Here is a 57,671-nt window from a genome sequence, read left to right on the forward strand (position 1 = left end):
AGCTCGGGACGACCGTCGCCGTCGAGGTCCGCCACGGCGAGGTCGGCGCCCTGGATCTCGGCGGCCACGTCGTCGGGCAGCCGGTGCACCGGGCTCCATCCGCCGGTCACCTCGCCGGTGGCGCCGAGATTCCAGCCGATCTGGTAGTAGACGGCGTTGGCGCCGGCCGGGTTGTCCACCCACATCAGGACCAGGTCGGATTGGCCGTTGCCGTTGACGTCGGCGACCGCGATCCCCAGACCCTGGGTCTCCCAGCCGATCGGACCCGGCTTGTCGATCTGCTGGGACCAGCCGCCGCGTACCTCGGCCTCGAACCCGAGGTCGCGACCCACCCGGTGGTAGACGACGTTGTCGGTGGCGCCGTTGTCGACGTGCGCGGCGACCAGATTGGACATGAAGCCCAGCGGCAGCGCCCACCGGTCGGCCTGGGCCGCGAACGCGCCGATCGGGCCGGTGCCGCGGGAGTCCATCGGCAGGCCGTGATCGTTCCAGTCCCATCCGCTGCCGGTGCGGGTCACCGTGAAGAGGCGACCGTCACTGCCGGTCACGAAGACCGTCAACCGGCTCTGCATCGCCGCGCCGGGCACCTGCATCACCCTCGTACCGGGTGGGAAACCCAGGTTCTGCCACGACCAGGCCGACCCGTTCCAGAACCGCATGTACAGCCGCCCGTCAGCGGCCCCGCAGAAGATCATCACCTCGTTGCCGCTGACGATGATGTCGCCGGGGGCGTTGGTGAGCGTGGTTCCCGGCGGGGTGCCGTGGTCGCCCCAGGTGCCGTTGGCCAGGACCCGTTCGATCAGCCGCCCGTCGTAGGACACGGCGAACACGCTGACCGGAGCGGTCCGCGGCGCGACGTGCCGCAGCGGTGCGCCGGTCGGGTGCCCGTGCCAGCGCCACTCCCAGCGGCTGCCGGTCCAGTAACGCTCCCAGAGCCGGCCGGCGCTGCTGGTGACGAAGAAGCTCGTGTTGCCTCGGGCGCTGCCCGGGGTGCTGACGATCCGCTCGGTGCTGTAGTGGCTGGGGTTGCCGTGGTCGACCCAACTCCATTGGGCGCCGTCGCGACGCCGCTCCCAGAGCCGGTTGCCGTTGTCGTTGGTGGTGGTGGTCAGGAAGATGCTCTGGTTGTTGAGCACCAGGAACGGTGAGGTGCCGAGCCCGTAGCTGCCGGGCGGGATCGGGTGCTGGCGCCAGTACCAGCGGTCGTCCTCGCGGTAGTGCTCGAAGAGTCGGCCGTGCACGGTGGCGACGAAGATCCGCCGGCCGCCGTCCATGACCCCGCCGGGTTCGACCCCGGCGGCCTGGGTGCTGGGCGGTGCGCCGTGGTCGAGCCAGAGCCACCGGGTGCCGTCGTAGGAGCGTTCGAACAACCGGCCGTCGGTGGTGGTGACGAACGTCTGCCGGTCGTTCAGCGCCCAGCCGGGTGGGCTGAGCACCACGCCCGGCAGGCCGGTCGGTGCGGCAGGGATGCCGGCCTCCAGCGGGCCGGTGTCCGGGTACGTCACCGGCAACGGCTGCGGTGGGTCCGGGATCGGCTCCGGGTCCGGGTCCGGGTCGGGGTAGGGGTCCCGCGGCGGCCAGTTCGGGTCGTCCGGGGGAAGCCGCGGCTCGATCGGGCGCAGCGGTGCCGCTGTCCACGCCGCGCCGAACTGCTCGGCGGTGGCCTTGCCGACCGGGGTTTCGAGCAGCTTCCCGACCAGCGCCGGATCATTGTCGCCCTCGTTCGTCGCCGGAGCCGGCGTGACCTCCGGCAGCGGCCGGGCGGCATCCGGCACCGGAGCCGGCGCATCCGCCGCCGAAGTCACCGCCGGGGCGGCGGTGCGGCCTCGCCACCAGGGGTCGGCGCCGTCGATGCGGGTCCGGTTGATCAGGTGGAAGGCGATGCCGTCGCCCGCGACATCGTCGAAGAGCACCGTGCCCGCGGGCGGCTGCTCCGGTGGCGTCGCGGTCACCTCGTTGCTCGCCGCCGCCTCCACCACCGACTCCAGCGCGGTGGCGCCGGACCGCCGGGCCAGCGGACCGTCCGGCCGGGTCATCCGGCGGAACGCCGCCGACAGGGTCGCCGTCGCAGTCGGGTTGCGCTGCAGTTCGCCGCTGATCATCCGCTTGCTGCGCGGGGTGACCGTCACGGCGCCGAGCACCGACCCGGAGACCTGCAACAGCCGGCCGGCTGCCAGCGGGCCGCCGAGGGCGAGCCGGCCGGCGGCGGACGCCGGGTCGGTGCCGGACCGGGCGAGCACGGCCGCCGCCTCGCCGGCTATCCGGCGCTCGTACGTCGAGCGGCTGACCTCGGCGGCGAGCTGGGCCTGGCGGACCGCCTCGTTGGCGCGTTGCACCTCGGCCGCCTGCTCCCAGGCCGCCGCCATCAGCTCCTCCTGCTGTTCGCGTACCACCCGGGTGCCGAGCGCCGCGGCGATCCGATGCCGAGGGTCGAGGTTCAGCTCCCGCAGCCAGTGCGGATGGGCCGCGTCGCCGGGCACCCGGTCGACTCCGGCGTACCGGCCGCCGTACAGGGGCGGGCCGAGCCGGGTGCCGGTGTCGGCGATCAGCGCGCGCAGCAGCTCCTCGAACGCCTCGCGGGACTGCGTCGGCCAGCTCGTCGGCATGGTGATCGCCCCGCGCAACGCGCCCTCGGCACCGAGAGTCACCGTGGGCACCGACGGGTCGAGACCGGGGACCCCGGAGGGGCCGAGCAGTATCGGGCGCAGTCCCGCGTCGGCGGGCAGGCCTCGGGCCCGCAGCCGTCGGGCCAGGGATTCGAAGTCGCCGTCGGCGCCGGTGGAGAACTCCCAGCTGTGGTAGACCGGCAACAGCGGCGCGGCGCCCAGACCGGGCGTCCAGGCCGGGGCGAGGGCGGCGCCGTCGTCGACGGGCAGCCCCAGCCCGGCGCGCCGGCCGGCCTCGAACGCCGGCACCAGGCAGGCCCGGTAGGCGATGCCGGCAGCCAGCCGGCGTGGGCTGATCAGCCGGGACAGGGTACGTCGCGGGTCACCGGCCAGCACCTCGGCGACCGACTCGTCCGGCCCGGTGGTGGCGACCTGGGCGTGCGCCCAGGCCCACGACTCGGCCAGGTCGGGCAGGTCCGGCAACGCGCACTCCAGCACCGGCAGCGGGGCACCGGTGTCGGTACGCAGCTGGGAATTCGCCACCGGCACCACGACCAGGAACAGCCAGGGGCGCAGCCGCTGCCGGCTGCCGGGGGCGGCCGGGGTGAACAGCCACGGGAAGTCCGGCCGGTCGAACTCGATGGTGACCAGATTGTTCGGCTCGAAGTCGCTGGCCCGCTCCGGCGGATCGATGCGGATCACCTGGCGGGTGTCAATGCCTCGGATGTCGCCCGGCCCGTACAGGCGGATGTCGAACTGTTGCTCGGTGCGACCGGCCAGCCGGACGCCCACGGTGACCGGCTGCCGGGCGGGGATGTCCGTCTCCAGCGGGTCGGCCACCGCCCCGGCGGCGGCCAGCCCTTGCCGGACGTACGCCAGGAAATGCAGTTGCGCCGTCACCGGCGTGCCTCCTCAGGGGTGCGCGAACCGGCGACCGGCTCGGTGAACCGCACCAGGGGGGTCAGCCCGGTGCGGTAGGCGGCCGGGCCGGTGGCCCGGGTGGGGGCCAGCGCGGCTGCGCTGGAGCGGGTCAGTCGTTTCAGCGTCGCGCCGTCCATCGGCCGCATGGCCGGGGTCGGGTCGACCGCCGACCGCTTCGCCCGCCCGGCCCCGCCCGGGGTCCGGGCGGCGACGTCGGGTTCGTCGATGATCAGTACGTCGTAGCCGAGCGGCACCGGTGGCGGAGCGACCGCGTCGTACTCCATCTCCGGGGAGGCGAAGCTGCGGCCCGCCTCCATCCGTTCGAAGGAGGGGGTGGAGAGCTTCTGGTCGTCGGTCATGGCCTGGAACTGGGCCCGCGCGAAATGCTCGTAGGTGACCGTGCCGGCGTCGGTGGCCTCGACCCCGCCGAACCGCACCGACTCGATCGTGTACCGGGTCTTGTGGGTCACCGGGGCGCTGCCGTACCGCTCGATGGTCAGGCCCAGCGGGGCGACCTGCTGGGTGACCGCGATCGCGCCCAGCGGGTGGGCCAGCAACTGTCCGGGGGCCACCTCGATCTTGCGGAGGGTGACCAGGGCCTCGCCCTGCGGCGGCAGCTGCGCCGTCCAGTTGCGCGGGTCGGCGAACGCCGCGTCGAGCTGCCCGCCGACGTCGACCGGGGTGGGCAACGGGGGTGGCGTACGCGACCCGATCGTGACGTCGAAGGAGACCGAGGCGCTGACGAACAGCACCTTGAACTTGGCCTTGCCACGCGCCCGCCACGGCCGTGGCCCGCTGAGCGTCACGCTGAGCGCGACGGCCATCAGCTCCCGCTTGCCCCGGCGCAACGCCACCGCCGCCGCGATGTCGGCGACGAAGCTCAACGGCGCCAACTGCACCAGGGTGTCGAAGGAGAGCATCCCGGAGACGTTGAAGCCGGCCGCCTCGGCGTAGACCTCCAGTCGGGCACCGAACTGCACGGTGTTCGAGGTCAGCGCCAGGTACGACTCCAGTCGCAGCCGAGGGTTGTTCTTCTCGGACAGGGCGATCGCGAGCCGACGCAGTTGCGGGAAGTTCGACGGCGGCTGGAATCTCGGGTTGAACCCTCCGGCCGCGAGCGCGAAGGTCGGCTTCGCGCCCCAGGACATCCGCATCGCCATGTCCCCGCTGATCGGGAAGCCGGCCAGCTGCGAGTCGTAGAGCGACGCGTCGATGGACGCCTGTGCGGCGCCGAAGTCGACGACACCCACCACATCCATGTTGATCTTGACGATCGGGTGTTTCTCGTCGGGCAGGGCCATCCGCAGCCGCCCCAGCACCACCAGCCGCAGCGGCGCCGGCAACTCCAACACCAGACCGAGGTCGAAGGTGAGCAGGGTCGGCGTACCCCAACCGATCCGGGCCATCGGGCCGAAGACGTACCGACCCACCGCGACCGGGAAGACGGCACCGGCTGCCGCCACCGTTTCCGCGGCCCGGCCCACCGGGTCCGTCGGGAACATCAGCGAGTTCAGCGAGCCGTTGCGCACCCCGGACCGCAACGCCTCGACGTTGACCGTCCGGTGCACGCCGAGCAGGCCGCCGACCGCGTTGAGGGTGAAGCCGAAGCCGAGCTGGATCGGGGTGAACTCGCCCGCGATGATGACCAGCAGGGAGAACCCGTCGCTGCCGTCAGGCATCCGGATCGGCGTCCCGTCCGGGTTCTTCGTGGCGAGCAGGCCGACCGCGCTGACCGCGATCGACTCGAACTGCAGATGCAGCGCACCGGCGTACTGGCCGGCCTCGGCGTCGACGAAAAGGTATCCGCCGCCGACCAGGGGCCCCGCGGCGAGCGACAGCCCGACGCCCGACGGCGGCTTGAAGGCCAGCGCCGTCTCGGCCGGGCCGAGGTTGCCGCCACCCGGCGGGAAGGTGAGGCCCGCCTCGACACCGATCCGCTCGGCCACCGCGCGCAGCGGCCCCAACCGCAGGGTCGCCGAGGCGGCCAGCGCGGCGCGCAGCCCTTCGCCGCGTACGCCGAGCGCCGCGTGCAGCCCGAAGATCTCGACCGGGCCGGCCGAGATGTGCAGCGGCAGGTCCGCGTCGAGCCCGGCCGCGCCCCGGAACGTCAGGCCCTTGCGCAGCGACCAGGCCAGCGCGAGGTCGAACTCGACGCGCAGTCCTTCCGGTGGCAGCACCTGGGCGAGGAACCCGTCGCCGTCGCCGGCCGCGACGACCAGGGCCGCGCGGGCCGCCGACACGGACAGCTCGATGTCGTCCACCCCGCCGCCCAGCGCCGCGCCGACGGCCAGCCGCAGGCCCTGCACCTCCAGCCGGGTGCCGGTGGCGCTGCCGATGCGCAGGGCCACCCCGGTCGCGTCCGGGACCCGGTCGGCGGTCAGCGCGATCCGCACCATGGCGTCCAGGCCGGCCGGCAGGGTCAACCCGTCCGGTCCGATCGCGAAGCCGGCACCGGCCCCCTGGACCGCCAGCCGCAACGCCCAGCCGGCGACGATCCGGTCGAGTTCCAGAGCGCCCCGCAGCGCCAGGACCAGACCGAGTCCGCCCTGGTCGGCGGCGGACAGTGCCGCGCTCGCCCCGACGGTGGCCCGGACGTCGCCGATGCGGACCGGGGCGGCCACGGTGAGCATCCGGGCGGCCAGGGCGGTGCCGACGGGTCCCAGGTCCGGCCCGTCGGCCGGGTTCAGGCCGTACAGCGCCGGCACGCCGAGTTCCTTCAACACGGCGGCGATGCGGGGGAAGAGCTTCGCCGCCGCCGCGTCGGCCGCCGCCGTGCTGGCCAGCCCGTCCGGGAAATACTCCGCCCGCAGTGTGCCGACCGGGTCGCGGAGCAGGTCACCGAGCCGGTCCAGATGCAGCTCGGGCCGGGACCGGGGCAGCCGTACGGGGGTGCCGGTCGCCGGCATCGGCGCGCTCACCGGCGGCTCACCGGCGGGGGTGAGCAGCGTCAACAGGATCGCCACCTGGTACGCGACCGGGTGTTGGCGTTGCAGGTAGTTGACGGTGAGGAAGGTGATCAGGTCCTCGGCCAGCACCTCGGCGGGCGGCAGGTTCGCCGCACCAGCGCTCAGCGCCGGCGGTAGCCCGCTGACCGCCGCGACCGCCGCCGACACGGTGTCCAGCGCCGCGGTCAGGTCGTCGAGCGTCTGCGGCGGCCCGTGCTCGACGATCCGGCGGACGCCGTCGACCGCCTCGGCGCAGTCCGCCAACCACTGCTCGAACTCTTCGGCAGGCATCCCGGCCAGCGCGGCGAGGTCCCAGCCGAGCGAGTCGAGGATGCCGGAACGGCGCCACTGGCTGGTGGCGGCCATGGTGATCGGCGACAGCAGCGCCTCGATCTCGCCGAGCAGTTGCCTCTGGAAGTTGCCGTCGTCGGTCATGCCGTCTCCGGTCCGTAGTGAGCCGCGGTGAAGGCAGCCGGCCGGTTGTAGACCGTGTCGATCCCGTCGGCGACGTTCGCGGCACCCGCGGCGTTGGTGTAGTAGGTGATGGCCGGGATACCGGCGTGGGCCAGGACCTGGTTCGGGTAGAGCAGCCGGGGATTCGGGCCGGATGCCGGCTCGTTCGTCGTCTGGTACTGCCAGGTCGGCTGGACCTGCCAGGTGCCGTCGATCCACCGGAACTCCCGGCCGCCGTTGTAGCGGCGGATCGTCTCCCGCTGGAAGACAGCGCGGGTGCGCTGGTCGATCGGGTTGGGCAGGTGGTCGCGGACCACGCCGTAGGCGGCGGCGCCGTAGTTCTCGAAAATCAGGCGGACGGCGGTGCGGACGTTTTCCACCCAGCTCCACACCTCGTTGGGATTGCAGCCCGTCGGGGGGTTGCCCCAGTTGTCGAGCTGGGCGACTCCGTAGCCGTGGGGCGGCCCGAGCAGCGGCATGTCCTTCTCGTGGCCGTAGCGCCAGATGCCGGCCTGGTACTGGTACCGGGCGACGCGCGCGGCGTCGGCGTGGAACTGGTTGTAGCCGCCGCGTATCCCGCTCTCATGCGAGAAGATCAGCATCGCGGTCCGCCGCCAGCACGCCAAGCTCAGGATGCTGACTCGAGGTATGGCCTGATTGGCGGTGTAGTACTCCTCCACCAAATCGTCGATCACCGCCTCGACCTCGGCGTTGGGAACCGGATTCTGACCGAGAATCCGGAAGTCCGGCAGCGCCAGCAGCGGTACGGCGGTCGGCGGCGGCCCGAGCACTCCCTGCGCGTCGGCGATCAGTCCGGGGTCCAGCGGTCGCTCGTCGAAGGAAAGGGCCGACACCCCCATCCTCCCGTCGCCGCCCCGGATCACCTCCCGCTCGTCTTCGATCACCGCGGGTTGGAACTCCAGCACCAGCGCCGGCCGGGCCTCGGCGCCGGCGAGGCGCCCCCACGGCCGCTGCTGGCCGGTGACCAGTACGGCGGGCAGCCGCCGGTTCGCGACCGGGAACGGGACCGGGGTCGGTGCGGGCGCAAACGCCGCCGGCACCCGACCCTGGGCGTCCACGACGAGATCCCGGCCCTGGGCGTCGGTGAACTGCCCGGTAGCGCCGTAGTGCAGCACCACCGTCGGGCTGCCGGTGAGGTCCAACCGGTAGTTGTGGCCGAGCTGCGGGTTCTGCACCGGGCCGGTCACGGCGTCGGCGTTGTCGTCCGGGCCGTCCCAGCTCAGCCGCATGTTCCAGGTCCAGTCGATGCGCAGCCTCTGGGGCGGGGCCGGGTTGGCCGCCGGGTCCGGCGGGTCGAGCACCGCCGACCGGGTGTACCGCCGGCGCAGCAGGTCCCGCAGGTGGGCGTCGGTGACGCCGACGAACTGCACCTCTCCCATCCACATCGGCATCTGTGGTTGCAGCCGGTCCGGCCCGCCGGGCACCAGGGGCCGTCGCTCGTTGCGCAAGCGGTAGGGCACCATTCGGCGGACCCTCGTCTCGGCGTGGACGAGAGCGACGGTGTTCTGTGGTGACCGGAGGAAGTCCACGACCTGGAGTTCGTCCGCCTCGCCGCGCAGCGGGCCGCGATCCTGCGCGGTCGGGTCGTCGACCAGTGCGGTCTGCAGACCGCACAGGTGCAGGGTGAACGACTCGACGTGTGGCACCTGCGGGCCCTCGGCGACGACCAGGACCTCCACCGGGCCGAACGCCGCCGCCGCGTTGACCAGGAACACGGTCGCGGTGAACGTGCGCACCCCGCCGTCCGCCGGTGCCAGCGTCGCCGTCACCTCGTCGGCGGTGGGCGCGTCGACCGCGATCCCGGTCCGCAACCGCAGCGCGACGCCGGCTGAGGTCTGCAACCGCAGCCGTACCTGGGTCGCGGCGGCGTCGACCTGCCCCTCGATGCGCAGGCCCCGCTCCACGGGCCGGTGCGGTGCCACTGCGGCCGGGGCCGGGGTGCCGTCCACCGGATCCGTCGCGGTCCACACCTCGGGGCCGTCTAGGAGGCCATCCGTGGCGTAGGTGTCCGGCACATGCCACAGCAGCGGCCAGAGCGCCAGTTCTTCGGGACTGACCAGGTTCAGCAGACGGGTGGGCAGGGTGATCGCGACCGGCTCGCGTTCCCCGTCGACGGGCGGTGGCACCGGCGGCACGGTGCGCTGCTGGAACAGGCCCGCGGTGCCGAGCAGCGCGTCCGGCAGCGGCCGGGCGCCGGTGCTGTAGGCGACCTCGGCGATGCTGCCGGCGGCCGGTTTGAACGCCTCGGTGTAGTCCCACGGCTCGGAGGAGTTGGCGACGGCGCTGGCGTAGAGGTAGCCGTCGGTGCTGGCGCGCAACCGACGCACCGTGCTGCCGGTCCGCCAGTAGACCCAGGCGTCCTCCGCGGGCTGACCGGTCACGGCGACCCCGTCGACAGCGGGCCGTGCGGTCATCAGGACGAGGTGGTCGGGGTCGTGGGGTGCGCCGGCCGCCCGGGTGGAGAGGCTGACCACGCAGCGGGTCAACGGTGCCGCGGCGTCCTGGCCGGGCAGCCGCCACCACAGGGTCTGGATCGCCTTCTTGGCGTTGCCGGGCTGCCAGGAGAGACTGACCTCGCCGATGTTGGCGTAGCCGACCACCTCCTTGCCGTCGCCCCACTTGCCCAGGTAGTCGTCGTGGTTCTCGGTGGCGGCCAGATACTGCCCGAGGGCTGCCGAGCGATCGCCGGTCGGTGGGTACACCGGTCGCGGCGAGCCGGGTCGGGGCGGGATCGTCGGGTCGTCGGCGTCGTGCTTGACGAAGCTCAGGTCGTAGGACCAGTCCGGAGTACGGGTGACCGTGCGCAGCGGGCCGGTCTCGGCGACGGCGGGGCTGCCGTGCACCGTCCACGGCACACGGCGCAGGTGTCCGGTGATCGTGTCGACCAGTTCGGTGCCGACGGTGAGGCTCCCGCCGGCCGGGTTCGCCCAGCCGACCCGGCTGCTGCGGGGCAGCACGTCGGCGGTCACGTCGAAGCCGGTGCCGTGCAGGAACCGGGTCAGCCCGTCCTCGTTGCGTGCCGCGCTGGCGACGAACTGCGCGAGCACCCCCCGGGTCGGCACCGGCGCGGTGGCCCGGAACGGCGCCGCGCCCTCGTAGCGCAGTCGCGCGGCGAAGCCGTAGCCGACCTCGCCGGAGAGCAGGATGAGTCGCTGCCGACGGGTGCCGTCCGGTCGTGCGGCGCCCCGGTTGACCAGCCGGGACAGCAGCTTCTCGTAACCGGCGCGGTGCAGCCCCCAGGCCTCGCCGTCCACGGTGGCCCGACCCCGGTAGCGCTTGCCGAGCAGTTGCTGCACGAAGTCGGAGACGAACGGGTAGCCGACCACCGGCGCGGCGGAGACCACGAAGGTGGCCGCCTCCGGGCCGAGGTCCGGCGGGTCCAGCACCTGTTCCTTGAACGCGGCGTCGCCGTAGAGCAGGGCGGGCGGGTCGTCCGGTCCGCCGACGAAGACCCGGGTGGTCCGGGTATCGAGCACGATGAGCTGGTGCGACGCCCACTCGACGTGGTAATGCCAGCTCAGCGCCCCTGCGGGACGCAGTGGTACGCCGCTGTTGAAACCGGTGGGCAGGCCGACGCAGGTGCCGATGGCGGCCGAGGTGTCGTTCTCGGTGCCGTCCCAGGCCGAGACGGCGGCCAGCAACCGCCGGCCGGGCTCACCGGCCGGGCCGGCGGGCGCGAATCGTTCCGGCGTGTTCCCCCAGGCCTGGCAGAGCGCGTACGCGGTGAGCGCGTTCTGGATCACTCGCCGACCCAGCCCGCTGGCGTCGCCGCTGGTGGCCAGCGCCCGTTCCGCCCAGCGTTGGGTGGAGAACCAGTCCTCGCTGACCTCGTGCTCGCCGAGGACCAGGTAGGTCGGGGTGTTCGCCAGCACCCGGCGGACTGCGCCGACGCTGGACCGGAACGCCTGCACCGCCGCACGTTCGTCGTCGAAGGTGTCCCGTCGCTGTTTGGCCGGGCCGTACCGGGTCATGGCGCCCCAGGCGTCGGTGAGCCCTGAGTCGGTGAGGGAGCGTTCCAGCAGCGCGTGTTCGTCCGGGTGGACGTCGGCGAACTCCGGCAGCTTCTCCGGCCAGAGCACGTCGGACCAGACGAGCAGGTACATCGCCCAGAACTCGGCAAGCGTCAGCAGGTGACTCTTCGCCGCCGTCGCGGTCAGCCCGGCCACCCCGGTCGCCAACTCCTGTCGGTGTCCGGGACGCAGTCGGGGGTCGGCGTCGACGACGCCGGGCAGCACCTCGGGGCCGGCCTGCAGGGTCTGTCCGAGCCCGGTGATGACCGGCAGCAGCGGGTCGGCGACGTCGTCGGCGTAGATCTGACTGCCGCTGAGCACCAGTTGCTGCGGCCGGGCGAGCGGGTCGGCGGCGTCGGCCCGCAGGATCTCGTCGAGCACGGCGAGCGCGTCGTCGCCACCACCGTGCGGCTTGCGGCACGAGGTGTGCACGACGCGTAGGCGGTTGAGGTCCTGCGGCGGGGTGGCGAAGCTCGGCAGGCTCGGCGCGCCCGGCCCGGCGTAGCTGAGCGCCGCGCGGGCGGCGGACGCCGTGGTGGCGACCACGTTCGGGGAGTACAGCCGGGGTTCGGTGGCCGGCACCGGCACGGACTCGTCACCGGGGGCACCGAAGAAGACGTCGTACCGGTAGAGAGTGCCGGGCTCCAGCGGCGCCGCAGCGGTGGCGGTGACCGCCACCAGATGGCAGTGGGCGGCCACCTTGACCGTGTTGCGGCTGCCCACACAGACCTGGGTCACCCCGGCCCCGTCGGCGTCCGACGAGTAGACCCGGAGCGTGACCTTGCGGGGCTCGCGCAGCGCGAGCCACACGGTGACGGATGTGCTGTCCACCCGCCGCAGCAGGGGGCCGGCCAGCACCAGCGGAAGGCCGGCGAGTGGGCGGGGCTGCCAGGTCACGCCGGCCTCCACGATCCCGAGCCGGCACCACCGAGCCGAGCATCCGCGTCCAATGTGGACATATCTAGTGCAGCGGATCCGTTCACATGCCACCCAATCCAAGCTCGCCGCTGTCCGGAGCGTTCAGTAAACGCCGAGTGATCAACGAGGGCATCGATCGGTTGCTGATTAAGTCGTATCTCTTCGTTTGACAACCAGGGGCCTTTCGCAGGCGACTGAGCCACCGTTCAGCCGCCTGCGCCTCCACCCGTTCGGCTGTCCTGCTGCCAGAAACCCGACCGGCCCTTGTAGACAGAGATCTTGGAGATCCAGGCTGGCCGCGACCGCGGCTGCAGGCGTCGTCTCACACGCCGCGCCGGATGCCACCCCCTGGGAAGGACTACATGGACGAGGCACGCAGCACCGACGATCTTGATGTCACCCACCACGACGAGGACGACGACCCGGGCAGTCTGATCGGCGAGGAGGTCGAGTACGACCTCGGACCGGACGACCCAGGAGACGATCCAGGTGTCGACGTGCCGGACGACGGCCCGGAACCAATGCCGCCGGGCCTACGCCCGCCGGTCCGGCTCGCCCCGGTCCTGGTGTGCCTGCGTAACGAGATCAACGCCCGCTGGCCGAACCGGGACCGCAGATCGGACGGCTGGATCGGCGACGCCGCCCACCAGGCCACGAAATCGGATCACAACCCCGACCAGGACAACTCCGTCAACGCGCTGGACGTAGACCGCGACGGCATCGATCCGCAGCTGGTGGTGCGCCGGGCCATCGCCCACCCCTCCACCCAGTACGTGATCTTCGACCGGACCATCTGGAGCCGCACCCGCAGGTTCCAGCCGTCCCGGTACACCGGCTCGAATCCGCACACCTCGCACATACACATCAGCGTCAGCCACTCCCCCGAACTGGAGAACAGCCGCCGGGGCTGGGGCATCGGCACCGGGGAGACCAGCAAGCCCTTGAAGCTCGGCGACCGGGTGCTGCGTACCGGATGCATCGGTGGTGACGTCCGCGAACTTCAGGCCCTGGCGAACACGCTCGGCGCGAAGCCACCACTCGCGGTGGACGGCGACTTCGGCAGCCGCACCGAGGCGTGGGTTCGCGGCTTCCAGAAGGCGAAGAAGCTCACCGTCGACGGCCTGGTCGGGCCGCAGACGGTGTCGGCCCTCCGCGCGGCACCGACCCCGGCAAAGCCATCAACGCCGGCGAAACCGTCGAAGCCCGCTGAGCCGTCGACCCCCGCGAAGCCAGGGACGCCAGCGAAACCGTCGAAGCCGGCGAAACCGTCGGTGCCCGCCAAGCCGTCGAAGCCGTCGAAACCGCCGGCTGATCCGCGACGCGACCCCGGCTCCCGTACGCTGCGCCGTGGCGCGACCGGCGACGATGTCGGCTTCGTCCAACGATTCATCGGCGAACGGCAATGCGGTACGGCCGACGGCGAGTTCGGCACCCGGACCGAGGTCGGGGTCCGCTGGTACCAGAAGATGCAGGGCCTCACGGCCGACGGTGTGGTCGGCCCGCACACCTGGCGCAAGATGGGGGTGAAGGTCAGGTACTGACCTGTACCTCGGCGGAGCGGGTGGCCGCAGGCGCCCGCTGGAGGACTACGTTCCTGCCGGGAAGCATCGCGAGATCGCGCATCGGCTGCCGGTTCCTGCTGATGTGCGATCTCGCGAGCGCGCCTGCCCGCAGAGTCGCTCAGTTGGCGCCGAGCAGTTCGGTGATCTGCGTGTAGAACGGGGCGGGGTCTTCGGCCAGCGAGGCCTTCACCATGGCGGTCCAGTCGTCGACGATCACCTCGATCGATCCGGCGGCCAGACCGTCGAGCGACCGACGCGGAACATCGCGTGGATCGATCTTGGGTCCGTCGTAGCCGGCCGAGATGTCCGTGTCGGCGGCGCCGAGGAGGACGCCCTGCACCAGAGTGCCCTGAGCAGACAGCTCAAGGCGTACGCCGTTGGTCATGTTCCATTCGGCGGCCTTGGCGGCGGCGTACGAGCCGGTGCCCGGGCTGGCGAACCACGACAGGGCCGACAGCACGTTCACGATCGCGCCGCCGCCGTTGACGGCGAGCACGGGAGCGAACTCGCGGATCACCTCGAGCGTGCCCCAGAAGTGCGTGTCCATCTCGCGGCGCACCTCGGCGAGGTCACCCGTGACCAGCGGGGCACCGGTCGCGATGCCCGCGTTGTTGACCAGGAGCGTGACATCACGCGCGGTCGCTGCGGCTGCGGCGACGGACTCGTGGTCAAGCAGGTCGAGCCGCAGCGGCACCACCCGGCTGTCGTCGAAGCCGAGACTCTCGGGGCGACGGGCCGTCGCGTACACCTTGCGCACGCCGCGCTCTAGCAACTCAAGCACGAACTGGCGGCCGATGCCCCGGTTCGATCCGGTGACGAGGGCGACCTGATCAGCGATGTTCATTGGGGATCCTTGGGGTCTTCTCGGTTTCGCTGGGGCCGTGTCCGGCCCTGCGTCGACTACCGTAAAAGTTGACGTTGACGTCAAGGGCAAGTCAGAACCGAAACCAGAGGAGGACGCCGATGCGCATCGGCGACATCGCGCGGCAGGCGGGCGTCAGCACGAGAGCTCTGCGGTACTACGAAGAGCAGGGCCTGCTGACCTCAGCACGCTCCCCCAGCGGCCAGCGGATCTATCCTGAGTCGGCCGTGGAACGTGTTCGGCTGATCCAGCAGCTCTTCACCGCCGGCCTGCCCAGCCGAATCATCCTCCAGCTGATGCCCTACATCGACACCGGACACGGCTCCCCCGAGGTCTTCGAGCTGATGGCCGCCGAGCGCAACCGCATCACCGCCGCGATGGCCGACCTCGCCGCCGCACGCGACGCCCTCGACCGCATGATCGACATCGCGAACCAGCCGACTCCCGAGCACTGCCCGGCCCTCCGGGAACCCCCCTGGGCGCCCTACCACCCTGCCCAGGCGACCGCAGCGGACCCGACTGAGGCCGTTCTGGTGCGATCCGGCGAAGCCGGAACCGCATAGCGGCCCGAACGGGCCTCGGTCGGGTCGGGCCGTTTTCGTGCCGTGCGGAGCGTGACCGGTATCGTGGCCGGGCCGGCCGTCATGTCGGCTTGTACGCGGTGACCAGTTCCCAGATGCCCGGAAGCACCGCCACGTCCTGGAAGCCGATCTCCGTGAGCAGTTCGGTGTAGAAGTCCGCCTCGCGTAGGCGGCTGACGCTGCTGTCGACGCCGATCAGGAAGTAGCTCCAGAAGAACTGCATGGCCAGCCGGTCCAGGGTACGAAACTCCTCGCAGACCAGTATCAGCCCGCCCGGCTCCAACGCCGCGTACGCCTGCTGAACCAGTTCGCGGGCCACGGCATTCGGCCAGTCGTGCAGAACCCGAACGAAGGACAGCGCGTCGTAGCCGCGCGGTAGGGGCTCGGCGAAGAAGTCGCCGCCGACGAAGCCGAGTCGATCCGAGTGACCGCGGGCGTCGCGGGTGGCCGCCACCAGCGGTGCCACCGCCGGCAGGTTGTACACGTCGGCCCGCAGGTCCGGCGCGGAGTCGAGGATCTGTGCGGCGAGCGTTCCGTCACCGCCGCCGACGTCCAGCAGCCGGTGCCGGTCCGACCAGAGGCGATGTGAGTGCCGGCGTACCGTCTCTATCGCCGGCCCCAGCCCGAGGGCCATGCTGCGCTCGAACTCCGCGGTCTGTTCGGCCGTCTTCGGCGGCCAGGCGAACCCGTCGTCGATGCTGACCTCGCCACGGAGGCTCTCGGCCAGCCGGCCGTGCAACTGCCGCCATGGGTAGCGGTCCCTGTCGCGCTCGGTGGCGCCGGGGCCGACCACCGCGTCGACCGCGTCACGCAACCCTGGCACGGCTCGGTAGCTGGTCGTACCGATGTCGTCGCCGGGTTCATCGCGGATCAGGAAGCCGAGGCTCTCGATGCAGTCGAGGAACTTGTACAGCCGCAGTGGGAGGACCCCGAACTTGTCGGCCAACGCGTCGAGGCGGACCGGTCCGGGCTCCAGGGCGTCGAGCAGTCCCAGGTCGAGGGCCGTGTGCAGCACATCCATGGCCTTGGGACCGTTGGCGAGCAGACTCATCAAGGCCCGGGGCGAGAGGGTGACGGTCACGGTTGCAGCTCCTTCTCCAGCACATCCATGAACAGGTCGATCTCGTCGAGGGTGTTGTAGACATGCGGGCCGACCCGCAGATAGCCGCGCCAGCTGCAGATCACGCCACGGGCGGCCAGCCGCCGCTTGACGGCCTCGCCGTCGGGGATGTCCAGGCACACCACACCGCCTCGCCGAGAGCCGGCCGTGGGGCTGACCACCACGATGCCGGCGGCCTCGGCCCGGTCCAGCAGCCGTCGGGTGAGCGCCAGCGAGTGCCGCCGAATGGCGTCGACGCCGACGCCGAGCAGCAGGTCCAGGCCGACTTGTGAGATCAGGGAGGTGGGCGGGTACGGCGTGCCGCCGGCGAAGCGACGGATGCCGGGCGCCCAGTCGGACGACGGTCGGAAGGTCAGCGCGCGGTCGCCGGCCTGCCAGCCGGTGGCCGCCGGAGTCAACAGTGGCACCAGGTCCGGCCGGACGTAGAGGAACGCGGTGCCGGCACCGCACAGCCACTTGTGGGATCCGCCGATGACGATGTCGACACCGAGCGCGGTGACATCCAACGGCACCACCCCGACGGTCTGGAAGGCGTCCACCACCACCAGCGCGCCGACCTGGTGGGCTCGGGCCACCAGGCGGGTCAGGTCGACGGTGGCGCCGGAGGTGAAGCTTGCGTGTGGCACGCACACCAGCAGCGTCCGCTCGTCGATCCGGGCCTCCAGAGCGTCCTGGTCGAGGTGGGGGCCGCCGGTGCCGACGACGTCGAGCTGCGCGCCATATCGGCCGTACGCCCGGAAGATGAACGGCACCGTCGGATAGTCGAGATCCGTGATGACGACCCGGTTGCGAGGCGGGCGGTAGTCGAAGCAGGACGCCACCCGGGCCAGGAAGGTGCTCAGGTTCGCGTCGGTGAGCACGCTGCCCGGCGGCGCGCCGAGGAGCGCGGCCACGGAGTCGGCGTACCGGTCAAGGCCGACGTGCCAGTCCTGCCAGACGTCGTCACGCCAGGTGCGTAGCGTCTCCCAGTAGTCGTGCAGCACCCGCTCCACACCCCTCGGCACCGCGCCGGTGGAGTTGCTGTTCAGATAGACGCAGGTTTGCAGCAACGGGAACTCCGCCCGCAGGGCGGCGTGCGTGTCGGCGTCGAGGCACCGGGGGCTCTGCTCGGGCTGGCTCACGCGCAACGCCTCTCATCCTGGTCGGGCGTAGGTGCCTCGGTGGTCACGGCGGCGAAGACCGGTGCGGTGCTGACCGCCGAGAGGTAGGGCGTGCCCTCGGTGTAGCCGGTGCCGGACCGGGCGCCGAGCATCCGCACCGCCACCCGCAGATGGGTACGACGCCACTGCGTCAGGGCACCGGCGAACGCGACCATCCGCCGCGTCACCCGGACGGCGTCGGCACCGGTGAGCCGACCGTCGGAAACCGCTGACCGGTACGTCTCGTCAACCGTCGGCTGGCCGTCCCGTACCCGAGCCTGCACCTCCGGTGTCGACTGGTAGGCCACCGAGTCCAGCCGATCCACAGCCGGGGTACGACACAGCGACTCGACCAGCTTGTACGAGCGGGACTGGATCGCGCTGGCCCCCTCGGTGTACTGCCGGAACGTGCGGAACGACTCCGGCTGCATGGTGGCCAGCAGAGAGAAGAGCGGACCTGCGGTACGCAGCAGGTCACCCGCATATCCGAGCCGGTCGGCGGCGGCGCCCGGCGTATCCCCGGCCAATGCGGTGACTGTCGCGCGAAGTTCCTCGGCGACGCCGGCGAAGATGCACTCATAGGCCTGGAGCACCCGGATGAACAGGTACTCGTCGTGCGTCACGTAGACCGGCAACATGCTCAGCCGCAGCGACGGATCCCCCGGGGACACCAGCTCACCGGCGACCGTGTGGAGGCCGGCGGCGGCAGTGGCCGGGACGCCCGCCCCGACCGGCTCGGCGACACCGAGACGAGCCAGCGCAGGGGAAACGGCCCGGACACCGAGTCGGCAACGCTTGGCGACCACCGCTGGACCGGGTCTCTGCTGCGGAAGCAGCCCGGTCGTGTGCGCGGCGGCGGCCAGCTCGAACGCCAGCGTGTCGGCGACCAGGCGGACGAGGAGCCGGTCCCGGGCACGCCGCCCGGCAGCGGACTGCGCAGCCGGGCTCGGATCGTCGGGTCCACAGGGCAGTCGAAGCAGCCGCAGGGCAAGGTAGCTGCGGTAGTCGTACCGGCCGTCCCACTTGTCGAGCGCGACGTCCAGGAAGTCGGTCAACTGTCGAGTCGCGGCGTCGCCGCCGCCTGGGGCGGAGGTGGCCACTGCCCGCCGGGCGCTGTCGAGCAGGGCGAGAAAACTCTTTTCGACAAAGTGTTTGCCGGTCCGGTGAAATTCGTCCAGCACTGGTGAGTAGGGAAAGCTACGCGGCTCAGGCGGTCCGGACAACCAGTGAATCAACGCACGCACATGCCACCCCTCAAAAGTGACGAGACGAATCACGCTGAAGGTCGCCGGATATGTCGCCGACCACAGATCCCGAGCTGAGCAGGGCTATTCGTCAGGGGTGGGGCTCATCCGGGCCTGCCACAACTCGGGGAAGAACCGGTGTCCGGCGAGTTTTGCCAGCATGTTCGCCGGACTACCGGGGCTACCTGCCGGCCGATGACCGCCGATTCGCAGTGCCACCTGGTAGTGGCGGACCCGCCACACCGACACCCGTTCATCCCACTCCACCATCGCCTCGGCGAGCCGGTGCAGCGGGTCTGACGGATCCGCCGGGCACAGGTCCGCCGCCGCGACACCGTGAGCGGCAAGCTGCTTGGCGAACGCACGGCCGAGTTTCCGGCTGGCGCCCTGGACCTCCCGCCAGCCTGGTGACTCTGCACCAGAACCGTTGCCCAGGGCAGGCTGCATCGCCTGGAAGTCCACCGGGGACAGGTATCGCAACATCTCCAGCTGATCGGTGATCAGGCGGACCGCGAGCGTCGCCCGGATCAGCAGCGCCTCGCCGACAGGCAGCCGACCGGCATCCACCTGAGCGGTCGCCTCCACCAACTCCGCCGCCGCCAGCTTCAGCCACAACTCGGTCGACTGATGCACCACCTGGAAAAGCAGCTCGTCACGATGTATGACCTCGTCCGGCGACCGTTGCAGGCCGAGTAAAGCATCCGTCCGCATGTAGCGCGCATAGTCCGTGGCGCCGTGACCTGGCAAGACAGGCGAATGATCGTGCTTCACGGATAGCCCTTCGTTTGGCGCTGGCGCCGAGATCAGCGATACGCTGGCGGCCATCATCCAACGACGGACAGCAATGCGCCAGCCCTCGGTCGCAGCAATCTCAGAGCCATCCGATTGGCATGTTCCGGCGCCTTCCGGGCGGGGCAGCCCGTCACCGAAAAGGTGCACCGGCTCAGCGGCGTCGTGTTCCGCCGGGCCGTACCGTGTCAGCGGGACCGTCAGGCCCGGACGCAGCAGTCCGTCAGGGCGACCCTCGGCATGTGCCAGCGCAGCAGGTCTGGCGCGAGGTACCGGAGATCGGCCCGCAGCCGGGCGGCCAGTTCCCGACCGTGGCGGCGAGCAACGGCGCGCAGGTCCAGGTCGGCGTCGACGCGAGCGGCCACGCAGGCGCCGGCCCAGTCGCCGACGCGACGACGAGCAGTCGCGGTTTCGATCATGAAAGGCGGTACGGCGTACTCACGCACGCGTCGCCAGAGGAAGAGGCGGGAATCCGCATTCGCGATCGGAGAGCGCATCAGCACTCACCTTGTGCGAACCGGTCCCCAATCTGAGAGAAGAATTCATCGCGGCGCGGCATAGCGCCCGCCGCGAGCTACGCCAAGGCCTATCGTGAGGGCGCACTGCCGGCCCGGCTCGACACGGCACCAGACCGCTGGTGGGACCATGTTGGGCTGAACAACTCCGAACAGCATTCGGGAGGCCGACAAGGGGCCAGTCAAGGTCGCACAGCATCGAAATGTGTCAAGTTGGCGACACTTAGCGCGATGCCACGGCCACAGTCTCGGCTAATACGATAGGCGCATGTCACCAAAGGTCTCGATTGTCGCCGCTGGCCAGCGCCGAGGTCCCGGCCCGCGAGCCGGCGTCGACGTGACCTTTTCTCCGCTCGCCGGGGACGACAGTGCCCAGCGACGACGCGTGGAGGTGAACGGAGAGGCGGCCCCTGCCGTCGAGACGCTGGAGAAGCTCGACCCGTTCAGGTCGGAGCTCCCCTGATGGCGGCGGGCCGCAGCGCCCCGCCGAGCTTGCGCCCGCGAGCGATCACATGAGGCCCGTGCACGAGGCGCCGCGGCGCTATTCGCCAGCCGTGGTGGAGGAACGCCGCCGGCTGGTCGGTCGGATCGCGACCGTGATGGAGGCGTCGTCGGTCATCCGCGACCCGAACAGCCGCCAGTTACTGCTTCAAGAGCTGGGCCACGCCTTGGGCGGCGCTCTGGGCTACCGGGAGCTGAGCGTGTTGCGGCCCCAGATAGTCGAGTTGGTGACGGTGTGTGTGGATCGGCCGGGCGGGCTGCGCTGCCTCGTCGATTGCCTGGAGCTGCTTGAGCCGGGCAGCGAGCAGACCATTGCGTTGGTGCGGCTGGCCGACGAATGGCAGGTGGTCGAGTTGTTCGACGACTACGACATTCCCTGGCTGCGGAACGTGCTGTCCACGGTGGTCGCGACCGAGGAGCTGCGGCGGTTCGTCACCGAGAGGCGTGCGACCCCAGCCCCCGCCTGGTGCAGGACCGCGTGGGATCTTTTCACGCATCTCGCGTCGGCGAACTCGCACGCCGAGGTGCCGCCATGGCTGCCGCTGCTGGACAGGTTGACAACAGCCGTACCGGAGGCATCGTCGGACCGGATGCGCGAGTTCGTCGCGCGGCTGGCCAAGGAGTGGGGAGTTGCGGATCGGATCGAGGCGTCCCAGCCGAGTGCTCCGACGCCCGTCGGCACCGCCTACCTGGTGATCCAGTTCGAGAAGTACGGCGGTGACGACGACACCTACATCATGTCGCACTGGTACCAGTGGGCGTCTGCGGTGTGGCAGCCGATCCGCGGCGAGGACCGACACATCCCGTACCGGGATCTCGAAGCGGCCGTCGACCAGGTCATCAACGAGACCGAACGTCGTTGGGCAGATCAGAGCGGATCGGTGACCATCGAGTTCGTCCTGCCTTGGCAGCTGATCAACGAACCGGTCGACACCTGGCGCAAGGAACTCCAGTCGCGGATGCCGAGCCCTCTCACCACGGAGTATCCCGTGGTGATCAGAAGCCTGGAACGCATCCGCGCCAGCCAGTGGCACCGGGTCTGGCGCAGCCGCTGGCAGGGCCTCACCGTTCACGACAGCGAGCGGCAGCTGATCCACTGCGCGTCGCGGCACCATGCCGACGTCCAGCTCGAGGCGACCCTCAAACGCGAGAGCGGGGTCGTCGTGCTGGTGCTCAGTGAGTCGCCGACTGCGGACAGCGTGGGCGAGCGGCAACTGCTCGTCGGGCTGCGCTCCGGAATGCCGGCAATCATCTGGCACCGCACCCGGTCGTCCACAAAGGATCTGTGCCAGACTGTTGCGTCGATGGTCGGCGATCGGGCATCGGGCCCAGGGGTGATCGAGCTTCCGCACCGTGCCACGCACCTGCGGCAGTTGGCGTGGAGTGAGGATCCTCAAGGGCTCGACCAGCACATCGGGCACGGCTTTGTGATCTTGTTCGACGATCCGGATCGGCAGCCAGGAGAAACCCTCTCCACCGACGGTAGGCGAAAGGTCTTGGCATGAGCGGCAACGGCCACGTGACGTGGTTCGTCGCCGACCGGCATCCACGCCGGCCGGACGGCAGCGTCGCCGGCCGGTGCCGTCGCGTGCGGTCGCCGTGGCCTGCATCGTCGACGGCGGTTCTGTGATGAGCCGATCGATGTCGACGACCTCTGCTCCCGTTAGTCGACCGGTCGACTGGCTGCACATCGAACCGGCCGACGGTGGCCGGGATCTCGTCGTGATCGTCGACGACGACCCGGTGATGGAGTTCTGGGCCGATGAGATCTCGACGTTCGTGGCGGTATTACGCGCTCAACGTGCCTTGGCCACGGTTGAGGTCAGGCACATGGTTGTCGAGGACGGCGCGCTGCGGGTGACCGGCGAGCCCGACGCCGCCAACGCCTCGCCCGCGGAGTTGGTCGATCCCACCGGACGGCGGATCGTCTTCCTGCTGACCCATGGCGGGTCCGCCGCCTGGCGGGGCGGGCTCGTCCACCCCGTGCTCGTCTCGTGGGCAGCCGAGATGACCGTTGCTGTGGTCAACCTCCTACCCCAACAGCGTTGGCGCGAGCGAGGGTTGGAGACGACCGAGGTGGCGTGGAGCCTGGACGGCGCGGATCCGTCGACATCCCGGCCGTCGTGGCGGGTCAGCGGCCTGGACCTTCGTCCCAGCGAGCAACGGAACGACGACGCCCGGCTGACGGCCGTGCCGGTCATCGAACGCGGCACGGACTGGTTGCAGCGATGGAGCCGGCTGTTGGCCGGGCCGGCTACGGACGAACTACGGATGCCCGCGTTGCTGCTGCCGTCGGACGGGCTGGCCGGTCGCCGGCCGGGCCGCTCGCTCACCGCCTTCGATCTCGTCGCCCGATTCCGGGCGACCGCGTCGCCGACGGCGTTCACGCTGGCGACACGGCTGGCGGCCGCACCACTCAACGTCCAGGTGGTACGCGCCGTCGCGAGGACAGTGGTCCGGTCGGGGCCGGAGCATCTGACCGAGGTGCTCACGAGCGATCTGGTGCGGCCGGTTCCGCACGGGGCGGCGGCGACCGGCGACACCCGCATCAGGTACGAGTTCGTGCACGGCGTACGCGAGCGGCTCCTCACGCTCGGGTACCGCGACCGCACCGTCGAGGTCCAGCACGTCGTGGAGTACGAACTCGCGCATGACGTGGAGGCGGTGCGCAACCTGACCTTTCGCGTCAAGGATCCACGCAACGCGTCGTACGAGCGCGTCACACCGGCCGCCGAGCCGTACCTGCGGGTCGAGTTGGCTGTTCACCTCTCACTGGGCGGGCCGAACCTCGTCGCAGCCGCGCGGCTGGGCGAGACACTCGGCTCTCCCGTCCCACGGCAGGTACGTCGAGTACTTCAGCCACCTTCCGTTACCGCTGAGAGCACCATGGAGTCCGGAATGTCTGACAGAGTGAACTCGCCGGGCCCGGGGGTCTCGTTCGGCACCGCATCGCACGTCACGCTTGGCGCCGAGTCGGGCATCATTCCGAGCAGGCCACCGATCCACGACCTGCAAGCCGTGCAGCGGCTCGACGGGCAGTTACCGGCCATCGTCGGCAACCTGCCGCTGCGCAACGCGAACTTCACCGGCCGGCATGAGCTCCTCGACTCCCTGCATCAGCGGCTGAGCGCCGGCACCACCGCCGTGCTGCCGGAGGCGTTGCACGGCGCCGGCGGGGTGGGCAAGTCGCAGCTCGTCATCGAGTACGTCTACCTCCATCAGCAGGACTTCGACCTCGTCTGGTGGATTCCGGCTGAGCGACCGGCCCAGATCCAGTCCGCGCTGGTGGAGTTGGCGGTACGCCTGGGTCTACCGGTTCCGTCGACCGCCAACACGGCGGTGCCGGCGGTGCTGGAGGCACTACGGATCGGCCGTCCGTACTCGAACTGGTTGCTGATCTTCGACAATGCCGAGGACCCGGACGACGTCGAGCAGTTCTTCCCCAAGGGTGGACCAGGCAGCATCGTCGTCACCTCCCGCAACGCCGGGTGGCGAACCATTGCGAACAGTCTTCCGGTTGACGTGTTCGAGCGGCAGGAGAGCATCGACCTGCTTCGCCGCCGTGGGCCGGACCTGGCAGTCGATGACGCCGACCGGCTCGCCGCCGCTCTGAGCGACCTTCCACTGGCCATCGAGCAGGCGGCGGCCTGGCGCGCCGAGACGAGGATGCCGGCCGACGAATATCTGGCGCTGCTCGACGCCAGCCGGCCGGTCCTCGACGACGAGACGCCGCAGCAGGACTATCCGGAGCTCGTCGCCGCAGCCTGGAACGTGTCGCTGAACTGGCTACGTGACCGGGACCTCTCGGCGCTACGGCTGTTGGAGATGTGTTCGTTCTTCGCGCCCGAACCGATCAGCAGGGTGCTCCTGTCGAAGCCGCGCGCGCTGCGCATCCACCCGGACCTGGATCCCCTCGTCCGCAACCCGGTCCGCCTCAACCGCGCGATCCGTACGATCGGACGCCTGTCGCTGGCGAGAATCGACCACCGGACGAACTCCTTCCAGATGCACCGCCTCGTCCAACGTGTGCTGATCAACCAGATGGATCCGGAGCAGCGCGACGCCCTGCGGCACGGCGCCCACATGCTGCTGGCCGGCAACGACCCCGACCAGCCCGACAACGCCGACCACTGGCCACGGTACGCCGAGCTGTATCCGCACATCGTCGCCTCCGAAGCAGAGAAGTGCCCGAACGATCTCGTACGGGACATGGTGCTGAACGAGGCGAAGTACCTCTGGCGGTGGGGCGACCACCTCGGAGCGCGGGAGCTTTCACAGCGGGCGTGGGCAGCCTGGATCGCCGACGACGACGGTACCGACGCGGACAGCCTGCGGATGGCGAGCTGGCTCGGCTTCATGCACTTCGTCGTCGGTGACTACGCCGCTGCGGCCGCGCTGAACGCCCGCACGCTCGAGCTCTACCGGCAGACCCTCGGTGACGAGCGGGAGGAGACCCTGGACGCGATCGGCGCGGTGGCCGCCGACCACCGGGTCGCCGGTGACTTCACCGGCGCGCTGGACCGCTCGCTCGTCGTCTACGAACAGGCGAAACAGAACTTCGGTGAGGAGGAGCCGTTCACGCTGCGTGCCGCGCACAATCTCGCGGTGAGCATGCGGCTCTCCGGCCTGTTCGGGCGGGCTCTCCAGCTCGACGAGCAGACCTACCAGCGGCTGGTGCAGATCTACGGCACCGACCACCCGGACAGCCTGAGCACCTTCGGCGGCATCAACCTCGACCGGCGGGAACTCGGTGACTACATCGCGGCGCATGCGAATCAGGAGAATGTCGTCGCCACGGCCCGCCGGATGCTCAAGTACGACGACCACCCGGATCTTCTGCGGCAGAGCCACATGCTGGCGAGTTTCCGGCGCAAGGCCGGTCACCACCACGACGCCCTCGATCTCTCCAGCGACGTGCTGCGCCGCTTCCGTACCCGCTACGGCGACAACCATCCGGACACGGTGCTCGCTACGCTGACGTTCTCGATCGACCAGCGGCTGACCGGCGACCTGCGCGCGGCCAAGGACGCGGCGGAGTGGGCGCTGGAGGGTCTGCGCCGGCTGTACGGCGAGAACCACCCGCACACCTCGGGTGCGCAGGTCGACCTGGCGGTGACGCTTCGGCTGCTCGGCGAGTGCGAACGGGCCCGAGACCTCGACCAGGCGGCGTCGGAACTGTTGGCCAGCCGGCTCGGCGGATCGCACGCCCTGGTGCTGGCCGCCCGGATCAACCTGGCAAGCGACCATTACGAGCTCGGTGACTACGCGGAGGCCCAGGTCCTCGACGCGGACACCCTCACGCAGTGCCGTCAGGTGCTCGGCAGGGCCCATCCCACCACGCTGGTATGCGCGCTGAACCTCGCCATGGATCTGCGGGAGCTCGGGCGCAAAGCCGAGGCGGGCACGTTGTTCGAGACCAGCCTCGATCAGTTGCGACAGACCCTCGGCGTCCGGCACCCTGCGGTCGCGGCGGTCGGCGCGGGCGTACGGGCCAACTGCGACATCGACCCGCTCCCCCTGTAAGTGCGACCACAGTCGGCCCGGCGGGTCAGGCTGCCGGCCAACCCGCCGGATCGGCTGTGTCGTACGGCCGGTCCGGGAACCCGCGACCGACCCAGCCGGCCAGCTCCAGCGGATCCGGTGCCACCGATGCGGACCCGCGCGACCGCAGACCCTGTACGACAGCCTGGATGAGTTCCGGGAATTCCAGCAGGGCCCGCGTCGCCGGATCGGTGGGACGGTCGATCTGGGTGAGGCCGAGTCCCACCCAGCCGTGCACGCACGACGGGTCCTGCCTCAGTTCGCGGAGGTAGCCGGCACGCGCCTGCGCGACGTCCCCGGTCACCAGGGCGAGGTCGGCTGCGGTGGCGCCCTCGACCCAGTTCCCCACCTCGTCGGGTGCGGTGCGCACCCGGCCGAAGACGTCCGAGTCGACCAGCAGGTGTCTGTACAGGACGGCCCGAGCGTCGAGCAGGCCCGGCGGCGGTTCCGCCAGCACCTCCGCGGCGCCGACGGCGAGGACCGCCTCCGTCGCCGGGGCACGGCGCTGCCAGGCCACGGCGAGCGCGTCGCGATCGGCCGGGTCCAGGCGGATGTTGTGGCCCCGCCACATCGCGCGGTGGTCGAGGGCTGCGGCGTCGGCCGCGGCGAGTGCCGCAGCGGGCACCGGGTCGTCCTGGCAGGTTTTCAGTTCCGTGTGCAAAGTGTCGATGAACCGCTGCCCGTGCGCGGTCAGCCGGCCCGACGCCGCGATCATCCGCAGGACGTCGAGGGTCTGCCGCCGCCACAGCGCGAACTCGAAGTCTGCGACTGCTCGGTACCCCGGCGGTGCCTGGATTCGGTGGACCCCCCAGAACTGGGTGATGCCGGCGAATGCGTATGCACCTTGGAGAATGCCGGGGAGCGGTCTGGGGTCGTCCCGCCAGGGGGCGTAGTAGCGGAGGTCGGCGGCCTCGCAGAGGGTGAGCAGGTGTGACACGGCACCGAGCTTGTGGTGTTGCGACTCGTGCACCAGGGTCACGGCCAGTTCCACCGCATCGTCCGGTTCGGAGAGCAGGATGCCCCCGAACGCCTCGGCGCCGGATGCGGACAGTGGGCGGAATCGCTCACGGCGTGGCACAGGTGCCAGGGTCCGTACGATTCCGCTGATTGCCGTGGCGCGGTCGGGCTGCTCACCGGCGAGCAGCTTCCAGGCGGCGGCGAGATTCGCACGCCAACGGGCGACCTCGGCTGCCGGCAGCGGCTTCGGCGACGAGGGCCCTCGCAGGTCGCGGTACACATCGCGATCGAGCAGCTCGACCCGGAGGCCGACGCCGCCCGCGCGGACCTCGATGACGATGGGTTCATGCCAGTCCGGGTCGCCGGATAGGCAGCGCACCGTGCGCACCCCGGTGTCGATGCCGACCTGTCCGTCGCGGGCCCGTACCCCGACGACCAGGACGTCCGGCGGAACCGACGCGGAGCCCACGGTGGGCAGTACCGCGGCACCCTGACGGGCCGGGATGTCGAGTTCGAAGGAGAGACCGGCCCGGACGGCGCTCGCCGCCGCCAGGGCATGCAGGTAACCGACGTCCAGCCACAACGGCACCGCAGTGTCGATGTCGTCGCCCAGCCGACGCAGGGTGTGCGCGGCCCAGATGCCGACCTGCGGCTGGGCCAAGACGTCCTCGGTGCTCTCCGGTGCCGCACCGTGAGCCTGTACCAGCAGATGCCAGGCGTCGGTGACTGGCGCGAGCGGACCGCAGACGTCGGCCCGGGTGGCACAGGCGTCCAGCAGGGCCCGCAGTACGATCAGCCGCCAACTGCGCTCGGCCCGCCACAGTGCCGCGATGCTCGCTTCGTCTCCGGCGCCGGCGGCCAGGGTATTGAAGTGCGCGTGTTCGAGATAGGTCGGACCTAACGGCACGGGATCATTCGACATGTTCCTTCCCGTCCGATCCGGCGGGCCGCATCCGACTGGGGACAGAGCCGTTGTAGCCGCTGATGCTGCCCCCCGAATCGGCAACTCTCTCTCGCACCCGCGAGATCGCCGCAGTCATGCCGGTGAGGTCAACGGTTTGCAGGGTCGCTACAGTCACCGCTGACAGGTCGAGTAGCTCAGACTCGATACCGGCGAGGCGTTCCTCCATGTACGGCAGCCCTCTCGTTGATGACGGTCGATAACTCCATCATTACTTATGGGTGCAGGCAGCGAAAGCGTCGAGCGACCGGCACCACAAACCAGATCGGGACGGGCTTTTCCGATGTAGACGGCGCACGCCGACGCAGTCCGGCTCAGATGCGCGCAGCCAGCGAGGCCGGACCCGGGCGCCCGCCGCGTCGTCGGAGGTGAAGAAGCGTGGTCAGCTGACCACCGATCGCCCGATGAGGTTTGCCTCGATGGGTAGTGGTGTGGGCTCGCGCCAGGTGCCACGGCCCTGCACCAGCAGGGCGTCGACGGCCGACAGTTGCCCGTCGACCGCCGCCAGCCGGTCGCGGGCGTCGGGGGGCAGTGACACGGGCGAGCCGGTCGCCAGCGGCAGCAGGTAGAGGGTCAGCTCGGCCTCGGCACGCAGCCCGATGTCGAGCAGGTTGACGATCCAGTCGGCGCCGTCCCAGAAACGGTCGGTGACCGGTCGGTTGTCGACGCGGAGTTGTCCGATGTCGCCGGCCCAGCGGATCCGCAGGTGGGCGTCGAGTCGCGGATCGGCGGCCCACGGGGGCAGCGGGATCCGGTAGACGGCAGCCAGTTCTTCGAAGGTCTGCCGGGTGGGCGCGGACTGTCGCCGGTGGAACGTGCCGTAGCTGACCGGCACCGGGGTCACGGCCGGCCGGACGAGTTCGGGCGTCACCGGCTGCGCCGGGCCGGCGGTCCGGGCCGGGTGCGGGTCGACGGGCACGGTGGTGCTGGGCGGTCCGCCCTCCAGCGGGAGGTCGACGAACGCCCGCCGGGCGGGCTCGTAGACCCGCGCCTGCGGCCCGTACGCCTCGATCCGGCCGTCCGGGCCCCAGCACAGTTCGTGCGCGGAGAGCAGCAGCCGACGGGTCGGGCCGTCCTCGCAGACCCAGATCTGGTTGTCGACAGCGGCCGGCAGGACCAGCAGGTCCAGCGCGCCGCCGGCGGTACGGAGCCGGACCGGCGACAGCTCTGGCGTGGCCGTGGTGACGACACCGTCGACCGAGTAGGTGGCCTCGACACCGGCCTCGGCGACCAGCACCAGGGTGGGCACCTCACCCGGGAGCAGGGTGAGCGCCGACGCGGTTGCCCAGTCCAGGCGCACCCCGCCCGCTTTGAGGGCCAGCGGCCAGCGGGCCAGGGTGCCGGGAGGAATGTCGATCGGCCGGGCGGGCAGCACGATCTCCTCGTGGTCGAGTACGACCCGGAACCGGGCATCACGGTAGGGCGCGAGCGGTACGTGTGGCTGGTGCCAGGCGACGAAGAGGAAACCGCTGGTGCCGTCGCTGCGCAGCGCCCACCGCAGGGTGTGCTCGTCGTCGACGCCGCAGGGGCGGATCTCGGGCAGGCTGGAGGGCATCTCGGCGAGCGTGGCGCCGAAGGCGGCGAGGAAGGCATGCTGCCGGCGCAGTTCGGCGTGACTGTCGGCGAGCACGCCGGCCTCCCCGATCGGAGCGTGGAAGTCGTAGCCGAGCGGGGGCAGGTCGTTGGGGTAGCCGGTGGCGTGCGACTCCTGCGTGCCGTGGACACCGTGCGGGTTGGTGCCGCCCGCGTACATGTAGTAGCCCTGCCAGGCGGAGCCGTTGCCGATCTTGCAGTGCGCGATGGTGGCGATGTCCAGTGCGCTGGGACGCGGGCGGCGGTGGTAGGCGGTGGCCATGCCGCCGCCGAGTTCGCAGGTGGCCGCCGGGAAGTGCGCCGAGGGGGTACGAGGGTGCGTGGCGCTGACGCTGTCGACGTGCAGGCGCAGCCGGCGCACGTCGGATCCGATGCCGGGATCGTCCCAGACGTGCGAGAAGAAGTAGTGGTCGCGGAAGGTGGGGTCCCAGGGTGCGTCGGCGTCGACCCAGAAGCCGTCGCCGTAGCCGCCGTAGAGCGGCAGTACCTCGTACTGCGGCAGGGTGGCGCTGCCCCAGGCGGTGGCGGTCCACAGGGGTGCCGACATGCCGGCCTCGCGGGCCAGTCGCTTGAGGGTGACCAGGTGCTCGGGCTGGGCGTAGAGCTCGTTCTCCAACTGGATGCCGAGCACCGGTCCGGCGGGGCCACAGCGTCCGCCGAGGGCGGCGCCGAGCTGGCCGAACCACTCGCGGACCAGGTCGAGGTAGGCCGGGTCGTCGGTGCGGTGCCGGACGTTGGCCTGTTGCACCCAGTCCGGGAAGCCACCGTTGCGGGTCTCACCGTGGCACCACGGACCGATCCGCAGGATGACGTCGAGACCTTCGGCGGTCGCCAGGTCGACGAAGGCGGCGACGTCGAGACTGCCGTCGAAGCGCGGGCTGCCGCGGTGCTCGACGTGGTGCAGCCAGAAGACGTAGCTGCTGGCCACGGTGACGCCACCGGCACGCAGTTGGCGTAGTCGCCGCCGCCAGCGGTTGCGGGGCAGTCGGCTGTAGTGGATCTCGCCGGAGACCGGGACGACCGGTACGCCGTGGCGCAGCAGGTAGCGGTTGGTGAGTGAGATGCCCGGCCGGGCGTCCTCGGCGTTGCTCATCCGGGGTCGCCGCAGCGGCTCGGACCAGGGCTGGTGCCGGACGGCGAGCGGCTCGAAGGGCACTGTGACTCCTCTGCGACGAACGTTCGCCCCGAGCCGCGATCGGTGATGTGGGCCGCGCTGCGGCGCCATGGACTGTAACCGGTCACAGGCCGCAGGCCAGCACGATACATCAACTTCACCTGCTCGACGCGAAGCCTTGACAAAGCGCACTGAGGCGCATCACTGTAACCGGTCACAGGCGCAATGTGGTGACGCACATCAATTTCCGGCGGCGAACGGGTCTGGCACCACCCGCAGCCCGCTGATCGAGGAGGACCGATGAGGAAGGCAGTTCTGCCGCTCGCCGGAGTGCTGGCCGCGGCGCTACTTTTGACCGCCGCGTGCAGCGGGTCCGACGATTCCGGCGACAGCCCCGGTGGGAAGGTCGAACTCACCTACTGGAGTTGGGCGCCGAACATGGACCAGGTCGTCGAGGCGTGGAACGCCAACCACCCCGACATCCAGGTCACCGTGAACAAGCAGGACGGCGGCGATCCGGCCGTCACCAAGCTGCTCACCGCCATCCAGGCCGGCAGTGGCGCCCCCGACATCATGCAGGCCGAATACCAGAAGATCCCGACCCTGGTCGCCGCGGACGCGGTCGCCGACATCGCCGCCGAGGTCGGCGGCCTCAAGGCGAAGTTCCCCGACTCGGCCTGGAACGCGGTTACTCTCGGCACCGAGGCCGTCTACGGCGTCCCGCAGGACTCCGGCCCGATGATGTTCTACTACCGCGCCGACATCTTCGACTCCCTCGGCCTCAAGGCCCCGACCACCTGGGACGACTACGCCTCCGCCGCGCGTGCCATCCACGCGGCCGACGACAAGCAGTACCTCGGCACCTTTTCGGCCAACGACCCGGGCTGGTTCGCCGGGCTCGCCCAGCAGGCGGGCGCCTCCTGGTGGGGCGTACGGGACAACGCCTGGACCGTCGCCGTCGACGACGCCGCCACCCAGCAGGTCGCCCGGTACTGGGGCGCGCTGGTGCAGGAGGGGATCATCGACAACAAGCCGATGTACACCCCGGAGTGGAACGCCGCGCTCAACGACGGCACCCAGGTCGGCTGGATCGGCGCGGTCTGGAGCCCCGGCGTACTCGAAGGCAACGCGGCCTCGACCAAGGGCAAGTGGAAGGCCGCCCTCCTGCCGCAGTGGGACGCTGCCGCGCCGGCCAACGGCAACTGGGGCGGCTCGGCCACCAGCGTCACCAGCCAGAGCAAGCACAAGAAGCAGGCCGCCCAGTTCGTCGCCTGGCTGAACACCGACCCCGCCGCGATCAAGGCGCTGGCCACGACGGCCAACGTCTACCCCGCCTCGGTCGACGCCACCGCGACCGCGCTGACCGTACCGCCCGCCTTCTTCGCCGACCAGGCCGACTTCTACACCGTCGCCGCCGAGGCCGGCCGGCTCACCAACCCGTTCACCTACGGCCCGAACGTCAACGTCACCTACAGCGCCTACAACGACGCCTTCGGCAAGGCCGCCCAGTCCAAGCAGGCCGCGGCCTTCACCGAGGCGTTGCGCACGATGCAGCGGACCACCACCGACGACATGCGCAACGCCGGCTTCACGCTCGCCGACTGACCCCGCTGCCCGGCCGCGACGCGGAAACCGTCCACATCGCGGCTGGCGCCGACCGCAGCACCGAGGGAAGGTGACGGCCGTGACGGCGTACCCCACCACCACCCGTGCTCCTCGCACGGCCGCCCGGGGCGGCCGGCGTGCCGGCGTACCGTACTCGTTCCTCGCGCCGGCCCTGCTCCTGTTCGCCGCGTTCCTCGCGGCACCGATCGTCTACACCGCGTACCTGAGCCTGCGTCGTACCCAGGTCAGTGGACTGGGCCTGGGGGCCGGCTCGCGTACCGAGGTCTGGGCTGGCCTGCAGAACTACGTCCGGTCGCTCACCGACCCCGAATTCCTGCCCAGCGTCTACCGGGTCGGGGCGTACGGGCTGATCGTGGTCCCGACCATGCTCGGTCTGGCCCTGCTCATGGCCCTGCTGCTGGATGCCGGCCGGACCCGGGTGGGCACCTTCGCCCGCACCGCGATCTTCCTGCCGTACGCGGTGCCGGCGGTGGTCGCCTCGCTGCTCTGGGGCTTTCTCTACCTGCCCCGGGTCAGTCCGTTCGCCGACCTCCTCCAGGGCCTCGGCATCGTCCCGCCCGACGTGCTCGCCGGCTCCGGGGTGCTCTGGGCGGTGGCCAACATCGCGATCTGGGGTGGCACCGGCTTCAACATGATCGTGATCTACACGGCGCTGCGGGCCGTCCCCCGCGACCTCTACGAGGCGGCCCGTCTCGACGGCGCCTCGGACGTGCAGATCGCCTGGCGGATCAAGATCCCGATGGTGACGCCGTCGCTGATCATGACGTCCGTCTTCTCGCTCATCGCCACCCTGCAGGTCTTCGCCGAGCCGATGACGCTGCGCCCGCTGAGCAACACCATCTCCACCACCTGGACGCCGCTGATGAAGGTGTACCGCGACGCCTTCACCCGCAATGACGTCTACTCGGCGGCGGCCACCTCGGTGGTCATCGCACTGGCGACCTTCCTGGTCTCCTTCGGCTTCCTCCGACTCGTCGGCTCGCGGGCCTTCCAACAGGAGGACCGGCCATGAGCGAAGCCCGCGGCACACCCCGCCGGCTCAGCCCGGCCGCCACCGCCGTGCTGCTGCTCGGCGCGCTGTACTGCCTCTTCCCCGTCGCCTGGGTGCTGATCGCCTCGACCAAGAGCGCCGAGGAACTCTTCGCCACCTTCACCCTCGCGCCCAGCACCCACCTGCTCGACAACATCGTTTCGCTCAGCGAGTACCGTGGCGGCCTCTACTGGCGCTGGATGGCCAACACCGCCCTGTACGCCGGGGTCGGCGGCGCGGCGTCCACGCTGGTCTCCGCGATGGCCGGCTTCGCCCTCGCGAAGTACGCCTTCCCCGGCAAGTCCTTCGTGTTCAACATGATCCTGGCCGGCGTACTCGTCCCCGGGGTCATCCTGGCCATCCCGCAGTACCTGCTGCTGGCCAAGGTCGGGCTGACCAACACCTACTGGTCGGTGCTGTTGCCGAGCATCATCAGCCCGTATGGGATCTACCTGTGCCGGGTCTTCGCGGCGGCGGCCGTACCGACCGAGGTGATCGAGGCCGCCCGCATCGACGGCGCCGGCGACTGGGGCACCTTCGGCCGGGTGGCCCTGCCGATGATGCGCGCCGGTCTGGTGACCGTCTTCCTGTTCCAGTTCGTCGCGATCTGGAACAACTTCATGCTGCCCTTCATCATGCTCGGTGACGACCAGCTCTATCCGATCACCGTCGGCCTGAACGGGCTACTCAACCAGGGCGCGTCCCAACCCGCCATGTACACCTCGGTGGTCACCGGGGCGCTGCTGTCGATCGTCCCGCTCGTCGCCCTCTTCCTCGGCCTGCAACGCTACTGGCGGGTCGACCTGGGCGCCGGTGCGGTCAAGGGGTGACGACAAGATGCCAGAGACTACGATCCACACCGTGCCGACCTCGCCCCCGACAGGGCGCAAGCGGCCCACCATCCGCGACGTGGCGCGCGAGGCCGGGGTCTCTTACGCGACCGTCTCCCGCGTCCTCAACGGCCGGGAGTGGGTCAGCCCGGAGGCGGTGCGGGCCGTCCGGGAGGCCATCGCCCGCACCGGCTACACGGCGAACCCGCACGCCCGTTCGCTGGCCACCGGCCGCTCCGGCTCGATCGCCTTCCTGCTCACCGAGCCGCAGCACCTGCTCTTCGAGGACCCCAACTTCTCGGTGCTGCTGCGCGGGGTGGCCCAGGCGCTCTCCGACCGGGAGGTGACGCTGCTGCTGATGATCGCCTCGACTCCGGAGGAGCGCACCCGGACGGTGGCGTATCTCTCCGGCGGCCATGTCGACGGGGTACTGCTGGTCTCGCCGCACTCCGGCGACCCGCTGCTGAGCAATCTGGTACAGACCGACGTGCCGATCGTGGCGTGTGGCCGGGTGCTCGGCTACGAGCAGGTGATCAGCTCGGTGGCGGCCGACGACCGCTCCGGTGCCCGGTCGGCGGTGGAGCACCTCGTCGCGGCCGGTTGCCGCCGGATCGCCACGATCACCGGTCCGCAGGACACCTCGGGCGGGGTGGACCGGTTGCAGGGCTACACGGAGGCGCTGACTGCGCACGGCATCGCGGTCGAGCCAGCCCGGATCCAGCACGGCGACTGGAGTCGGGAAAGCGGCGCGGCGGCCATGCGGACGCTGCTACGGCAGGCCCCCGACCTGGACGCGGTCTTCGCCGCCTCCGACGTGATGGCCGCCGCCACGCTGCCGGTGCTACGCGAGGCGGGCCGCGGTGTGCCCGGCGATGTACGGGTGGTCGGTTTCGACGATTCGGGGTTGGCCGCCACATTGGACCCGCCGCTGACCACGGTCCGTCAGCCGCTCGGGCGGATCAGCGGGGAGATGGTCCGGCTGCTCACCGACGTGATCGCGGGACGCAGCCCGCTCTGCGTCACCGTGCCGACGAGCTTGGTCGTCCGTGCTTCCTCGCCCGCGCCGGCCTGAGTCACCCGCGCCGGCCCGGAACACGGTCGGTCGGCGCACCTGTCACCACCTCACCTGGTCCCAGAACCGTCCGGCAGCCCTTGTCGGACGTGCCCGCTTCCGGGCGGGTATCGCATCCTCCTTGTGAAGGAGTGCCATGAAACCGTCCCTGCGGGCCGTTCTGGCGGTGGTCGTCGTTACGGCCCCGTTGGCCCTGACCGCCCCCGTGCAGGCGGCCAACACCCTCACCATGCGCGGCGCTGACGTCTCGTCGCTGCAACGCAGCCTGGACCTCGGCGCCCGCTACTACGACGCCTCCGGTGCGCAGGCCGACCCCTACGACATCCTCGCCGCAAAGGGGGTCAACTACCTGCGGCTGCGCATCTGGAACAACCCGGTCAGCGGCTACAACAACAAGGCCAAGGTGCTCCAGCAGGCCAGGACGATCAAAGCGAAGGGCTTCAAGCTCCTGATCGACTTCCACTACTCGGACACCTGGGCCGACCCGGGCAAGCAGTTCCCGCCCGCGGCCTGGGCCAACCACTCGCTGAGCCAACTGCAAAACGACGTCTACGCCTACACCCACGACGTGTGCACCGCCCTGAAAGCGCAGGGCACCACCCCGGACGCGGTGCAGATCGGCAACGAGATCAACGTGGGCATGCTGTGGCCGACCGGACGGGTCGTCAACAACAACTTCGCCCCGCTGGCCAGCCTGCTCAAGCAGGGCTACCACGCCACCAAGGCCTGCAACAGCGGCACCCAGGTGTGGATCCACACCGCGAACGCCGACAGCAACGCCAACGCCCGCTGGTTCTACGACGGCATCAGAGCACAGGGCGTGACCTGGGACGTCACCGCACTGTCCTACTACTGCATGTGGCACGGCTCGCTGGCGAACCTGTACAACGTCATCGCCGACGTGAAGTCCCGCTACGGCAAACCGGTCGTGCTCGCCGAGACCGCCTACCAGTTCACCACCGCCGACGCCGACCACGAACGCAACTCGATTCCCGGCACCGTGCTGTGTGACAACATCCCCGCCACCTGGGCCGGACAGGCACAACAGTTCACCTGGGTGCAGAACACCGTACGCAACGCCGGCGGCGTCGGCGTCTTCTACTGGGAACCCACCTGGTACGCGGTTCGAGGCAACGGCTGGGACCCGGCAGACATCAACGGCACCGGCAACGGCTGGGACAACATGGCCATCTTCAACTGGACCGGGCGCGTGAATCCCCACGTGGTCTGGACTCCGTAACCCACCACTCCGGGGCCCGGCGGGTCACCCGCCGGGCCCACTGGTAACGCCCGACTCACCGAGCCGGAGAGCGCAGGACCCGATCGTCGTCAGCTTTCGCCGGTCTGTGCCATCGCGATGCCCGCCCTGGCGCGGGCTATCTCGTCGGTGTCGCCGGTCGTCTGGGCGATCGTCAGTGCTTCGGCGTAGTGGTGGCGCGCCTGCGCCGGACTACCCATGGACAGCAACGCGGTGCCGAGCACGTTCAGTGCGCTGGCCTGCCCGTACTGATGGCCGCTGGCTCGGAAGATGGCCAGCGCCGCGTGGGACTGGCGGACTGCGGTGTCGAACGCGCCGAGGTGTGTGTTGACCGTCGCGAGATTGGACAGCGCCGTCGCTTCGCCGTCGCGGTGCCCGGCGCGCTGGAACAGGGCCAGGGCCTCGTCGAGCACCGTGGACGCCAGTTGGTGTCGCCCGAGCCTGGTGAGCACTTCGCCGAGGTTGGTCAGTGCGCTCGCTTCGCCGATTCGCTCACCGAGGTCGCGGAAGGTGTCCCGGGCCCGGCCCAGTGCGTCGGCCGCCAGATCGAGTCGGTCCCCCGCGCTCAACGCGTTGGCGAGATTGACCAACGCGGACGCCTCCCCGGTACGGTCGCCCAGGCGCCGGTACACCGCGACCGCCTGGCGGTGACGCCGCGTCGCGGCGCCATGGTCGCCGATGCGCTCCAGGACGATACCGAGACGGGTCAGGGTCCGGGCAGCGCCACGGTCGTCACCGGCCGTGCGATGCATCGCCAGGGCGCGCCGGTGCTGTTCGGCAGCGGGTCCGTACTGCCCGAGCAGCCGGTGGATGTCGCCGATGTTGGACAGCAACATCGCCTCCGCGACGTGGTCGCCGGCGGCGCGGGCCGCGGACAGGCCGTGCCGCTGCACGGCGAGCGCGCCGTCGTGGGGCCCACCGGTGAGGTAGTCCTGCAAGGTGAGGGCGAGCCCTACGGCCTGAGCGGTGAAACCGTGATGCACCGCCGTCGAGCCCAGTCCGTCCAGCGCCGGTCGCACCGAGTCCAGCCAGGTCCGGGCCGCGTGGATGTCTGTCGCGACTTCCGCCATGGTGCACGTCGCGGTGCCGTCCGGGCGGCCGGCGGGGCAGGGATGGGGCGGCTGCCTGAGGTGCGACGGGTACAGCAGCCGAGTTGCGGCTCGGGCGTGGGCGAGGTAGCAGTCGAGCAGGCGTCCGATGGTGGCGCGCCGGTCGTCGTCCGTATCGACCCGTTGGACCAGCTCGCCCGCGTAGGCGCGGAGCAGGTCGTGCTGGGTCAGCCGGCCGTCGTCGGTGGCCTGCACCAGATGAGCCTGGGACAGCACGGCAGCCAGCCGGTGACCGGTCGCCGGTTCCGTTCCGGTCAGCACAGCCAGCAGATGGCCGTCGAACACGGCGGCGGGCAGCAGGCCCAGCCGCCGGAACGCGGTCGCCGCCGCGGCCGGGAGCCGATGGTACGACCACGAGATGACCTCGCGGACAGCGGCTCGGGGATCGTCGCCGAGATCGAGGAGATCCAGCCGTCGCTGCCGGTCGGCAAGCTCCACGACGAGGTCCGCGAGCCGCCGTCCGGGCCGGGCGACGACAAGTTCGGCGGCGACGCGCAAGGCCAGCGGCAGCCGGGCGCACTGCTCGACGAGCATTGCCGCCGAAGCCGGCTCGGCGCCGACCCGGCCGCCGATGAGCCGGCGTAGTAGCCCGACTGCGTCGGTCACCGGCAGGGGGTTGACCTCGACGCGGCGGGCGCCGTGCAGTGCGGCGAGTCCGCCGAGGTGGGCGCGACTGGTGATCACGACCGTGCAGCTGGCGGTGCCCGGCAGCAGGGGGCGGACCTGCTCGACCGAGCCGGCGTTGTCGAGCAGGATCAGCAGGCGCCGGTCGGCCACCGCCGAACGGAACCGGGCCATCCGGTGCTGCGGGTCGGTCGGGATCTCGCCGTCGGGAACTCCCAGCATGCTGAGCAGCAAAGCGAGCGCGTCACCCGGTGACACCGACCGGTCGGCGTCGAACCCGCGCAGGTCGACGAAGAGTTGCCCGTCGGGGAACCGGGTCCGAACCCGATGCGCCCAGCGCACGGCCAGCGCGGTCTTGCCGACGCCTGGGGTGCCGCAGAGCAGGATGAGCGGACCGGCGGCGTCGAGCTGGCGAAGCTCGCCGGCTCGTCCGGCGAAGTCCGCGACCTCCGCCGGCAGTTGTCGCGGCACGGCGGCGAGCCGCGTTCCGGGTGGGCCGGTGACGCCGACCGCCGGTGTTCGGTGCGGTCCGACTCCGGCGACCTGCTCATACGCCGACCGCAGCGTCGCCCCGGGTGGCACGCCCAGTTCGTCGGCGAGCCGATCCCGCATCGCGCGGTACGTCTGGGCGGCGCGGGCACGCTGACCCGTTGCGGCGTAGGCCCGCACCAGCAACGCGTGGACGGGCTCGTCGAGCGGATGGTCGTCGGCGTCCTCCGCCAGGGTCGTGAGCACCTCCCGGGCACGGCCGAGGCTGATCAGCAGTTCGGCGTGCAGGGCGAGCAGCCGCCGTCGTTCGTCGGTGAGTCTGGTGACCGCCGGCAGCCGCGTCAGCAGCGGGACGTCGGACAGCACCTGCCCGTGCCACTGTGCCAACGCGGCCCCCGACAGCTCGACCGCACGCACCGGATTCTCGGCGGCGGCCCGAACGGCCGCGCCGGCGAGGTCGCGGAAGCGGACGACGTCGGCGTCGCCACCGGCCAGGTGCAGCCGGTACCCGTCACCGACGCTCGGCAGGACGACACTCGCGGCGCGGGCCGGACGGCCCGGCTCCAAGGTCCGGCGCAGATGCTTGACGTGCGTCTGAAGGACATTGACGGCACTGGCCGGCGGCTGCTCGCCCCACAACGCGTCGACCAGGTCACGCCGACGCACCGGCTTGTCGGGTGTCAGTGCGAGTACGCCCAACAGCGCCCGCCGGGCCTGCGAGCCCAGGTCGACCTCGTCTCCGTCCTGCCAGACGCGAAGTCGCCCGAGGATCTGCACGACCAGCACCGGGTCCACCCCATTTCGACTACTGGACATTGTCCAGCGCCGATCCAATCGCGGTCCAGCGCTCGGCGATAGCGTCCCGCCGATCGATCCGTTCACCAGATGGAGGGACCATGGCAATGCCCGTACTCCGACGAGTCATCGCGGTGTGTGTCGCCGCGGTCGTCGTAGCCTCCCTGGCCACGGTGGCTCCGGCGACGGCCGCGCCCAGTGCGTCGACCTCGCCGGCCGCCCCCGGCGCCCCGACGGTCACCACGGGAAGCAACATTCTCGCCACCGCGACCGACTGCGCCGACCTGCCGGTCCGCGCTGCCGCGCTGGCCCGTACCCGCGGCAAGGGAACGGCCACCTGTGTACGCGGCGGCGATCGTGCCGCACCGACCCGGTCGACGTCGGCCGACGTCGGGGTGACGAACACCCCGTGCGGTACGGATACCTGGATCGCCACCCGGACCACGATCTGCGGCGATGCCGCGTTCCAGCTCATCATCTTCACCGTCCCGCAGGGCGTGATCATCGGTGTCATCGACTTCAGCGTCCGGGCCGAGGTCTATCTCTCCGGGCGCTCCGATCGGTGGGACACCTATGTCCGCTTCACCGGCCGGGGCGGTTGGGGGGCGATCGCCGGCACCACCCTCAATGCCGTGCCCATCTGCGGTGAGATGTGCTCGTACCTGTCGAATCCGGGGATCACCGCCCCGTTCGCCACCGGGTCGGTGGTGCCGGGGGCGGCGTCCTTCTCGTCGCGCTACGGCGGCCCATACATCTCCTGGCAGTCATCGGCCTCCTGGCAGTTCACGTTCAGCAATCCGGCCTGGTCACCACCGATCAGCAACGCCATGGTGGTCACGCCGCCGGCGCACCGCTGCGACGACGCACTACCGGGACGCCCGGTCGGCTGCACGGTCGCGTTCGTCGAGCCGACCCACACGATCAGCGCCCTGGCCCACCCCACCTACGCCCGCCACATCAGCCTGGCACTCAACTTCGGCCTGCCGAGCCGGCTGACCCGCACCACCGACGGCAGCCGCAACGAGGCGAACCGCAGGGCGGCCTGCACCGATCCGCAGAATCGACCGAGGCCGACCGGATACAGCTGCGACGAGTATCCGTTCGCGTCCACCTATGAGGGAGCGGCCTCTCACACGTACGGTCGGACGTTCCTGATCATCGGCGGCATCAACGGGGGCGGACAGGGTTTCTACTGCCAGGTGCCGTGGCTGGATCCCAGGAGGCAGGGTGACAGCGGCGGGTTCAGCGCATGCATGATCCCCGACTGGGAGAACCAGGACGCCGGTACCCTGCTCGGGCTCTTCTACTACGACAACCGGGTCATCGACCGCGACGTGTTCCGGATCCGGATGGGATGACCGTCCCGCTGCGCAGCGGCTCACTCGGGCCGATCTGCTGGCATCGCGGCAACGAACACCACGGCATCCGGAGGCTGCCGTAGCCCGAATCGATCGGCAACTGGGGTTGGTCCGGTGTAACAGCCGGGTCAACCCCAGGGGTGCTCGTACGCAGAGAGATCGTTCGTGAATCAGACCCGGATGGTGTCGGGGTCGGGCCACCCGGTCCGTGAGCCGCCGCAGCGGGCCGCTCCGCGTGAAAAAGCCGTGAAGAATTGCCCGTTCATCGTGATGATCGCGTTATGGCACCTGTCATTCCCGACTGGTCGGCGCTGTGATTGCCCGGCGCGGCCGACAGAAGCGGGCCGCGACGCCCCGGTCGGGATTGAGGAGTCAGTCGTGTCTGACGTGGTGTTCGTCGTGTTGACGATGGCGCTGTTCGCGCTGCTCGCCCTGCTGGTGAGGGGGGTGGAAAAGCTGTGAGCGTCGTCAACGTCGCCGGTTTGGTGCTGGCGGTCGGCCTGGCGATTTTCCTGGTGGTCGCCCTGCTGTTTCCGGAGCGGTTCTGATGACCAGTACGAGCGCCGGTGTGTTGTTCGTTCTCTCGTTGTCGGTGGCCCTGGCTGCCGTACACCGGCCATTGGGCGACTATCTGTATCGCGTGGTGTGCGCCGAGCGGCATTCTCGGGTCGAGCGCGGGATCTACCGGCTGATCGGGGTGAACCCGGCCGCCGAACAGTCCTGGGGTGTGTACGCCCGCGCCGTCCTGGCGTTCTCCGCGGTTTCGGTGCTGTTCCTCTATGCCTTCCTGCGGCTGCAGAACCACCTGTGGCTGTCGCTCGACTTCGACCCGGTGGTCGCGCACGGGGCCTGGAACACGGCGGTGTCGTTCGTGACGAACACGAACTGGCAGTGGTATTCGGGCGAGTCGACGATGGGCCATCTGGTGCAGATGGCCGGACTGGCGGTGCAGAACTTCGTCTCCGCCGCGGTGGGCATCGCGGTCGCGGTCGCACTGGTACGCGGCTTCGCCCGTAGTCGTGCCGGGCAGGTGGGCAACTTCTGGGTCGACCTGACCCGGATCACGTTGCGGGTGCTGCTGCCGCTCTCCGTGCTCGCGGCCCTGGTCCTGATGATCGGTGGCGCAGCGCAGAATCTCTCCGACGGTACGGAGATCACCACGTTGACCGGGGGCGGCCAGACCATCACGGGTGGGCCGGTGGCCAGCCAGGAGGCGATCAAGAATCTCGGCACCAACGGTGGTGGCTTCTACAACGTCAACAGCGCGCATCCGTTCGAGAACCCGACCACCTGGACGAACTGGTGGGAGATCTTCCTGCTGCTGGTGATCCCGTTCAGTCTGCCGCGGGTGTTCGGCCGGATGGTCGGTCAGGTCCGGCAGGGCTACGCGATCGTCGCGGTGATGGCGACCCTGGCGCTGGCCAGCGTCGCGCTGACCAACGCGTTCGAGGTGTCCGGTCACGGCACGGTGCCGCAGGCGGTCGGGGCGGCCCTGGAGGGCAAGGAGGTGCGGTTCGACGTGTCGAACTCGGCGACCTTCGCCGCCGCGACCACGCTGACCTCCACCGGTTCGGTGAACTCGTTCCACGACTCGTACACCGCGCTCGGTGGCGGGATGGTGCTGGTCAACATGATGCTCGGCGAGGTCGCGCCCGGTGGTGTCGGTGCGGGCCTGTACGGGCTGCTCATCCTTGCCGTGATCACGGTCTTCGTCGCCGGGCTGATGGTCGGCCGGACCCCGGAGTACGTGGGCAAGAAGATCGGACCACGCGAGATCAAACTTGCCTCGCTGTATTTTCTGGTCCCCCCGGCGCTGGTGTTGGTCGGCACGGCGGCGGCGTTCGCCACCGGCAACCACGTCACCGCGCTGAACGCCGGCCCGCACGGGCTCTCCGAGGTGCTCTACGCGTTCACCTCGGCGAGCAACAACAACGGTTCGGCGTTCGCCGGTCTGACGGTGAACACGCCGTGGTGGAACACGGCGCTGGGGTTGTGCATGCTGGTCGGTCGGTTCGCGCCGATCATCCTGGTGCTGGCGCTGGCCGGTTCCCTCGCGCGGCAGCAGCCCACCCCCGCCTCCCCCGGCACCCTCCCCACCCATCGCCCGTTGTTCGTCGGGATGGTCGTCGGCGTCACGGTGGTCCTGGTCGCGCTGACGTTCCTGCCCGCGCTGGCGCTCGGCCCCCTGGCCGAGGGGCTGTGATCAGCATGAGAGAGCAGGACATGACCGCCGCCACGCCCCACGCCTGCACCCCTGGCTCACCGGCCACCCACGGCAACCGGGGTGGCGGACTGCTCGACCCGAGGCAACTCCTCCGTTCGCTGCCCGACGCGTTGGGCAAACTCGACCCGCGTTCGCTGTGGCGCAACCCGGTCATGCTGATCGTCGAGATCGGCGCGGCCTTCACCACCGTTCTCGCGGTGGCGCAACCGTCGGTGTTCGCCTGGGCGATCACGGTGTGGCTGTGGCTGGCCGTCGTCTTCGCCAACCTCGCCGAGGCGGTCGCCGAGGGCCGAGGCAAGGCGCAGGCCGCCGCGCTGCGTACGGCGCGGGCCGACACCGTCGCCACCCGCGTCCTCGGTTGGACCGCAGGCGCCGCCCCCGGCTCCTACCGCACCGAAAGTGTCCCGGCCCCTCAGCTCAGGCAGGGTGACGTCGTCGTGGTCGAGGCCGGCGAGACCATCCCCGGTGACGGTGACGTGGTCGACGGCATCGCCAGCGTCGACGAGTCCGCGATTACCGGTGAGTCCGCGCCGGTAATCCGGGAGTCCGGCGGCGACCGCAGCGCGGTCACCGGCGGCACGAAGGTGCTCTCCGACCGGATCATTGTCAGGATCACCCAGAAGCCGGGCGAGAGCTTCATCGATCGCATGATCGCCCTGGTGGAGGGTGCCAACCGGCAGAAGACCCCGAACGAGATCGCGCTGAACATCCTGCTCGCCGCACTCACGATCATCTTCCTGCTGGCGGTTGTCACCCTCCAGCCCCTCGCCATCTTCTCGAAGGACTTCCAGGCCGCCGCCGCGAACAGCCCGGCGATCACCGACAGCGGCGTCACCGGCATCGTGCTGGTCGCGCTGCTGGTCTGCCTCATCCCGACCACCATCGGCGCGCTGCTGTCGGCGATCGGCATCGCCGGCATGGACCGCCTGGTGCAGCGCAACGTGCTCGCCATGAGCGGGCGGGCCGTGGAGGCTGCGGGCGACGTCAACACGCTGCTGTTGGACAAGACCGGCACGATCACGCTCGGCAACCGGCAGGCCGCCGAGTTCCTTCCGGTCGAGGGCGTCACCGCCGGTCAGGTGGCTGACGCGGCCCAGTTGTCCAGCCTCGCCGACGAGACCCCGGAGGGCCGGTCGGTCGTGGTGCTCGCGAAGAACGAGTTCGGGCTGCGGGAGCGCGAGCCGGGCCTGATGCCGCACGCCACGTTCGTGCCGTTCACCGCGCAGACGCGGATGAGCGGTGTGGACCTGACAGCCGGTGACGGCGGACCGGCCCGGCGAATCCGCAAGGGCGCCGCCGCCGCAGTGATGCAGTGGGTACGCCAGCACGGCGGCCACCCCACCGGACAGGTCGGCCAGGTGGTGGACGAGATCAGCGGCATGGGCGGCACGCCCCTCGTGGTGGCCGAGCACGTCGACGGTCAGCCGGCCCGCGCCCTGGGCGTGATCCACCTCAAGGACGTGGTCAAGGCCGGTATGCGGGAACGCTTCGACGAGATGCGCCGGATGGGCATCCGCACCGTCATGATCACCGGCGACAATCCGCGTACCGCGCAGGCGATCGCCGACGAGGCCGGGGTGGACGACTTCCTCGCCGAGGCCACACCGGAGGACAAGCTCGCCCTGATCCGCAAGGAGCAGGCGGGCGGCCGACTGGTCGCGATGACCGGCGACGGCACCAACGACGCCCCCGCGCTCGCCCAGGCCGATGTGGGCGTCGCCATGAACACCGGCACCTCCGCCGCGAAGGAGGCCGGCAACATGGTCGACCTCGATTCCGACCCGACCAAGCTGATCGAGATCGTGGAGATCGGCAAACAACTGTTGATCACCCGAGGGGCGTTGACCACCTTCTCCATCGCCAACGACATCGCGAAGTACTTCGCGATCATCCCGGCGATGTTCGCCGGGCTCTACCCGAGTCTGGACGTACTCAACATCATGCGCCTGTCGGGTCCGGAGTCGGCGATCCTGTCGGCGGTCATCTTCAACGCGATAGTCATCGTCGCGCTGATCCCGCTCGCGCTGCGCGGCGTGCGCTACCGGCCCGCCGCCGCGTCGAGCCTGCTGCGCCGCAACCTGCTGGTATACGGACTCGGCGGCATTATTGTGCCGTTCCTCGGCATCAAGCTCATCGACCTGCTCATCCAGTTCGTCCCGGGGATCTCCTGATGCGCCTACCCACCTGGCTCGCCCACCATCTCGCCGCCCTGCGCGCGCTGCTGGTCTTCACCGCGCTCGCCGGAATCGCCTACCCCCTCGCCATGGTCGCCGTCGGCTGGCTCCCCGGCCTCGCCGACCGCGCCGACGGCTCGATCATCGCGGTCGACGGCCGCGCCGCCGGCAGCGCCCTGATCGGGCAGTCCTTCACCGACACGGACGGCAGGGCCGTACCGCGCTACTTCCAGTCCCGCCCGTCGGCGGCCGGTGACGGCTACGACCCCACCTCCACCGGCGCCACCAACCTCGGCCCGGAGGACGTCGTCGACGCCATCGCCACCGACCCCGACGAGACCAGGCAGAGCCTGCTCACCCAGGTCTGCGCCCGCAGCAGGGCAGTCGGCGAACTCGACGGCGTCGACGGTCGCCGGCCGTACTGCACCGCCGACGGGGTGGGGGCGGTGCTGGCCGTCTTCCGTACCGACGGGCTCACCGGCCCGGTCGTCCGGGTTGTCAGTGTCAACCAGACTGCGCCGGCCACCCCGTTCCTCCCCGCCTACGCAGGCGTGCCGGTGGAGTTGGCCCAGCCGGGGCAGGACTACCGGGCAGCGGGCGCGAACATCGTCCCCGTCCGAGGTGACGCACCCGCCGTTTCCGCCGTGCCGGCCGACGCGGTCACCGCCAGCGGCAGCGGCCTCGACCCGCACATCAGTCCGGCGTACGCGCGACTCCAGGTCCCGCGGGTGGCCCGCGAGCGCGGCGCGGACCCGGCTGCGGTCGAACGTCTCGTCGAAGAGCACACCACCGGCCGTACGCTCGGCTTCATGGGCTCGCCCGGGGTGAACGTGCTGGAACTCAACCTCGCCCTCGACGAGATGTTCCCGCCACGCTGACGCCAGCGGGCCGGGACCAAAGTGTCCCGGCCCCGGCACCCGCACCCCGGCCGCCGACCGTGTGGAGAGGACCACTGCTGTGCCGCGAGGGGAACTGCGCATCTACCTCGGTGCCGCACCGGGCGTCGGGAAGACGTACGCCATGCTCGAAGAGGCCCAGCGGCGCGCCGGGCGCGGCACCGACGTGGTGATCGCCCTGGTCGAGACCCACGGCCGTCCGCACACCGCCGCCATGATCGGTGACCTGGAGGTGATTGCTCGCCGCACCGCCACCTACCGGGGTGGCACCTTCCAGGAGATGGATCTCGACGCGGTCCTCGCCCGTCACCCCGCGGTCGCCGTCGTCGACGAGTTGGCCCACACCAACGTGTCGGGGTCGCGCCATGCGAAGCGGTGGCAGGACATCCAGGAACTGCTCGACGCCGGGATCAGCGTGCTGTCCACCGTCAACATCCAGCATCTGGAGTCCCTCAACGACGTTGTCGCCCAGATCACCGGCACGACCCAGCGCGAGACCGTGCCCGACCAGATCGTGCGCGCCGCCGCGCAGGTCGAACTGGTCGACATGACCCCAGAGGCGCTGCGGCGTCGGATGGCGCACGGCAACGTCTACCCACCGGACAAGATCGACGCGGCGCTGGGGAACTACTTCCGGGTCGGCAACCTCACCGCGCTACGGGAGTTGGCCCTGCTCTGGCTCGCCGGCACCGTCGACGAGCAACTCGACGCGTACCGCGCCCAGCAGGGCATCTCGGCCACCTGGGAGGCCCGCGAACGGGTGGTCGTCGCGCTCACCGGCGGCCCGGAGGGCGCCACGTTGATCCGCCGGGCCGCGCGCATCGCAGCCCGCAGCAAGGGTGCCGATCTGCTCGCCGTACACGTGGCCCGTAACGACGGCCTCGCCGGAGCAGACCCCGCCCACCTGGCTCGGCAGCGGGTGCTGGTCGAGAGCCTCGGCGGCACCTACCACCAGGTCCTCGGCAGTGACATCCCAGCCGCGCTGCTCGATTTCGCCCGCGGCGTCAACGCCACCCAACTCGTCATCGGCGCCAGCCGGCGGGGCCGCTTCGCCCAGGTGTTCTCCCGTGGGGTCGGGGTCACCACCACCGCACTGTCCGGGCCCATCGACGTCCACCTGGTCACCCACGCCGAGGCCGGGCGGGGTCGGCGTACGGCCGGGGTGCCGGCGGCGTTGTCCCGGCGCCGCCGGCTGCTCGGCTTCGCACTCGCCGTGCTCGGCATGCCGGTGCTGACCGCGTTGCTCAAAGCGCTGCCGGATCTCACCCTCACCAACGACATCCTGCTCTTCCTCGCCGCCGTCGTCGGCGTCGCGCTCGTCGGCGGGCTGTGGCCGGCACTGCTTGCCGCACTCGGTGGTTCCCTGCTGCTGAACTGGTTCTTCACGCCGCCCTTCGCCACGTTGACCATCGCCGAGGCCGACAACCTGCTCGCGTTGGCGGTCTTCGTCGGCGTCGCCGTCGCCGTCAGCGGAGTCGTCGACATGGCCGCCCGCCGGACCCGGGACGCGGCCCGGGCCTCCGCCGAGGCGCAGACCCTGGCCACCGTGGCCGGGAGCGTGCTACGCGGCCAGCGTCCCCTGACCGCCCTGCTGGACCGGCTCCGTGAGACGTTCACGCTGCGTGCGGTCAGCGTGCTGGAGTTGGTGGATGCTGCTGACGGCCGACCCGACCGGGCTCGCGAGGAGACCGCCTGGCGGCTGGTCGCCAGCGTCGGCGATGCGCCGGCGACCAGCCCCGGTGCGGGCGAGACCGCCGTGCCGGTGGACGACCGACTCACCGTCGTGCTCTGCGGCCGCCGGCTGGCGGCCTCCGATCGGCGCGTCGTCGAGGCCTTCGCCGCCCAGGCCGCCGTCGCGCTGCGTCAGCAACGCCTGGCCGCGCAGGCCGCCGCCGCCCGGCCGCTGGCAGAGGCGGACCGGATGCGCACCGCGCTGCTCGCCGCGGTCAGCCACGACCTGCGTACGCCGCTCGCCTCGGCCAAGGCGGCCGTGTCCAGCCTGCGCAGTCACGACGTCGAGTTCGACGCCGCCGACCGGGACGAGTTGCTCGCCACCGCCGACGAGTCCCTCGATCGGCTCGGCCGCCTCGTCGCCAACCTGCTCGACATGAGCCGCCTGCAGGCCGGGGCGCTCGGCGTACACGCCGTCGCCATCGGTGTGGAGGACGTCGTACCCCGGGCGTTGGACGAACTCGGGCCACCCGCCGCCGGTGTCCGCACCGACATCCCCGCCGACCTGCCTGCCGCGACCGCCGATCCCGGCCTGCTGGAACGGGTCCTGGTCAACATCGTCGCCAACGCCCTGCGACACAGTCCACCGCAACGGCCGCCACTGGTCACCGCCAGCGCCCACGCCGGCCAGGTCGAGCTGCGGATCATCGATCACGGCCCCGGCATCCCCGCCGACCAGTGGGAACACGTCTTCCAACCGTTCCAGCGCCTCGGCGACCGGGACAACACCGCGGGAGTCGGTCTCGGCCTCGCCCTGTCCCGCGGCCTTGCCGAAGCCATGGGCGGCAGCATCACTCCCGAGACCACCCCGGGTGGTGGACTGACCATGGTGCTGCGGCTGCCCGCCGCCGCATCCGTGACCGCCATGGAGGGACCGCCGGCATGAACCGGATTCTCGTCGTCGACGACGAACCGCAGATCCTGCGCGCCCTCGGCATCAACCTGCGCGCCCGTGGCTACGACGTGCAGGTCGCCGCCACCGGCACCGACGCTCTCAAGGCCGCTGCCCGGCATCCGCCCGACCTGGTCGTACTCGACCTCGGCCTACCCGACCTCGACGGCGTCGACGTCATCCGAGGGCTGCGCGGCTGGACCGGCGTACCGATCATCGTGCTTTCCGGCCGGGCCGGCAGCGACGACAAGGTCACCGCGCTTGATGCCGGTGCCGACGACTACGTGACCAAGCCGTTCGGCGTCGACGAGTTGCTCGCCCGCATCCGCGCCGTCACCCGCCGCCACACCACCTCCGACACCGCCGACGGTCGGGCGGGCAGCCAGGCACGCGTGGGGCGGCACACGGTCGACCTCGCCGAACGGATCGTGACCCGCGACGACGGCGCCGAGGTCCGGCTCACCCCCACCCAGTGGGGTGTCCTCGAACGACTGCTGCGCCACCCCGGCAAGCTGATCACCCAACGTCAACTGCTGCACGACGTGTGGGGACCGGAGTACCAGAACGAGACCGGCTACCTACGCCAGTACATGGCCCAACTTCGCCGCAAGCTGGAAACCGACCCCGCCCGACCACGACACCTCATCACCGAACCCGGCATGGGCTACCGCTACCGTCCCTGACCGGCCACCCTCGTCGGTTCCACCCACAGAATCTTTTGTTGACAGCGAAACAATCATGAAGGATTGTGATATCGACGTAGGTCGCTTCACCTCGGGCTGAGCCACAGTCGGCCGAAGGGTCACCCCCTCTCACACCAGGCCCGCCGACCAACGTCTCCGGTGGTCGTTCGCGGACGAGCGCCGGGCGCTCCCCACGCGACCGGCTCTGGGCGCGTGGCCCTCGTCAGGGGAGGTAGACATGACACCGGCTAGACAACGCAGGCGCTCCCTGCTCCGCTCCGGCACCGTGGCCGCAGCGATCGTGCTGGCCCTCACCGCGGCCGCCGCGCCTGCGGTGACAGCCCCGGCCGAGGGGCAGATCCTCGCCGCCGGCGGCCCGAGCGCCGTGACCGACTCCTACATCGTCGTGTTGCGGGACACCGCCGTCGGGGCCCAGGCCGTGGACACCACCGCCCGTAACCTGGCCACACGGCAGGGTGGCAACGTCGGGCTGGTCTACCGGCACGCCCTGCGGGGCTTCGAGGCCCGACTCTCCGAACGCGGTGCCCGCCGGCTCGCCGCCAACCCGGCGGTGGCCTCGGTGACACAGAACCACACGGTGTCCGTGTCGGACGTGCAGAGCCCCACCCCGTCCTGGGGTCTGGACCGGATCGACCAGCGTGCGTTGCCGCTGGACAACTCGTTCACCTACCCCCGGGTCACACCGGCCGTGCGGGCGTACGTCATCGACTCCGGCATCAATGTGGCGCACACCGATTTCGGTGGGCGGGCCGTGTCCGGCTGGGACTTCATGGAGGGGGACGCCGACGCCAACGACTGCCACGGCCACGGCACCCACGTGGCCGGCACGCTCGGCGGCTCCACCTACGGGGTGGCCAAGGACGTGCAACTGGTGGGCGTACGCGTGTTCAACTGCAGCGGCCGGGGCACCACCGCGCAGGTGATCGCCGGGGTCGACTGGGTGACCGGCGACCACGACCCCGGGGAACTCGCGGTGGCGAACATGAGCCTCGGCGGCCCGGCGTACCAACCCATGGTCGAGGCCGTGCAACGGTCGATCGCCGACGGCGTCACCTACGCGGTGTCGGCGGGCAACGAGAACGGCACCGACGCGTGCACGACCACCCCGGCCTCCGTCCCCGAGGCGATCACCGTGGCCGCCACCGGCCCGAACGACGCCCGCGCGGCGTTCTCCAACATCGGTCCGTGTGTCGACCTGTTCGCACCCGGCGTCGACATCACCTCGGCCTACATCGACAGCAACACCTCCACCCGCACGGCCTCCGGAACCTCGATGGCCGCCCCGCACGTCGCCGGGGCCGCCGCGCTCATCCTCGCCAACAACCCCACCTACACCCCGGCGCAGGTGACCCAGGCACTGTTGGACAACGCCACCCCCGGCGTGGTGACCGACCCGGGCATCGGCTCACCGAACCGGCTGCTCCACGTCAACTCCACCGTGCCGGCCAACGACTTCACCCTGACCGCCACCCCGGCCAGCGGCACCGTCACGCCCGGTGGCACCGTCTCGACCACGATCACCGGCACCGTCACCCGGGGCGCCGCCCAGCCGGTCTCCCTGACGGTCAGCGGCCTGCCCGAGGGGGTGACGGCCACCTTCCAGCCGGCCAGCATCTCCTCGAACGCAAGCACCACACTCACGATCAGCACCGCGCCGACGATGCTGGCCGGCAGCTACACCATCTCGGTGATCGGCACCGGAACCAGCGCGATCCGGCCGGTGGCGTACCAGTTGCGCATCAACAACCCGCCCGGCTGCGTCGCCTCGGACGGCACCGACCGGGTGATCAGCGAGGGCCAGAACCTGTACGCCCCCATCACCATCACCGACTGCGCCGGTCGCGCCGCCCGCAACAGCACGATCGAGCTGCACATCGGTCACGCCAACATCAGCGAACTCGACGTACGGCTGATCTCGCCCGCCGGCAACTGGTACTACCTGTTGGATCACACCGGCGGAGGCAGCAAGCGCGTCGACTACACGTTCACCAACGACCTGTCGTCGGAGTCGGCGAATGGCACCTGGCAGCTCTACGTCAGTGACAACCTGTACCAGGGCACCGGGTTCCTCGACTCGTGGACACTCAACCTGGCGGGCGTCGACCTTCCGCCGCCGGCCTGCGGCGGTATCGCCACCGCCGACGTACGGATCCCGGAGAACGGCACGATCGAATCGCCGATCAGCGTGGCCGGCTGCGGCCGGGCGCCGTCGACCACCAGCTACGTCGAAACCAACATCAGTCACCAGTACAACCGGGACCTGCGGCTCTCCCTCATCGCGCCGGACGGACAGGCCTTCCTGCTCAAGGAGAGTCTTGTCGGGTCGTATCGGGCAAACTCCCGCGAAGCCTTCATCCTCGATCTGTCGAGCAAGCCGACACCCGGCACCTGGAAGCTACGGGTCCAGAACGTCGCCTCGTACGCAGGCATGCTTGAAGGCTGGAAGCTGACGCTCGACGGCGGTCCGCCGCCCACCACCCCGCCGCCCACCACGCCTCCCCCGACCACCCCACCGCCGACCACGCCTCCCCCCACCACCCCACCGCCCACCACCCCACCGCCCACCACCCCACCCCCGACCACCCCACCGCCCACGACGCCGCCGCCCACCACCCCACCGCCTGGTGGGTCCTGCACCGCGGTCTACACCATCCAGGACCAGTGGAACGGCGGCTTCGTCGCCAACGTGACCGTCACCGCGGGAACCACCGCGCTCAACGGCTGGCGAGTCACCCTCAACCTGCCGAGCGGCGCGTCGGTGGTCAACGTCTGGAACGGCGTCCGCAGCGGTACGAGCGGCACCGTCACCGTCACGAACGAGCAGTACAACGGACGACTGGCCGCGGGTCAGAGCACCAGTTTCGGATTCCAGGGCGCCGGTAACGGCAGCGGAACCACCGCCACCTGCACCGCAAGCTGAATCCCAGAGATGCTGAGCCATCCTCGTCCTGCGCACCGACGGGTCTGCCCGAGCGCAGGACGAGGATGGCCTCGGCGCACCGATCCAGATTCCGCCGGGTAGTCAGTAGAGTTCCCTCGGCGAACGACATCACCACTGCCGCACGAGCCGCCAACCCAAAAAGCCGTACCAGATCATGACGGGTACCTGGAGGGCGTAGCCGAGTTGTTCCAGTGTCGGTGACATGCCGTTGGTCCCGGTGGTCCATGGCACTGCGACGGCGGCGAGGCCAGCCAGGGCAGCGAGCCCTCCGGCGAGGCGAAGCCGGTCCGGCAGATCGGCGCCGATCGTCATGACCACGGTGGCGGCGGCCCACAGCAGCCCGGCGAGGTTGACCGCCCACTTGGCGGTGAGCATCATCGCGCCGGCCACGTCGGCGACAGTCTCCGCCGGCTTCGCGGCGAGCTGGGTCACCGCGAGGTTGCCGGCGTCGTGGAGCAGGCCCGCCAGCCCCGCGGCGGCCAACAGCCCACCCGCGAGTACGGCAAGGTGCGGCCGGAACATCGCGTCGGGGTTGCCGGCCAGCAGCAGTCCGGCTGCGGTCAACGCCAGCCAGCCGAACACGTCGAACGCGAGTTCGGTCAGATGCAGCCCGACATGGTCGTGCACGGCGGTCAATGTGGTGGTCGGATCGGCCGGATTCAGAGTCAGCCCCGATGGCACCACCACCGCCGCTGCGGTCAGGATCGCCACCACCGCGATCAGTAGCAGGACGCCCGCGAGCCGGGCACCCGGGTCCTTGTCAGCCAGTGTCATGGTGGGCGACGGTAGAACTCTGCCCCAGGGAGAAGGTCAAGCATGTGGCGAATCGGGGAACTCGCCCGGATGACCGGCGCAACCGAACGTGCGCTGCGCCATTACGACAAAAACGGACTCCTGGTGCCAACGGCCATTGACCGTACGTCCGGCTACCGCTGGTACGGTGTCGCGGCGCTGTCCCGACTGGAACGAATCCGCGGCCTCCAACGCCTCGGCCTGTCGCTGCGCGACATAGCCGACCTGATCGATGCGCCCGACGCGCACGTGCGCCAGGCAGTGCGCGAAACAGTGGCAGACATCCGCCGACACATCACGGCCCTGGACCAGACAGCCGACCGCGCCGAGGACTACCTCGCCACACCCGCGCCGATCCTGCCCCAACAGGCCACCGTCGGCGCCCGCCACCTGCGCGTACGCCACCTGACCGTCGCGCACCCCAGCGAACTCGCTGCCGTCTGCGCCGCCCAACCCACCACCACGCTGTTGACCTGGCTACGGGCGCTCCCCCACGGCGACTTCGCTGCCGCCGTCGACACCGGACGCACCGGCAAGCCGCTCACGCTGCCGGCCCGCATGGTGGTACGCGCCGTCATCCCACCCGCGACCGGCATCATCGACGCCGGGCAGCACCTCTTCGACTGGCTTCACCGTCGCCACCTGACCATCACCGGCCCCACCGTCGAGGACCACCTCAGCGACGCCGACGGCGACCATGTCACAGTGCTGGAGGTACCCGTTGACACCACCCGACCGACCGACACCCCGCTGGCCGCATAAAAGCCCCGCTCAGGACACCGACAAGGTTCTGGAACCAACTCGAGAGGTATTCCTATGCCCGATACATCGGAACCCGTCACGTACCTCATCGTGGACGGGGAGAACATCGATGCCACTCTCGGTAACAGTGTTCTGGAGCGCCGTCCGGCCCCTGCGGAGCGACCCCGGTGGGAGCGTCTGCGGGAGTTCGCGCGGGAGACGTGGCGGCAGCCGGTGAAGGGACTGTTCTTCCTCAACGCCTCGGGTGGCGGTCTGCCGATGCCCTTCGTCCGGGCCCTGCTGAGCATGGATTATCGGCCCATCCCGCTCGCTGGATCGTCGGATCAGAAGGTGGTGGACATCGGCATCCAGCGGACGTTGCAGGCTATCGCCCGACGCTCGGGCAATGTGATGCTCGCCAGCCACGACGGCGACTTCCTGCCGCAGCTCGGCGAGCTCCTGGACGGTGATCGTCAGGTCGCGGTCGTCGGGTTCAAGGAGTTCCTCAACGCCGGCTTCGCCGAGCTGCCGGGCCTGCAGGTGTTCGACATCGAGGAGGACGCGGACTGCTTCACCAATGTGCTTCCTCGGGTTCGCATCATCGACCTCGAAAGCTTCGACCCTGAGCGCTTCTTGTAGGCCGAGCAGCATCCGCAGACGGCCGCAAGGGCTCTTGTCGCCGCGCCCACCCTGGCTCAGCACTGATCAGAGACACAGATCGGGTGCCTCCGGCACCTTCGCCAGCGCCAATTGTTTTGTTGCATCGCGCACTCAGCGACCAAGGTGTGATCGCCTTTGATGGCCCTGGAGCCATCCGTGGCTATGAAGGTTTGGTGTAGGTGATCAGTTCCAGCAGGGAACCGTCCGGGTCCCGGAAGTAGACACTCACGCCTCGACCACGCCCACCGCTGCGGGACACCGGCCCTGCCTCTATCGCGATGCGATGGCGTCGAAGATGAGCAATCGCATCATCTGCGGTGCCGGGCCAAACGAAGCACAAATCGCTGCCACCGGGTGCAACCGGCGAGTGCGCCACCAGCTTTCCGATATCCAGGCCTGGTCCATGGACGTTGAGTTGTTGATCGTCAAACCGATAGGCGACGTGACCGTCGGGGTGGGAAACCACTTCGGCTCCCAGCACGCCTCCATAAAAGATCGCCGAGCGTTCCCAGTTGCTCACCGCGATCACGCAGTGATCGAGCTTGACGTTCGCGTTAGCCACGCCCGGACCCTACCGCCGCCGCGGGAAGTGGGCGCAGGATCCGCGACTCGGCACGCCGGAGCGTCTCGGCACCAGGCAGCCATTTCACGTTTCCGTAGCACCTTGTCGGCGACAGATCCGGTCGTCCAGCGTACGGCTCTCGCTGCGGCCGGCGCCGGACACCAGGTGCGGCCAGATCCGGGCGCCTGATCTTGGCGAGCTGCATGGCAGGCAGGAGGGCGCTGTCGATGGACAACGCCGCAGTGCTGATCTGCTCTGGGTCATCAGCCGATCGGACGCCCGAAGGCGATGATCGGCTATTTCCATGTGCGACGGACACCCTGCGACGTCTAGGAAGGAGGCATGACCAACGAGCGGACCGTTCCCCTGCTGCCGTGTGCATCCATTGACGACATCGAAACCTTCTACGGAGTCCTCGGTTTCCGCACCACGTACAAGCAGCGCAAGCCCCACGCGTGTGTGGGGGTGCAGCGCGAAGACCTGCATCTGCAGTTCTTCGAGATCGCCGGATTTGACCCGGAGCAGTCCTACGGCTCCTGTCTGGTGCTCACCGCGGACATCGAGGGACTGCACCGGGCATTCGCAGCCGGCATGCGCGCCGCGTACGGCAAGGTACTGGTGTCGGGAACGCCGAGGATGACCCGGCCGAGGGCGCGGAAGAACGCGGACGGGTTGGGCGGGTTCAGCGTCATCGACCCGGGCGGCAACTGGATCCGCGTCTTTCGGGACGCCGCCACCGCGCCCATGCCGGCCACCACGCCTGCCGGGCGGCTGGCCAAGGCCCTGGCGAATGCTGTCGTGCAGGCCGATTCCAGGGGAAACGCGGGACAGGCCGTGCGGATCCTCGATAGCGCACTGGCCCGCCCGCAAGCCGACGACGACCCGGTCGAGCAGGTAGAGGTCCTCGTCTACCGCGCCGAACTCGCGATGGTGCTGCACGATCCAAAGACCGCGGCCGAGATGCTGGCCCGCGCCCAGTCCATCACGCTCACGGAAGACGAATCCGAACGGGCGGCACCCGCGTTCGACAACGCCGCCGAACTCGCAGCAGCACTGCGATGACTCACCACACGAACGCCTCCCTCTGAAGACCGGCGAAAGCGCGGTGGAGTGTCACGGAACCGAGCTCACCCTGCGGCAGGTCGATGACATCCCCGCCCTGATGGAGATCGTCGCGGGGTTTCTCGACTCGTACGCCCCGGACGCCCGCCAGTCCCTGAGCCGACGCGACGCCCGCCCGCCGGTGACGCCTGCATGAGCTTGGTGTCGGCGTTCGTACCGATCTGGATCCTTACCGCAGTCGGCTACGCGGCCTGTCGTTGGGGGCTGCTGGGCGAGGCGGCGGCGTCGGTGCTCGGCCGGTTCGTGTTCCATCTTGCGATGCCGTCCGCCCTGTTCCTAGCCCTGTCCCGAATGCCACTTTCCGGGTTCGCCGGCCGCTCGCTGCTCGCCTTCGGGGTGAGCACTGCCGCGGTCGTCGGGTTCGGATGGGTCGGCGCGAGCCGGCTGTTCGGTCGCGAGCCCGGAGAACGGCCGATCTGGGGCATGGCCGCCGGGTACGTCAACTCGGCGAACCTCGGCATCCCGATCGCAACGCAGGTTCTCGGCAGCGTGTCCTTCCTGGCGGAGGTGGTGCTGCTGCAGGTGCTGGTGGTGACGCCTGTGGTCCTGGTCGCCCTGGACCGGCACAGCGACCCGGCCGGGCGGGTACGGGTCCGCCGGATCGCCTCCCTGCCGGTACGCAATCCGGTGATCCTGGCGTCACTGCTCGGTGTCGCGTGCTCGGCTGCCGGCCTGCATCTGCCGTCGGCGGCCGGCGCGTCACTCACCCTGCTGTCGGGTGCCGCGGTTCCGGCGGCCCTGGTCGCGCTCGGCGCGTCGCTGCACCGCACGGCGCCGTCGCGGGCAGAGCCGGCCGGACCGGCCGAACTGGCCGTGATCACCGCGCTGAAGCTCGTCGCACAGCCGGTCATCGCGTACGCGGCCGGGCTGGCCTTGCAGCTGTCCACGCCGCAGTTGCTCGCCGTGGTGGTGTGCGCTGGCCTGCCGACAGCGCAGAACACGTTCATCTTCGGCCAGGAGTACGGCGTCGGCGAAGCGGTGGCCAACCAGGCGGTGGTGGTGACCACGACGCTGTCCCTGGCCACCCTGGCCGCGACGGCGGCGCTGCTCGGGTAGACCCGTCAGCTGACTCGTCCAGCAATCCTGGTGAGTGCTCCGGGTCGTAGGCGCGCGTTGACCTGCGCCGAGTAGCCTCGGCCAACCCAGGCTGCTTGGCACGGCGGGCGTTCACGCGGGTGGACTCCGTACTTGCTCGAAGTGGAACTCGCGGATGAAGCAGTCTCGTGGTTGACCGACCGCGAAGAGCACGCAGTCGATGACCGACCGCGCAGTGAGGTCACTGTCCGCCTGCTGCGGCCCGTCCTGGACGAAGTCCGGTGGAAACAGGGAAATCACTCGGATCCCTTCTGGCCGGAGCCGGTGCGACAGGATCTCAGCGAGCCCGGCGTGGGCGTGCTTGACCGCGTAGAACGCGGGATGTGCGCCCGAACGGCGGTGCCCCACCTCACCGCAAGCGGAGATCATGTTGACGACGTCGGGCCGCGACGATGCGCGTAGCAGCGGCAACAGATGCTTGGTCAGCAGTACGGTGCCGGTCCCGCCCGCTCGCGCCAGCGATGCTCGGATACGGACGGTGATGGTCACACCGGCTGCCCATGCGCTCGAAGCCGTCGCAGCGGCTTTGCCGACTCCGGCATCTCCGCAAAACCCGCCAGGGCCCGGCCGGCATCCGCCCGGTCCTGGTAGGC

Annotated in this window: 37 protein-coding genes and 2 pseudogenes (2 of these 39 cut by a window edge); 23 read left to right on the plus strand and 16 right to left on the minus strand. The window is 70.4% G+C overall.

The annotated features are described in order from the left end of the window. The 3 genes in view from AB0M35_RS14655 to AB0M35_RS14665 are tightly spaced (each overlapping or abutting the next) and all read right to left on the minus strand, a layout consistent with a single transcriptional unit that may run on beyond the window. Positions 1-3,506: the 5' portion of a DUF3892 domain-containing protein gene (locus tag AB0M35_RS14655; RefSeq protein ID WP_363745408.1), read on the minus strand. 1,939 nt of this gene lie to the left of the window's left edge; the window shows 3,506 of its 5,445 coding nt (coding positions 1-3,506); the start codon lies at positions 3,504-3,506; its stop codon lies off the left edge, out of view. Next, positions 3,503-6,907 carry a DUF6603 domain-containing protein gene (locus AB0M35_RS14660; RefSeq protein WP_363745410.1) on the minus strand — a complete coding sequence of 1,135 codons (3,405 nt, stop codon included), beginning with the start codon at positions 6,905-6,907 and terminating at the stop codon, positions 3,503-3,505. The genes AB0M35_RS14655 and AB0M35_RS14660 overlap by 4 nt, the downstream gene beginning before the upstream one ends. Beyond that, positions 6,904-11,853 carry a hypothetical protein gene (locus tag AB0M35_RS14665; RefSeq protein ID WP_363745412.1) on the minus strand — a complete coding sequence of 1,650 codons (4,950 nt, stop codon included), beginning with the start codon at positions 11,851-11,853 and terminating at the stop codon, positions 6,904-6,906. Before AB0M35_RS14665 ends, AB0M35_RS14660 begins: the two co-directional genes overlap by 4 nt. Before the next feature lie 359 nt (positions 11,854-12,212). On the opposite strand from AB0M35_RS14665, the gene AB0M35_RS14670 reads away from it, so the two are divergent. Then, positions 12,213-13,415: a peptidoglycan-binding protein gene (locus AB0M35_RS14670; RefSeq protein WP_363745414.1), complete on the plus strand. Its 1,203-nt coding sequence runs from the start codon at positions 12,213-12,215 to the stop codon at positions 13,413-13,415. A gap of 139 nt (positions 13,416-13,554) precedes the next feature. On the opposite strand, the gene AB0M35_RS14675 is transcribed toward AB0M35_RS14670, so the two are convergent. After that, a complete protein-coding gene (locus AB0M35_RS14675; RefSeq protein WP_363745416.1) occupies positions 13,555-14,280 on the minus strand; it encodes an SDR family oxidoreductase in 726 nt (241 codons plus the stop codon). 119 nt (positions 14,281-14,399) lie between these two features. Between AB0M35_RS14675 and AB0M35_RS14680 the strand changes: the two genes are divergently transcribed. Next, entirely contained in the window at positions 14,400-14,861 is a 462-nt protein-coding gene (locus tag AB0M35_RS14680; protein WP_363745418.1) for a MerR family transcriptional regulator, read from the plus strand. Between the two features lie 79 nt (positions 14,862-14,940). Here AB0M35_RS14680 and AB0M35_RS14685 read toward each other — a convergent pair whose 3' ends face one another. The 5 genes and pseudogenes from AB0M35_RS14685 to AB0M35_RS14705 all read right to left on the minus strand — a co-directional run. Then, positions 14,941-15,960: a methyltransferase gene (locus AB0M35_RS14685; RefSeq protein WP_363745420.1), complete on the minus strand. Its 1,020-nt coding sequence runs from the start codon at positions 15,958-15,960 to the stop codon at positions 14,941-14,943. Next, the gene (locus AB0M35_RS14690) at positions 15,957-17,120 is read right to left on the minus strand and encodes an aminotransferase class V-fold PLP-dependent enzyme (RefSeq protein ID WP_363745422.1); all 1,164 of its coding nucleotides are present in this window, start codon (positions 17,118-17,120) and stop codon (positions 15,957-15,959) included. Before AB0M35_RS14690 ends, AB0M35_RS14685 begins: the two co-directional genes overlap by 4 nt. Beyond that, complete coding sequence (locus tag AB0M35_RS14695; RefSeq protein WP_363745424.1) at positions 17,117-18,382, minus strand: hypothetical protein; 1,266 nt, start codon at positions 18,380-18,382, stop codon at positions 17,117-17,119. The genes AB0M35_RS14690 and AB0M35_RS14695 overlap by 4 nt, the downstream gene beginning before the upstream one ends. 84 nt (positions 18,383-18,466) lie before the next feature. Next, on the minus strand, positions 18,467-19,153 hold the full coding sequence (locus AB0M35_RS14700; RefSeq protein ID WP_363745709.1) for a tryptophan 2,3-dioxygenase family protein: 687 nt from the start codon (positions 19,151-19,153) through the stop codon (positions 18,467-18,469). Positions 19,154-19,312: 159 nt separating this feature from the next. After that, positions 19,313-19,668: pseudogene (locus AB0M35_RS14705) on the minus strand (hypothetical protein); the annotation flags it as partial. A 539-nt stretch (positions 19,669-20,207) separates the two neighbouring features. Between AB0M35_RS14705 and AB0M35_RS14710 the strand changes: the two are divergent. Together AB0M35_RS14710 and fxsT are read left to right on the plus strand one after the other, a co-directional pair. Further along, positions 20,208-21,692: a hypothetical protein gene (locus tag AB0M35_RS14710; RefSeq protein WP_363745425.1), complete on the plus strand. Its 1,485-nt coding sequence runs from the start codon at positions 20,208-20,210 to the stop codon at positions 21,690-21,692. A 136-nt stretch (positions 21,693-21,828) separates the two neighbouring features. Next, complete coding sequence (gene fxsT / locus AB0M35_RS14715) at positions 21,829-25,710, plus strand: FxSxx-COOH system tetratricopeptide repeat protein (RefSeq protein WP_363745426.1); 3,882 nt, start codon at positions 21,829-21,831, stop codon at positions 25,708-25,710. 25 nt (positions 25,711-25,735) lie between these two features. Here fxsT and AB0M35_RS14720 read toward each other — a convergent pair whose 3' ends face one another. Continuing rightward, positions 25,736-27,607, minus strand: coding sequence for an HEXXH motif domain-containing protein (locus AB0M35_RS14720; protein WP_363745428.1), 1,872 nt, complete (start codon positions 27,605-27,607; stop codon positions 25,736-25,738). Between the two features lie 421 nt (positions 27,608-28,028). After that, positions 28,029-30,395, minus strand: coding sequence for a beta-galactosidase (locus AB0M35_RS14725; protein ID WP_363745430.1), 2,367 nt, complete (start codon positions 30,393-30,395; stop codon positions 28,029-28,031). A gap of 258 nt (positions 30,396-30,653) precedes the next feature. Between AB0M35_RS14725 and AB0M35_RS14730 the strand changes: the two genes are divergently transcribed. The 5 genes from AB0M35_RS14730 (at position 30,654) to AB0M35_RS14750 (ending at position 36,151) form a co-directional block, all read left to right on the plus strand. Next, positions 30,654-31,958: an extracellular solute-binding protein gene (locus AB0M35_RS14730; RefSeq protein WP_363745432.1), complete on the plus strand. Its 1,305-nt coding sequence runs from the start codon at positions 30,654-30,656 to the stop codon at positions 31,956-31,958. Positions 31,959-32,037: 79 nt separating this feature from the next. Next, positions 32,038-32,991 (plus strand): sugar ABC transporter permease, encoded by a 954-nt coding sequence (locus AB0M35_RS14735; protein WP_363745434.1) that lies wholly within the window; start codon positions 32,038-32,040, stop codon positions 32,989-32,991. After that, the gene (locus tag AB0M35_RS14740; protein WP_363745436.1) at positions 32,988-33,839 is read left to right on the plus strand and encodes a carbohydrate ABC transporter permease; all 852 of its coding nucleotides are present in this window, start codon (positions 32,988-32,990) and stop codon (positions 33,837-33,839) included. Before AB0M35_RS14735 ends, AB0M35_RS14740 begins: the two co-directional genes overlap by 4 nt. Positions 33,840-33,870: 31 nt before the next feature. After that, on the plus strand, positions 33,871-34,911 hold the full coding sequence (locus AB0M35_RS14745) for a LacI family DNA-binding transcriptional regulator (RefSeq protein ID WP_363745438.1): 1,041 nt from the start codon (positions 33,871-33,873) through the stop codon (positions 34,909-34,911). Between the two features lie 136 nt (positions 34,912-35,047). Further along, positions 35,048-36,151: a glycosyl hydrolase 53 family protein gene (locus AB0M35_RS14750; protein WP_363745440.1), complete on the plus strand. Its 1,104-nt coding sequence runs from the start codon at positions 35,048-35,050 to the stop codon at positions 36,149-36,151. A gap of 89 nt (positions 36,152-36,240) precedes the next feature. Here the strand turns inward: AB0M35_RS14750 and AB0M35_RS14755 are convergent, their stop codons facing one another. Further along, positions 36,241-39,177, minus strand: a complete 2,937-nt coding sequence (locus tag AB0M35_RS14755) for a tetratricopeptide repeat protein (RefSeq protein ID WP_363745442.1) — start codon at positions 39,175-39,177, stop codon at positions 36,241-36,243. A gap of 110 nt (positions 39,178-39,287) precedes the next feature. Here AB0M35_RS14755 and AB0M35_RS14760 point away from each other — a divergent pair, with 110 nt between their 5' ends. The 9 genes from AB0M35_RS14760 (at position 39,288) to AB0M35_RS14800 (ending at position 52,085) form a co-directional block, all read left to right on the plus strand. Then, positions 39,288-40,544, plus strand: a complete 1,257-nt coding sequence (locus AB0M35_RS14760; protein ID WP_363745444.1) for a hypothetical protein — start codon at positions 39,288-39,290, stop codon at positions 40,542-40,544. Between the two features lie 165 nt (positions 40,545-40,709). Further along, positions 40,710-41,006 carry a hypothetical protein gene (locus AB0M35_RS14765; RefSeq protein ID WP_363745446.1) on the plus strand — a complete coding sequence of 99 codons (297 nt, stop codon included), beginning with the start codon at positions 40,710-40,712 and terminating at the stop codon, positions 41,004-41,006. Continuing rightward, entirely contained in the window at positions 41,003-41,092 is a 90-nt protein-coding gene (kdpF, locus tag AB0M35_RS14770; RefSeq protein WP_363745447.1) for a K(+)-transporting ATPase subunit F, read from the plus strand. The genes AB0M35_RS14765 and kdpF overlap by 4 nt, the downstream gene beginning before the upstream one ends. Beyond that, on the plus strand, positions 41,092-42,747 hold the full coding sequence (kdpA, locus tag AB0M35_RS14775) for a potassium-transporting ATPase subunit KdpA (RefSeq protein WP_363745449.1): 1,656 nt from the start codon (positions 41,092-41,094) through the stop codon (positions 42,745-42,747). Before kdpF ends, kdpA begins: the two co-directional genes overlap by 1 nt. Before the next feature lie 20 nt (positions 42,748-42,767). Next, complete coding sequence (gene kdpB / locus AB0M35_RS14780; protein ID WP_363745711.1) at positions 42,768-44,939, plus strand: potassium-transporting ATPase subunit KdpB; 2,172 nt, start codon at positions 42,768-42,770, stop codon at positions 44,937-44,939. After that, on the plus strand, positions 44,939-45,820 hold the full coding sequence (locus AB0M35_RS14785; RefSeq protein ID WP_363745451.1) for a potassium-transporting ATPase subunit C: 882 nt from the start codon (positions 44,939-44,941) through the stop codon (positions 45,818-45,820). Before kdpB ends, AB0M35_RS14785 begins: the two co-directional genes overlap by 1 nt. Positions 45,821-45,899: 79 nt before the next feature. Next, positions 45,900-48,455, plus strand: a complete 2,556-nt coding sequence (locus AB0M35_RS14790; RefSeq protein WP_363745453.1) for a DUF4118 domain-containing protein — start codon at positions 45,900-45,902, stop codon at positions 48,453-48,455. Beyond that, on the plus strand, positions 48,452-49,144 hold the full coding sequence (locus tag AB0M35_RS14795) for a response regulator (protein ID WP_363745455.1): 693 nt from the start codon (positions 48,452-48,454) through the stop codon (positions 49,142-49,144). The genes AB0M35_RS14790 and AB0M35_RS14795 overlap by 4 nt, the downstream gene beginning before the upstream one ends. 238 nt (positions 49,145-49,382) lie before the next feature. Further along, on the plus strand, positions 49,383-52,085 hold the full coding sequence (locus tag AB0M35_RS14800; protein WP_363745457.1) for a S8 family serine peptidase: 2,703 nt from the start codon (positions 49,383-49,385) through the stop codon (positions 52,083-52,085). 129 nt (positions 52,086-52,214) lie between these two features. Here AB0M35_RS14800 and AB0M35_RS14805 read toward each other — a convergent pair whose 3' ends face one another. Continuing rightward, positions 52,215-52,880: a hypothetical protein gene (locus tag AB0M35_RS14805; protein WP_363745459.1), complete on the minus strand. Its 666-nt coding sequence runs from the start codon at positions 52,878-52,880 to the stop codon at positions 52,215-52,217. 42 nt (positions 52,881-52,922) lie between these two features. Between AB0M35_RS14805 and AB0M35_RS14810 the strand changes: the two genes are divergently transcribed. Both AB0M35_RS14810 and AB0M35_RS14815 read left to right on the plus strand, forming a co-directional pair. After that, positions 52,923-53,660, plus strand: coding sequence for a MerR family transcriptional regulator (locus AB0M35_RS14810; protein ID WP_363745461.1), 738 nt, complete (start codon positions 52,923-52,925; stop codon positions 53,658-53,660). A gap of 54 nt (positions 53,661-53,714) precedes the next feature. Then, positions 53,715-54,278, plus strand: coding sequence for a nuclease (locus AB0M35_RS14815; protein WP_363745463.1), 564 nt, complete (start codon positions 53,715-53,717; stop codon positions 54,276-54,278). Between the two features lie 181 nt (positions 54,279-54,459). Here AB0M35_RS14815 and AB0M35_RS14820 read toward each other — a convergent pair whose 3' ends face one another. Further along, entirely contained in the window at positions 54,460-54,861 is a 402-nt protein-coding gene (locus tag AB0M35_RS14820; RefSeq protein WP_363745465.1) for a VOC family protein, read from the minus strand. Positions 54,862-55,203: 342 nt separating this feature from the next. Between AB0M35_RS14820 and AB0M35_RS14825 the strand changes: the two genes are divergently transcribed. From AB0M35_RS14825 to AB0M35_RS14835, 3 genes are read left to right on the plus strand one after another with little or no spacing between them, the layout of a single operon-like run. Beyond that, complete coding sequence (locus AB0M35_RS14825; protein WP_363745467.1) at positions 55,204-55,923, plus strand: VOC family protein; 720 nt, start codon at positions 55,204-55,206, stop codon at positions 55,921-55,923. 43 nt (positions 55,924-55,966) lie between these two features. After that, positions 55,967-56,119, plus strand: a complete 153-nt coding sequence (locus tag AB0M35_RS14830) for a hypothetical protein (protein ID WP_363745469.1) — start codon at positions 55,967-55,969, stop codon at positions 56,117-56,119. After that, the gene (locus AB0M35_RS14835) at positions 56,116-57,039 is read left to right on the plus strand and encodes an AEC family transporter (protein ID WP_363745471.1); all 924 of its coding nucleotides are present in this window, start codon (positions 56,116-56,118) and stop codon (positions 57,037-57,039) included. Before AB0M35_RS14830 ends, AB0M35_RS14835 begins: the two co-directional genes overlap by 4 nt. Before the next feature lie 111 nt (positions 57,040-57,150). Here AB0M35_RS14835 and AB0M35_RS14840 read toward each other — a convergent pair. Then, positions 57,151-57,519, minus strand: a pseudogene (locus tag AB0M35_RS14840) (SDR family NAD(P)-dependent oxidoreductase); the annotation flags it as partial. Between the two features lie 44 nt (positions 57,520-57,563). Beyond that, a protein-coding gene (locus AB0M35_RS14845; RefSeq protein WP_363745473.1) for a hypothetical protein crosses the window boundary here: on the minus strand, positions 57,564-57,671 show its 3' portion. 60 nt of this gene lie beyond the right edge of the window; only the last 108 of its 168 coding nucleotides appear in the window; its start codon lies beyond the right edge, outside the window; its stop codon occupies positions 57,564-57,566.

It is taken from the genome of Micromonospora sp. NPDC051196, assembly GCF_040682415.1.
Lineage (GTDB): Bacteria > Actinomycetota > Actinomycetes > Mycobacteriales > Micromonosporaceae > Micromonospora.

What these genes read in the sequence shown, in the direction of transcription:
- AB0M35_RS14805 (WP_363745459.1), bottom strand. Translation starts at nt 52,880, where the DNA reads ATGACACTGGCTGACAAGGACCCGGGTGCCCGGCTCGCGGGCGTCCTG.
- AB0M35_RS14720 (WP_363745428.1), bottom strand. Translation starts at nt 27,607, where the DNA reads ATGTCGAATGATCCCGTGCCGTTAGGTCCGACCTATCTCGAACACGCG.
- AB0M35_RS14670 (WP_363745414.1), top strand. Translation starts at nt 12,213, where the DNA reads ATGCCACCCCCTGGGAAGGACTACATGGACGAGGCACGCAGCACCGAC.
- fxsT (WP_363745426.1), top strand. Translation starts at nt 21,829, where the DNA reads ATGTCGACGACCTCTGCTCCCGTTAGTCGACCGGTCGACTGGCTGCAC.
- AB0M35_RS14750 (WP_363745440.1), top strand. Translation starts at nt 35,048, where the DNA reads ATGAAACCGTCCCTGCGGGCCGTTCTGGCGGTGGTCGTCGTTACGGCC.
- AB0M35_RS14730 (WP_363745432.1), top strand. Translation starts at nt 30,654, where the DNA reads ATGAGGAAGGCAGTTCTGCCGCTCGCCGGAGTGCTGGCCGCGGCGCTA.
- AB0M35_RS14810 (WP_363745461.1), top strand. Translation starts at nt 52,923, where the DNA reads ATGTGGCGAATCGGGGAACTCGCCCGGATGACCGGCGCAACCGAACGT.
- AB0M35_RS14680 (WP_363745418.1), top strand. Translation starts at nt 14,400, where the DNA reads ATGCGCATCGGCGACATCGCGCGGCAGGCGGGCGTCAGCACGAGAGCT.
- AB0M35_RS14795 (WP_363745455.1), top strand. Translation starts at nt 48,452, where the DNA reads ATGAACCGGATTCTCGTCGTCGACGACGAACCGCAGATCCTGCGCGCC.
- AB0M35_RS14815 (WP_363745463.1), top strand. Translation starts at nt 53,715, where the DNA reads ATGCCCGATACATCGGAACCCGTCACGTACCTCATCGTGGACGGGGAG.
- AB0M35_RS14800 (WP_363745457.1), top strand. Translation starts at nt 49,383, where the DNA reads ATGACACCGGCTAGACAACGCAGGCGCTCCCTGCTCCGCTCCGGCACC.
- AB0M35_RS14675 (WP_363745416.1), bottom strand. Translation starts at nt 14,280, where the DNA reads ATGAACATCGCTGATCAGGTCGCCCTCGTCACCGGATCGAACCGGGGC.
- AB0M35_RS14825 (WP_363745467.1), top strand. Translation starts at nt 55,204, where the DNA reads ATGACCAACGAGCGGACCGTTCCCCTGCTGCCGTGTGCATCCATTGAC.
- AB0M35_RS14740 (WP_363745436.1), top strand. Translation starts at nt 32,988, where the DNA reads ATGAGCGAAGCCCGCGGCACACCCCGCCGGCTCAGCCCGGCCGCCACC.
- AB0M35_RS14760 (WP_363745444.1), top strand. Translation starts at nt 39,288, where the DNA reads ATGGCAATGCCCGTACTCCGACGAGTCATCGCGGTGTGTGTCGCCGCG.
- AB0M35_RS14785 (WP_363745451.1), top strand. Translation starts at nt 44,939, where the DNA reads ATGCGCCTACCCACCTGGCTCGCCCACCATCTCGCCGCCCTGCGCGCG.
- kdpB (WP_363745711.1), top strand. Translation starts at nt 42,768, where the DNA reads ATGACCGCCGCCACGCCCCACGCCTGCACCCCTGGCTCACCGGCCACC.
- kdpA (WP_363745449.1), top strand. Translation starts at nt 41,092, where the DNA reads ATGACCAGTACGAGCGCCGGTGTGTTGTTCGTTCTCTCGTTGTCGGTG.
- AB0M35_RS14835 (WP_363745471.1), top strand. Translation starts at nt 56,116, where the DNA reads ATGAGCTTGGTGTCGGCGTTCGTACCGATCTGGATCCTTACCGCAGTC.
- AB0M35_RS14660 (WP_363745410.1), bottom strand. Translation starts at nt 6,907, where the DNA reads ATGACCGACGACGGCAACTTCCAGAGGCAACTGCTCGGCGAGATCGAG.